We start from the raw sequence: 57,671 nt of genomic DNA on the forward strand, positions 1-57,671 counted from the left end.
CCAATGTAGACGGGGAAAGTGCTCAAAAAGTCAGGTGGTATTGGCTGAAAAAAGAGAAATTCTACAGCCTCAACGCCCTGTTAAGGGGTGAGCAACGCAATACCGTTGCTCCCGCATACCACCTTAAACACTAAACGCAACGCATAGTAAAAGTGCCACGCGTTGCGAATCACTCTTAAACAGTTTGTTATACGATTTTTTCTTCTAGTTCAAAACCGAAGAAATGGCTAATTCTGTAACGATCAAGTTTACTTCTTTCCGAGACCTTGAGAAGAGCTTGATGCAGATTTCTACCAAAGACGTCTCTTGCCTTATCACCTTGAGTAGGAGTAAAGATCCCAATACTCTCGCGAACAAGTTGCATTAAATCCGAGTGAGTGTCGCTAATTAGAAACTCATAGATCTCATCAACACTATGATTACTTAAATATTGCTCGTCCTCTGGACTCCAGCCACGGCTCTTGACGATTTTAGACAGTACAGAGTAAATAGAATGATGCTGAAAAACTTCCTTTTCATGATCAACAATTCGATTGATTAAAGCTTCGTTAGTGGTCAATTGCTTCAATTGCTTTAACAATGATGCATTATCACTGTCTAGGTTCAGAGCAACAAATTTATCCTGCCATATACTCTTGTCGAAGTCATCTTTCAGCTCTGCCAATGTATCGAGTATTGGATATAATTCTCTGACTGAAATTGAGTTTAAATGCTCTCCTAAGAACCCCTCTAAACCAGTGATAACCTCATCACTAGTAGCCAAGAAATTGTTGTTATAAAACCCCCAGACTTGAGTTAATTTTGAAGATATGTGATTTTCGACCTGTCTTTTATTTAGAGATGCAATATTTTTAATAAATAGTTCTTCATCCAACCAACCAGATTCAATATAATTTATAATCTCCGCCTCGTGATCAGCATAATATATATACCCTAATGCAGAAATACGTTTTTGCAGTTTTTTATCATTATCCTCTTGTTCACTAAAATAGCTAAATATTCTTTCTATCTCATTAGCCCTTATATCAATACTAGGTTCATGGTGGACATATGTCAAAATGGCGATTGTGGATATCAGGTCATGCCTTACGGCCTCTTCAGAGTCCTCAATAAATTTCATCAAACCATCAATGTTCCACTTTATATGCCTAATAATTCTTATATTATTCAGATTTTCTGATTTAAATATATTGCATATTTTATTTCTACATTGATGCGACGAAAACTCAATATCGATATTATTAATTGACTTAGGTGAATACTCTAATTCTAAATCAATGACTTTTTCTCTATATCGATCAATTTCTTTTTTATCTTTTTCGTTCAAAGTGTCATCATTAAATATGAGTACAACTTTACAATTGCTTGACTCACTCAAGTTAGAAACGTACCCCAATAGGGTAGACATAGACAATTTTTCAGATTTTCTTTCTAAATCATCAATGCAAATAAGATAGTCATTTACTAAAGAGTTTTCGATAACAGACATTGCATTGGAATATTTTGATATCTGAGGAATATTTCTTGCAATACTGCCTACTTTCTTTAAGTTGGATTTGACTTTCGATGACTTGTTGTCAGAGCCCATCGGACATGCGTTATAGAAGACTCCAGACTGCAACTCCTTTAAACCATCTAAACCAAAAAGAGATACATAAGAGTAATTTGAAAACTTGAGGTTTTTAGAATGGTCAGTAATGATTTTATTCCATTTATAGGTTTTTCCAACTCCCCATTTGCCTTTAATCACCAAGACCTGTTTCTCATCATGATTGAGAAATGAAATCACATTTTCTTCGAAATTTTTCATATAACTACCATAATCGTATAACGCCGCATTAAGGTGTGAGCAACGCTACCATCAAACCTTAACCATGCCACCGTAAACACAAAACCCAACGATGGAACGAAAAATGCCAAGCGTTGGGAATCACTCTTAAATGCTTTGTTATGAAACACTTAGCCTAGTGCGCGTTCTACAAGGCTTTTGGCTTCTTCGATGATGGGCTTATGAAACCTTGCATTTAATCGCTCACCAGAAGGACATGCTATTTGTCGCTTTGAATACTTAAAAGATAGGTTTTCACACCAGCACACAATATCTAGCTCTTTTTCGGCCGATAGAGACTGGTTAGCTTGGTCAAACCATTGACGAACAGTAAGGATAAACTTGTTATCAGAATCTTCGTCTTCAAGTTTCGAAACTCGTGCTTCGACACTAGACACCTCATTTTTTACACTAGAAAATTCCAAGCGGATCTTTTCTTGCTCCATGATGGTGTCTGCAAGCATTCTTGAATTTTGAGCCACAATCTCTGCCATCTGTGCAAGAGCAGAGCCTTGCGCTGTCTGTGGTGGTGGATAAACACCGTGCTTTTGCAGAGATGGGATAACCTCATGATAAAGCCAACGTTGAAATTTTTTACCTGCTTTGGACTTATCAGTCCCCATAACACGATTTAGACCAGGTTGAGTGACGAAGACTTCCTTTTCATTTTCAAATCGAGGGTTGGCAACAGGTACATGGATATATTCGTCTGAATCGAGATCTTGCAGCTGAGATTTGATCAGATTAGGAATATATTTCGATGGAAACCGTTCATCTAACGATCTGTTTTCTTTTGTCAATGTAACAAAGATATCTGTTAAAGATATGTGTAATATACCATCGTAATAGCAAGTCCTAATATCACTAGATCCAGCATCACCGTCATAGCATACATTAATCAATTCATTTTCCATTGAAGCCCAACCTTGTCGTTAAAGTTATTAGGTAACTATTATATTGAATATTTAATTGAACCTTATTCTACCTTCTCACTTTTGAGATGTTAGACGTGTTTCATAACGCTTTCTATACGGCGACTTGCCGTCTTTCTGGCAGGCTACCGCCTTCTTTCTTATCAAAAGCGCTATCAATCGTAGCACTTATCTGTATGAAACAAATAGAAAAACAGTATGAATATGTGTGGTGGCGCGCGCAATTAGGCGGCGCACAGCACGCTAATTTCAAAAGTGGTGATACATTAACGGAGCTGTATAAATAAACAGGTTAATTTATCATGAAAAGTCAGTTTTTACTTAGTGTAAAAGAGCACATGCTTACTCGTCATTATGCGAATAAAACTATCGAAAGTTATCTATTTTGGATAAAACGTTTTATCACTTTTCACCAGCTCGCCCACCCATCAACACTAGCAGAAGATGATGTCATTCAATTTCTGAGTTACTTAGCGGTAGAAGAAAAAGTTGCGGTAAAAACGCAAGCTTTGGCGCTGAACTCAATATCATTTTTATATCGTGATTATTTTAAAACCCCACTATCACTTGATATGAGATTTCAGAAATCCTTGACCGAAAAGAAACTTCCCGTTGTGTTAACCAGGGAGGAGATCCGAAGATTCGTTCAACATATCGACCCGAGGTATAAACTCCATATTCAGCTGCTTTATGGCTCAGGGCTTCGAGTCATGGAGTGTTTGCGCTTAAGAGTTCAGGACATCGATTATGATTATGGCGCAGTTCGTGTTTGGCAAGGAAAAGGAGGTAAAAATCGTACCGTAACGTTAGCAAAAGAGCTACATGAGCCGCTTAAAGCTCAGGTTAATTTAGCAAGAGATTACTATTTTAAAGATAGACACATGCCTGGTTATGCGGGGGTATACATCTCTGAAGGTTTACGACGTAAATACCCAAAAGCGGAGCTAGATTTTAACTGGCACTTTTTGTTTCCATCAACAAAGTTAAGCGCAGATCGAGACACTGGTGAACTCAGAAGGCATCATATCAATGAAAGCGCAATACAAAGAGCGGTAAAGCGCGCGGCAAGCGACGCAAGTATTGAGAAAACTGTAACTTGCCACACACTAAGACACAGTTTTGCCACGCATTTATTGGAATCTGGCGCAGACATTAGAACTGTTCAGGAACAATTAGGGCATACTGATGTAAAAACCACGCAAATCTATACTCACGTTATCGAGCGCGGGGCTGGCGGTGTGTTGAGTCCATTATCCAGCCTTTAGAAAAACAAAGCCACCTCGAAAGGTGGCTTTGTTTTATAACTCTTTATTGACGAACACCGAGTTTCACATTGCCTTTTGAATCAAACCAAAGTGCTTGCGAACGGCGACGTCCTATTAGTATCGGACCATCGTCATAAAAGAGAAAGTTCTTCCAGTGCTTTTTAAAAATAGACCATTTCGTTTCGATGACATTGTACTTCTCGTAGCAAAAGTAAACGGTTACATCGTCTTGCCAATCGATATGTGCCTCAGCTTCCGCTGGCATGTCAGGATCATCCGACTCCCACGCAGCCATCCAATCCACAGTTTCAGACCAATTCGCCTCGTTCATTGGCCAGTCTTGGGAACTTAGTCTATCCATATCAGGGCTTTGAGCACTGATATTTTCTTTCCAAAATTGTGCTGAGCGGGCTTGGCTCATCGGCTTAATAAAAGCCAAATCTTCTTCTGGCACAGGCATCGACTGATGCGTAAAAATCCATTTTCTTTGGTATTCGTCCAAAGGCAAATAAGACATTCAGTCTCCTTTATTACGATTTCAGCCAACCTTTCTCTGTGGCTTCTTCAATCAACTCTTTCGCTTTGTCCCATAAGGTAACAGAGCCAAATTCAATTCGTTTATTAATGGTAAGTGCTTGTTCGCGTGAGACACCATGTTCCTTCCAACTCTGACCATTATTATGGTAGTTCAAGAGCATTGGAATTAACCGATCGAGTGCTTTTGCATACTTAGCATCATCGGTCTGCGCGGCTTCAAATTCATGCCAAAGCGCCAATAGCTCTTGCTCCTGATCGCTGGGTAACATACCAAACAAGCGCTCTGCAGCTCTAATTTCTTTTTCTGCTTGCTCTTGAGACGCAGCAGTATCATAAACAAAGGTATCGCCCGCGTCGATCTCTACTACGTCATGTATCAATAACATTTTCATCACTCGGCAAATATCAACAGGTGCATTCGCATGCTCTTCCATCAATATTGCCATCAGTGCGACATGCCAACTATGCTCACCACTATTTTCGAGGCGCCCTTCAGCACTTTTAACTCGAGTTCGGCGCAAAATGCTTTTGAGTTTATCGAGCTCGATTACAAGTGCTAACTGCTTTTCCAATCGTTCCATACTATCGCCCTTCTTGCTGCCAATTCGGATTAATAAGCGACGTTAGAACGTGGTCTTGCCACTCACCATTAATCAAAAGGTAATCTTTTGCATACCCTTCTCGGTTGAACCCTACATGCTCTAGCACAGATTCACTGCGTTTATTGTGAGGCATGTAGCCAGCTTGAATACGATGCAGTTTCTGAACGTTAAACATGTAGTCGCAAGCCATGGTTAATCCACGACGCATATAACCATGCCCTTGCGCTTTTTCAGCGAGAGAATATCCGACGTTACAAGAATAAAAAGGAAAACGACTCAAACTACTAAAGGATATCGTACCTAGCATTTCACCCGAAGAGGCTCTGACTAAAAGGCAATAATACCCCAATCCCATTCGATGCAGCTCATTGAGCTTGATAAGCTTTTGCAACCAACCGTTCACTGAGAAAAAAGCCTCTTCACGTTTCGGTTCAAACGGTTTCAGGTATTCTCGGTTGGCTTGAAAATATTCGGCAATCATATCTGCGTCACCGATTTCAGCGGTACGAAGAAGCAAGTCACCGTCCAACTTATGAACGGCGATAGATGAGCTGTTATCTTCCATTACAAATGATTAATTCCGTCTTTTCGTTCAATTCGATTAATTCTTACGGATACCGTAATCACGCAGTTTATTAGCGATTGAGGTATGCGATACATTTAAGCGCTTAGCAAGCTTGCGGCTTGATGGGAATGACTGATACAAACGTTCCAGAACTTGAGATTCATAATCACGCATGATCTCATCCAATGAACCGTCGATGTTAAGCGTTGCACTACCAGCGCCGACTGACTGAGGCTGAGGTAAATTAAAGTGATCCGCGTTTAGTATACCACCATCCATTTCCGTGAGCGCTCGAAGAACCATGTTATCCAGCTGGCGCATGTTTCCTGGCCACTGATAATTTGCAAGGGCATCAACTAGACCATCATCAAACTCTGGCTTATCAATCCCAAGCTGTTGAGCATGTTTCGCCACAAACAACTCAAGCAATGGTGCAACGTCGTTTGAGCGCTTACGTAACGGAGGAATGCTGAGCGTAAGTACGTTGAGACGATAATACAAATCTTCACGGAACATTCCTGCTTCAGAAAGCTCGGCAAGGTTATGTTTTGTTGAAGCGATGATACGAACATCGACATGCATCTCATCTTCTGCACCGACACGACGGAAATTACCATCCTGTAGAAAACGTAACAGCTTGATTTGAAGGTGCGAACTCATTTCACCGATTTCATCAAGAAATACCGTCCCGCCATTTGCTTGCTCAAAGATGCCTTTGTGGCCTTGTTCATGATTAAATGAACCCGGCGCATGACCAAAAAGTTCGGTTTCTGCTACATCGTCAGGCATCGAAGCACAACTCAAAACTAGGAATGGCTTGCTCGCGCGGCTAGAACGGCTGTGGCAAGCTTTAGCAAGCATTTCTTTACCAGTCCCCGTTTCGCCCTCAATCAACAATGGTTGGTCAAGCACAGACAGCTTCTTAGCTTGGTTCATTAGTGCTTTATGACGGTTCGATATACCAACAAAGTGCTCAAAACCCAGAGGATTATGCAGCGGTAGTGCCTCTTCAATTCTGGCAACTTGCTGACTAGAGCGAATCGTCATTAGAGTACTCGCTAGAGTCGAGTTTTGCGCTTCGTCTCGGATATAAACGGGCATCAACTCTAGAACATAGTCCAAGCCATCAATCACAAGGTTTTCCCGCGTTCGACCATTAACACCTTCAGACCAACGAGAGAAACGAACACTTGGTAACAAAGCACCGATTTGAGTACCAATCACTTCTTGCTTGTGAAGGCCAAGCAATGAAAGTGCAGACATGTTTGCCATGTCTACGGCACCTTTAAGATCAATGGCAAAAACCGGATCGGGCAAGTTATCAACTAACGAGAGCAGCTCCGTATTGTGGCGCTCCATCGGCATAAACTGGATTTTACGTACGTCTTTCACCCCCGGAATGCGGCGGATTTCAGCCATCAGCTCACTAAACGTATCAAAATCAATATCCGGGCAATTCAAATAGATAATACCGCTAATATCGATTTCGATACCACGCAAGTCGATGCTTTTAGACGCTAAAATATCGAGCAGTTCTCGGGTCAAGCCGAGTCGATCTTCACATAAGACTTCAAGACGCACTTAAAATATCCCAATTCACAACTGTCAGGAAAAGTTGACAGTAGTTTCTATCATGCTTGGAATGGCGTCAAGCAATCCTATCCATCAAAGTTGATATTCGTTACGGTTTCATCGTAATTGATGCAACTTTCGCCGCCACTGCCTTGCGTATGGTGCCCAACTTAACCTGACGGTCAGGATACCAGGGTAGTGGACGCAATAAGGTCATCGCTTTCAAGCCCAAACGTGCCGTTAGAATACCAACACCTAGTCCCTGCCCCGCACGAGCAGAAACTTTGCCAGCAAGATCCATCGACATCAAATCCATACTGGCATCAATAGCGAGCTCACTGGCACCAGCCGCCGCCATATTGACAAATACCGCTCTTAGTAACTTGACGCGAGATGCATAACCTAGCTCTACCCCATATACCTTGGAGAGGTTGTCGATCATTTTGAAATTTCGCCAAGCCACCAGCAACATATCAGCGGCAGCCAGAGGGCTCACGGCGACTAGGGCCGCACACTCGGTTGCGTGCTGTGATACGATTTTCGTTGCCAACTTGTCTTGTTGGCTCACCACCATCGAGTCATACATATCAAGAATTTCAGCGTCACTATGAGCAGGGTTAATACTGTTCTGCCAACGATCAAAGCCCGGATTCTCTGCCATCACACCACTTTGTTCTGCTACGGTTTCGCAAAAGTCTTTCCCTTTCCCAACGCTCTCACTATTAACAAGTGCTTCTGCTTCTTCTTGAACACTAAAATGATTTCGTAGTTTTCGCAGTTTCCAAAGCTCTTTACCCATAGCTCCTAAACCAAGCGAAGCGATCGCAGCAATAAACCCCGTCCAGCTTAAGGCCAGCCAATCAGAAGCCTGAATTGCGGTTATAACCGAGTCCACCGCTTGCCAGCCAACCAAACCAGCAAAAGTTGCAAATGCGCCAGTCGCGAGCCATTTTCTGCCCGATTTTGGACGAATGACATGCTCGAGTTGCAATTCCTGTTCGGTCTCTTGGTGCGCTTCTTTAACTTCAACAGGTACAAATGTTTCTTTTTCGCCGAATGTTTGCTGCGCCGTCAACTCCGGTTGATTCGATTGCTGATCTTTTTCCATTACTTTTTCAGAGAAAACTTGTTTTTGCTTCAACTCACTCATTTCAATTTATCTCCAATCAGGTAATCCAGTGCTTTGTCTAAGCGTATGTGCTTCACTGGCTCATCATTCGGTGAGGGCATCGGACGAAACGACGTAAAATCAAACCCGTTGTTTTGCCAATAAGCTGCATTTGGTAGCTTTTTCGGCACCTCTCCGGGAAACATAGTCATCGGCTCACCACCCAATGTTGTTCCTTGTAACGCCGGGATGGTCTTATCTCCAGAGGAAATAAACCCCGTCGTGGTTGCTTGGATGGAAGCGATACTCATGCAGCTCATCTCAATATTCTCGTAGGCTGCCGTTTGCCATGCTGGATGCACCATTTGTTGGAGCAGAGACACCAAATTTGGGTGCTGATCGGGCGTGATATGATCCGCTTTTGTAGCAGCAAACAACACTTTGTCGATTTTTGGTGAGAACAAACGACGCAAAAAGCTACTACGACCATAGCGGAAGCTATGCATGATCTGTTCTAGCGCTTGGCGCATGTCGTAAAACGCTTCATCACCGGCATTGAGAGGCTGCAAACAATCCACCAGTACAATCTGGCGATCGAAGGTCGCAAAATGATGCTTATAAAACGCTTTCACTACTTTCTGTTGGTATTCCTGAAAACGGGCTTCTAGCATCGCTAAGTTACTGCCCTTGGGCGCTTTGCTTTCCGAATCAGCACGACACGGAAAAAACTGTAGCACCGGCGCGCCTGCTAGCTCACCAGGTAATACAAAGCGGCCAGGCTGAACCCAATGAAGGCCAGCGTCTTTACAAGAATGAAGGTACTCTGTGTATGTATGTGCAACTTTCTCAAGTAGTTTCTCATTCACTTCTGCAAAGAGATCCACTTTCTCCAGTTCAGAAAGCCAAGCTTTGGCTAAATCGCCACGCTGGCCTTTAAGTGCATCAAACTGAGTTTGCGACCACGTTGCAAAGTCCATGTCCAATAAAGGCAGGTCGAGCAACCACTCTCCTGGATAGTCGATAATATCAACATTTAAAATTGCGGTTTTACTCAACAGCTTTTTCGTGGTTTTATTTGGTTTGTACTTGAGCGCTAAGCGAATCTCACTCACATCACGTGTCGGTACTGGCCACTGAGGTGGAGTGGCATGAATTTGGCTCATCGCCTCATCGTAAGCAAAGCGTGGCACCATCATATTCGATTGAGGCTCACGCTTCGCCCCAATAAGGCGCTTATCTCTAGCCGCGGTCAAAAGAGGCAAATTGTCATGGGTTGCAGTATGAAGAAGCTGATTCACTAATGACGTGATGAATGCCGTCTTACCGGCACGAGAAAGTCCGGTGACAGCAATTCGAACATTAGAGTCCATACCTCTGTTGATAAAGTCATTAACTTCTTTCTTTATTCTCTTCATTACGCTTCTTTATCTTACTCCACTTTAAAACAACGTTGTCAGCGACTTCGAATTTCGATCTATGAATACTGTTCTATCCCGAATTCTATGAGTTTAACTTTATATACCTTAATAAAAGATGAACAAAACATCCGGCTTAATGCTGTGTTAAAAAAGAAAAGCCCCTGAGTGGTTCAGAGGCTTACTTAATCTACAGCATTAGTAACTCTATATGCGCTGATTACTATGTTAAACAGGAACCCGCTTTCTTTAAGCCTAGTCGTCTTCGATTAACTTATAGATAACAAATAGAGCGATTTCCAAAATCAACCACAACACACATGTGATGGTCACGTACTTTTCATCAAAGATGCTGATACCGTGAAGAATCAAGTCATAGCCAACAAAGCCACCTATCACTACAGCAAGAATAATTTGTAGAATCTGAATAAAACGAGGCATGCCGTCTCCTAATTATTGTTCGCATAACGTTTGATTGCTATGCCTAAAGGTTTATATCCTTAATTATATAGACAAAAAGTGCAGGTTTCGCTGCACTTTTGTCAATTGTTTGCTAGGTAAATCAGCACCTTGTCACATTCTCTCTACTGAGACGCAGCAAGATTGCCCTTTGCCTTATGCTTCCATCTCTTGAATTTTCACTTTCCAAGTGTCTGGACCAATTTGGTGCGCGTTAACACCATTTGAGTCGACGGCCACTGTTACTGGCATATCTTCAACTTCAAATTCGTAAATCGCTTCCATACCTAAATCTTCAAATGCGACAACGCGAGCTTTCTTGATCGCTTTCGCCACCAAGTACGCAGCGCCACCTACAGCCATTAGGTAAACCGCTTTGTGATTCTTGATAGATTCAACCGTTGCAGGGCCACGCTCAGCTTTACCGATCATGCCCATGATGCCGGTCTTTTCTAGCATCATGTCGGTGAATTTATCCATACGCGTTGATGTTGTTGGGCCAGCAGGACCAACGACTTCATCACCAACTGCATCGACAGGGCCTACGTAGTAAATGAACTTGCCGTTTAGATCTACGCCTTCAGGTAGACCTTCGCCATTATCTAGCATGCCTTGAATACGTTTATGCGCAGCATCACGACCAGTCAGAATTTTACCTGATAGAAGAACCGTTTCGCCTGTCTTCCACTCTTGTACTTCTTCTTTAGTAATTGTGTCTAAGTTTACGCGACGCGTATTTTCGCCCGCTTCCCAAGTGATATCTGGCCAATCTTCTAGTTTAGGTGGTGTTAGCTCTGCTGGGCCGCTACCATCAAGCGTGAAGTGTACGTGACGAGTCGCCGCACAGTTCGGAATCAAACAAACAGGCTTAGAAGCCGCGTGCGTTGGCGCAGTTTTGATTTTAACGTCGACAACAGTCGTCAAACCGCCAAGACCTTGCGCACCGATACCAAGTTTGTTCACGCGATTGAAGATATCCAAACGAAGCTCTTCTTCTGCGTTTTGTGGGCCACGGTCAATAAGCTCTTGAATATCGATGTGTTCCATTAGAGATTCTTTTGCCAATACCGCTGCTTTTTCAGCCGTACCGCCGATACCAATGCCAAGCATGCCAGGAGGACACCAGCCCGCCCCCATTGTTGGTAGCGTTTTTTCTACCCACTCAGCAATATCGTCAGATGGGTTTAGCATCACCATCTTAGTTTTGTTTTCGCTACCGCCGCCCTTCGCAGCGATCTGAATTTCAACTTTATCGCCCGGAACCATGTTGATATGTACGACGGCAGGCGTGTTGTCTTTGGTATTAATACGTTTACCAGCAGGGTCCATAAGTACTGACGCACGCAACGGGTTATCAGGGTTCGTGTACGCTTGTCGAACACCTTCATCTACCATCTGCTGAACCGTCATGTCGGTCGAATCCCATTGCACGCCCATACCGATGTTGACGAAACACGTCACAATACCAGTATCCTGACAAATTGGACGGTGACCTTCTGCGGACATTCGGGAGTTAATTAAGATCTGAGCAATCGCGTCTTTAGCGGCTTGGCTCTCTTCGCGGTGATAGGCTTTTTCAAGAGCTTGAACAAAGTCTAGCGGGTGGTAGTAAGAAATATACTGTAGCGCATCAGCGACACTGCTGATCACATCCTGCTTGCGTATTACCGTCATTACATGCCTCGTTATAGTTATGCTTCCATTATTGGCTTGGCTTCAATCGTGTTTGTTGAGCTTATTGCTCTTTTGAGCTTCGTTTTTTATAAACAATTGTCGAACGGCTGATATCGACACACGAAATGCTGAAGTTGCCTACTTGTAAACCATCTCAAAACCCTATGAATAGAGGGAGTTTGGCTACACAGAGGAATATGATACTCTTGCTGCCCATGACATGCCATGCAGTGAACGATCTCTTTGTCACAAATTACACAAATGAACAACATGGACAATCAATTCATTGATTTTAAAGCGCTGGAATACGCACCAGAGTTTGCTCTTCACCTTTTTTCTCGCATTCAACACCAGCCTTGGGCGATGTTGCTGCGTTCTGCATCAAAAACGCATATCGATAGCCGCTTCGATGTATTGGTTGCCAACCCAATTGCAACGTTAGAAACCACTGCCGACAACACACAAGTTGAAACGCCATCGAATGCCTATTCAACTCAAGATGACCCATTTGCGCTGCTTCATCAGATGCAAGAACAGTGGCTTCCTCACGTAGAGTTAAATAAAGAATTGGATTTGCCTTTTGTCGGCGGTGCGCTAGGTTACTTCAGTTACGATTTAGGTCGCCGCGTAGAAACGATGCCAGAAGTGGCAGAAAAAGATCTCAACACGCCGGATATGGCGGTAGGTCTGTATGAATGGGCCGTCGTTGTTGACCACAAGCTTAAAAAAGCATGCTTAGTCGGTCAGAACATCGAGCAAGCTTGGCAATGGTTAAACGAGCAAAAAGCAGAACAAACCGTTGACTTCGCTTTGTCTGGTGCTTGGCAGTCAAACATGACAAAAGAGAGCTACGCCACTCGCTTTGACAAGGTGCAAGAATACTTGTTGAGCGGTGACTGTTATCAGATCAATTTGGCGCAACGCTTTAACGCACCGTATCAAGGCAGTGAGTGGCAAGCGTATCTAAAATTAGAGTCCGCCAACCAAGCGCCATTTTCCGCTTTTATCCGTATGCCTGAGTCTTCGATTTTGAGTATCTCTCCAGAGCGCTTTTTAGAGCTCAAAGATCGCGTCATTGAAACAAAACCAATCAAAGGTACTCGCCCACGCAGCGAAGATCCAAAGAAAGATAACGCTAATGCCCATGACTTGCAGACAGCGGAAAAAGATCAGGCAGAAAACCTGATGATTGTCGATTTGCTGCGTAATGATATTGGTCGGGTTGCATCACCGGGTAGCGTTCACGTGCCAAAGTTGTTCGATATTGAAAGCTTCCCTGCCGTGCATCATTTGGTGAGCACCATTCGTGCAAATTTGGATGAACAATACGCTCCTGCGGATTTGCTGCGAGCGTGTTTTCCAGGCGGTTCAATTACGGGAGCACCTAAAGTTCGCGCAATGCAGATTATTGAAGAACTGGAGCCGCATCGACGCAGCGCGTATTGCGGCAGTATTGGCTACATTTCACGCCATGGTCGTATGGACACCAGCATTACTATCCGAACTCTTGTAGCGGAAAAAAACAAACTTTACGCTTGGGCTGGCGGCGGCGTCGTGGCAGATAGCGATTGCGCCTCTGAGTATCAAGAAACGTTGGATAAGCTTTCAAAGATTTTGCCAGCGCTGCAATCGTAGATTTCAACCGCGGACAACGTCGCTTAATGCTAGTGACGAAAACAATCTAAAACGCCTCTAGAACGGATAATGCCGCTCGTTTAACAGCGAGTGGCATATTTCTGTATCTCATCACCCTGCACAGCGACGAAGGAGCGTGATACAGGTTCTTCTATTCAAGCACTTTGTGGTCAAATTTGTTTCATTACCCGCTCATCGTGCTGCTACTAGATTCTTAGTCTCGCCAAGGCTCGCTAGAATGACCCAAAAAACATCGTTAAATGATCGGCATTATCATGTACTTTAGCTTTTAGCCGTTGGCCAACAAAAATTCTTTTTTAAAAGGAAGCGTCTACTGCTCAAGCCACTTACACATAATCTGTTCAATATCGGTTGCGGTGTACGGCTTAGTGAGGATGTCGTCCATGCCTGAATCAATACACTTTTGACGCTCTTCGATGGTAGTGCCAGCGGTTAATGCAATAATAGGATGAGTAAAGCCACGCTCTCTCAGATACATCGTCGCCTCATAACCATCCATTTCAGGCATTCGGCAGTCCATGAATATCAGTTCGTAGTCTTTACTTTTCACCGCTTCTAATGCTTCTTTGCCGTTGGCTTTTAAATCAGGTGTAATGTCGAGTTTTTTCAGCATTTGAGTAACAATGACTTGATTCATTCTGATGTCATCAACCACTAATATTGAGCGTCCTGCTAAATCGCTTCGCTCTATGGTGACCAATTCCCCCTCTGCTGTGCCTTGTGCTTGCCCTTCCTCAAGAGGAATAGCAACTTTAAAAGTTGTCCCTTTGCGCTCTTCACTCTCAAAGCTAATTTGACCTTGCATCAAATCCACGAGATTTTTACAAATCGCGAGACCTAAACCTGAACCTTCAAAGCTGCGTTTCGCCGAGCGATCAACTTGGACAAATGGATCAAATAGTGACGGCTGTGCTTTTATTGGGATGCCAATACCAGTGTCTTCAACCTCAAAATAAGCCGTGCCGTTAAGCCATTCCACACGTAACACGACACCACCCAAGTGAGTAAACTTAATCGCGTTTCCCACCAAGTTAACCAAAATTTGTGTAATGCGCTCTAAGTCACCGACTAAAAATTCCGGGATCCCCAGCTTTTTGTCGATAGAGAAATGGATACGTTTTTCCGCAGCCTTAGCGGCAAATACACCCATGATGGCTTTTTCAAGCTCCTCCCAGGCAAAAACTTTATGTATGATTTCCATCATACCGGCATTCATCTTACTGAAATCAAGAAGATCATTAATGATAACTCTCAATAAGTCCCCTGATTGAGTCAAATTGCTCAAGTATTGACGCTGCTCTTCTTCTAATTGGGTTCGACTCAATAACTCCGCACTACCCAATACGCCATTGAGAGGAGTTCGCAGCTCATGGTTAATCATGGCGACAAACTCCTTCGTCGCTTTTTCTGATTCCTCAGCCCGCTTTCTCAGCTCGACCTCTCGCTCTAAACTTAAGTGTCGACCAATAACACCATGAACTAAGTCAGACACGAGCTCCATCTGTTTGGAAATAAAAGACTGATCGATTTGATCTTGCAACACAGAGAAAATCAACTCCCCAACCGTTTCCCCATCAATGATAACTGGCAAATGCAAATTCTCTCCCTGCCAATTAGGAGTGGTGAAAATCTCGTTGTTATGACGAAGCTGTAAGTGACCAAAGTGATGACGACGTAATGAGCTCAGCTTTGTAGCGTCAAGAAACAAGTAAGCCGCAGAAATGATCGAGTTAGAAGTGAGCTGCTCAATAAAGCTCGCTATCATTGCTTCATCGAACGTGCTCGATAAAAAAGTACGACCGAACTTAATCAACGTGGCATCAATTTGCTCTTCAAACTCAAACTTACGCAGATCCTTTTTAGATTTCAGCTCCAGCTTTTTCAATGCAACACTGAGTTGCTGGTTGGATTCATATAACTCTAAGCTTTTCTGTTCCAACAGCTGCTCAGCTGCTTTTCTTGATGCAACTTCTCGTTTGAGTTTCCTTTCTAATGAGGAACTTCCCGTCATATCGTTCTTATTGAGCCTCTAACCAAAAACGTACTTTGCTGCCATCTTCTGACTGGTTTTGATGTTTGATATGAACTACCTCACCAAAATGTGCAGCACAACCTTTTATCAATCCTAAGCATACGTGAGACATACATCTTGCGCTGTGGTAGTCAAATACCAATTGGGATTGGTTTTCACTAATGAAATCAAATTGCGGAGGGTTAGCATCAGGATAGAGCTTCTTAACTTCGACATGAATAAAATCTTCAACATGGCGAACAAATTGAAACGTCGTTTCACACTGTTGCAAACTGGCGTGACTAGGAATAGAGCGAAGTAAATTCAAAAAGACGCACTCTCCAAACACCTCTTGCAGTTGCTCGGGGGGAACACCAGATACTTTACTGAGATTCACGATCAACTTAACTAAGTCTTTGTGATCGTAACTACCAACAGCGGTGTAAACACCTTCATCGTTAGAAAGATCGAGAACTTGGTCTAACACATCAAGACCGAATTTCTCTTCCACTAACTCCATGAACTCGGTGAAAATAATCCCTTTCATTGGCCAATACTTGCCCTATAGTGACGTCCTAAAATAAAGAATGGTGTATAACCTTATAAGTTTCAAATTAATATGTTCAAGTAGAGTGAGACACACGACACAAAGAGGGAAAGTGCTGGCGAGTGTTTTAATGCGAATGCTTTATTTGGTAACCAGTAACGATAACGCCATACGCTTTGCCGTCTTTGAGTATAATAAATAATGGTTAGGCACGATAAATAAGGACTCAGTTTGGTTATCGACAAAACTCATTTACTACAGAACTTTCAATTTCGGCTTCCAACGGGCTACCACAAAGAGTCCCTTGCACGACTGAAATGGATGAAAGAAAAGTCCCTGAGAGATGCGGCAGTCTTAATCGGTTTTGTGGAACGCGATGACGGGTTACAAGTCATTCTGACTAAGCGTGCAGCCCACTTACGCCATCATCCGGGACAAATCAGCTTTCCCGGTGGCAAATATGAGCAGGAAGATATTCAGCTCGTGAATACCGCTTTAAGAGAAACCAAAGAAGAAGTTGGGATAGAAGATGAGCATATTCATGTGTTTGGTCAACTGCCTACACTACCAACGATTAGTCAGTTTAATGTGACACCTTTTTTGGCTTTTGTTTCTCCGGAATATAAAACGCATATTGACCCAAATGAAGTAGAGTCAGTTTTTGAGGTTCCTGCCAACCATATTCTGAACCCCAAAAAATTGTATAGCACCAAATTTGACCTAAAAAGAAGCAGTCATCGTGTATTTGCTATCCCATATAGACAGCATTTCATCTGGGGCATGACGGCACAAATTATCGAATCAATGCAAAAACATATTATTTCACATTAAATAGTTGTTGATATCGGTGCTTTTATAGGCGCGATCATTATGCGCATCAATATTAATAAAACGTTGCTTCATAAACATTCATTCACATTAGATTAATTTTCCATTTTCACCGCAAACGCTTGCGGTGAAATAAATTTATACAAACAGCCCTATTGATAAGTTTTTCTAATTTTACTCATTAGCAGAAATCACGAGTAGCACATCATTTTCGTGATAAAAAGCAGGTTTTTGACATATCATTCAATAAGCGTAAGCAATAAATGATTTAGATCTAATTTTCCTAGTGTAAAATCTTGCAAAATTACTCCCGACTTATTTCCTGTTCCCAAAATGAGTAACTAAAAAATGAATACAACTACTTCTGCGGTTTCTACCGCACAATCGTCTAGTAAGTTTTCTTACAAAGACTTTACCTGGTGTCTGTCCCTTTTTGGTACGGCAGTAGGTGCAGGTGTACTGTTCCTTCCTATTAAAGCAGGTGCAGGTGGCTTCTGGCCATTAGTAATCCTAGCCCTAATTGCAGCACCAATGACTTGGTTCGCACACAAATCTTTAGCTCGTTTCGTTCTTTCTGCGAAAAACCCTGAAGCGGACATCACCGACACAGTAGAAGAGCACTTTGGTAAGACTGGCGCAAACCTTATTACGTTCGCTTACTTCTTCGCTATCTACCCAATCGTACTTATCTACGGTGTTGGTATCACAAACACAGTTGACTCTTTCCTAGTTAACCAAATGGGCATGGAATCTATTCCTCGCTGGCTACTTTCTGGTGCACTTATTGCTGCAATGACAGCAGGTGTAGTATTCGGTAAAGAGCTTATGCTGAAAGCAACTTCAGCAATGGTTTACCCTCTCGTGTTCATCCTACTAGCACTGTCTGTATACCTAATTCCTGGTTGGAACACTTCAATGATGGAAGTGTCGCCTGACTGGGGTGCAATGCCAGCTATCGTATGGCTAGCAATCCCTGTTATTGTGTTCTCTTTCAACCACAGCCCAATCATTTCTCAGTTCTCTAAAGAGCAACGTCGTGTATACGGTGATGACGCAGTTAAGAAAACTGACGCTATCACTGGTGGCGCAGCAATGATGCTGATGGGCTTTGTTATGTTCTTCGTTTTCTCTGTTGTACTTTCTCTGTCTCCAGAACAACTAGCAACGGCGCAAGAGCAAAACATCTCTGTTCTTTCTTACCTAGCAAACGTGCATGAATCTCCACTGATCTCTTACATGGGTCCATTGGTTGCTTTCGCAGCGATCACCTCTAGCTACTTTGGCCACTTCTTAGGCGCGCACGAAGGTCTAGTTGGTCTAGTGAAATCTCGTTCAAAATCACCAGTAAGCAAGATCGAGAAGATGTCTCTAATCTTCATTGTAATCACAACTTGGATCGTTGCTATCGTTAACCCAAGCATCCTAGGTATGATTGAAACAATGGGTGCACCGATGATTGCGGCAATCCTATTCTTGATGCCAATCTTCGCAATGCAAAAAGTTCCTGCGATGGCTAAGTACAAAACTTCAGCACCTGTGCAAATTTTCACAGCAATCTGTGGTCTTGCTGCAATTAGTTCTGTAATCTACGGCGCTCTTTAATCATCTCTGCCCAGTGCAGTATGATTAATCCAAAAATATAACGATAAAATTAAGCCTCCCAACTCCCCTTGGGAGGCTTTCTTCTGAGGTAATCGATATGATTAGTGTTTTTGATATCTATAAAATCGGTGTTGGACCTTCAAGCTCACACACTGTAGGCCCAATGAAAGCGGGTAAAGAGTTTATTGATGATCTTCGTGCAATGGGAAAACTGCGCGACATCACTAAAATCACCGTTGACGTTTATGGATCACTATCACTGACAGGGAAAGGTCACCACACAGATATTGCTATCATCATGGGTCTTGCAGGCAACACTCCTGAGAAAGTTGATATCGATTCTATCCCGGGCTTTATCGCTCGTGTAGAAGAAACTGAACGCCTTCCTGTTGGCATGCACTGTCACACAGTATCGTTCCCACGTGAAGGTGGAATGAACTTCCACAAAACAAACCTAGAGCTACACGAAAACGGCATGCAGATCCACGCTTGGATTGATGACGAAAAAGCGTACTCAAAAACTTACTACTCTATCGGCGGTGGTTTCATCGTTGATGAAGAAAATTTCGGTAAAGAAGCTGAGAACCCAGTAAAAGTACCTTACCCGTTTACAACGGCAGAGGAACTGGTTAACCAATGCCACGAAAGTGGATTGTCCATCAGCGCACTAACCATGAAGAATGAGCATGCGCTTCATTCAGATGAAGAAACTCGTACTTATTTCGCGAACATCTGGCGCACAATGCGCGAGTGTATGGATCGCGGTATGAATGAAGAAGGTATTTTGCCTGGTCCACTACGCGTGCCTCGTCGTGCAGCAGCACTTCGCCAGCAGCTACTTACTTCAGAAAAGACGACAAACGACCCAATGTCTGTTGTTGATTGGGTAAACATGTTTGCTTTCGCAGTAAACGAAGAGAACGCAGCAGGTGGCCGCGTTGTTACAGCACCAACTAACGGTGCGTGTGGTATCATCCCTGCGGTACTGGCTTACTACGATAAGTTCATCCAAACTGTGACTGAAAAAGATTACATCCGTTACTTTGCGGCTTCTGGCGCAATCGGTGGTCTTTACAAGCGCAACGCGTCTATCTCTGGTGCAGAGGTTGGCTGTCAGGGTGAAGTTGGCGTGGCATGTTCTATGGCAGCAGCAGGCCTTGCTGAGCTTATGGGTGGTAGCCCAGAGCAAGTGTGTATGGCAGCAGAAATCGCGATGGAGCACAACTTAGGTCTAACGTGTGACCCAGTTGCAGGTCAGGTTCAGGTTCCATGTATTGAGCGTAACGGTATTGCGGCAGTAAAAGCAATCAACTCTACTCGCATGGCACTACGTCGCTCTTCAGCTCCAACTGTTTCTCTAGATAAGGTTATCGAAACCATGCTAGAAACAGGTAAAGACATGAACGCGAAATACCGCGAAACATCTCAAGGTGGTCTAGCAATCAAAGTGATTTGCTAACACGCCTTTCTGAATACCAATCAAAACCCGAGTCTGTGCTCGGGTTTTTTTATACCTAAAAAACCCAGGAAAATGCGTTATCAGGACAAGTAAAAAAAACCTAAAACGTTGAATATATCCAAATATTATGGATATCTCAGTAAAAAATCACATCTCTTCCCTAGCTTTATTGATAACGTAGCCAAAAATTAAACTTGGAGCACATCAACACATGATTAGGTTTGAAATTGGAAACCAAATCTGCGTTTGCTTGTCCGAAAACGAAATATCTCTAGAGCTCAATCAGTCACTCCACCACTCCATTCCTGTCAACCCAAATGAGTACGCCATTCTGTCAACTATCGCCACATACGGCAGTTTAAATACGCCGATTAGTCAGCGGTTAATAGAAAGCAAAATCACTCAACAATACAAAATGACACTGCCTGAAAATGGCTTTAAAAACGCGGTGGCCGCTCTAAGAAAGAAATTTCGCAAGCTCACGGAAGAACACTTAACCACTAACAAAAACATTATCGAAAACATTCACCGGACCGGATACTTCATCCCTTTTACTATGCAAAACAACCATCAGAATGGCATCGAACATCAACAGAAGATCAATCAATACACAACCAATAGTCTTCGAAAAGCACTTCGTATTTGCCTGCGTAATAAAAAGATCTATTCAGAAGCGATGTGGGTTGTGTTGATCACTGCGATCATTTTCTTTGCTATCTGTTACTACGCGATAAACAGCATCGTTAAACATAATTATCTGGATAACGCTTTCGAAATTGCAGAGAGCCTTTCCCGCAGGAGTTGCTTTGCTAATGAAAGCGAACTGAAGTCGCTATTTGATAATGTGAAGTTGGTGGAATCGAGCATGATGCTAGATCGTTTCAATATTCGATGCTTAGTCACTCCAGAAACCGTTGTCCCTGTCAGCAAAAAAGCCTTTGAAGAGTGGAGTAACAATAACAATTACACGACCCAATCATTTGACTTAAATAACGCAACTGTTTTGGTTCGTGTTAAAAACATTAACTTATCCGACAATGTTGAAAATCATATTTCACGTTTTTTTCTTTCCGGTATGAAGCTATCAACGAATACCGGAACGTCGTTAGAGATTGGTAACACCAATGAACGCTTTTTCAATTATCACGTAAAGAATAGTGGCTATAAAGAGGTGTATTACATCTCTGGACCGTTTCAAAGTATCATTCTACTGAGCTTACTTTTTCTCATTATACTGCGTCACCGCTCCCTACAAGCCTTTATGGCTTACTTGTGCGCAATTCGACAATTCAAAATAAAACTGGAGCCGATTTATAACACTTCGGCACAAAAGATTGTGCACTACGAAGCCCTCTCCCGGTTTAAGGTAAAAAATACGCAACGGTTTATTGAAACACTGATCCGCAATGGATTGCTGCTAACTCATACCTTACTGGTGATTGATTCCATCTACACCAAACAAAAAGCGTTGCCCATCCCTATCAGCATTAACGTTTGTCCTTCTTTGCTGCGAGGGCGTAACTTTTCAATCCTATATAGAGAGCTATCTAATCGGGATTGCCGTTTGCTGACAATCGAAATCACAGAAAATGCATCGATGTACTATACCTCTGAGATTTATGGCAATGTCGCGAAACTAAAAGCTCTGGATTGTAAAATCAGTATTGATGACTTTGGCACCGGTAATAATAATGTGGCGCTTATCAGCAAGCTGAATCCGGACTATCTCAAAATCGACCGAGAATTTGTTATTGGCCTAAAATCTGATGATAAAAAGATAGAAACCTTGCGTCAGTTAATTGCTATGGGCAATACGTATCGCTGCACGGTCATTGTTGAAGGCGTAGAAACGGCAGACAGTGCTCACTTACTCACAACATTGGGCGCATACATTCACCAAGGTTATTATTACCCTCTTCATTGCTAGCTTTTCTTCACTCGGTTAGTTACTTAAAATAGATTTAATACTCTATAAAAACTCGTGGTGGCATAACGGTATGCCGCCAATTTGTGATTGAGCGATGATTGCGATTAAACCCACCAAACTGAAAGATTTTTCAAGTTTGATGCAATTGGGTGTGCAAGAAGAGCAAAAAGGATTTTTTACACCGTTTGAAATGGCTTATCAAAAACGTAGTAAGTCAGAGGCGTTCTTTACGATTTATTCTGATGACCTATTAGTAGGCTATCTTGTTATCGATAAAGGTTTCTCCCAACATGCGCCGTTTGCTAAACGATACGAACTGGAGCTTAAATACTTGATGATTGATCAACGTTTCCAACGTCAAGGGGTTGGGAGTGAGGCATTGCGTAAACTGTTCCTTTATGCGTATACCATTAACCCTAAAAGCACCTCTCTTTGCTCCACTGTTCCACAAAGTCAGCAATACGCTATGAGTTTTCTTGATGCGTGCGGATTCATTAATACAGAGGAAACAACATTGGGTGATAATGAAAAAGAATGGATTCTACGACACCCATTAAGCTAGCAGGCGAAGCATAATCAAAATTGGGGCATTCAGATACAACAAAGGCAAGCTTCTCGCTTGCCTTTGTTTAATGCTCAATGGAAAGTGACTTATTCACCTTTGTAAATACAACCCGCTGTGCACGTTTCTTTGATTTCTACTTTACTTAGCAGTGGTAAGCTTGGCTTAAGCTGCTGCCAAATCCATTTTGCTAATACTTCGCTAGTCGGGTTCTCTAACCCTTCAATGTCGTTTAGGTAGTAATGGTCTAAGCGATTGTAAATTGGTTTAAATGCAGCTTTGATCTCTGCAAAATCCACTACCCAACCTGTATGTGGATCAACTTCACCTTCTACATAAAGACGAACAAGGAAAGAGTGTCCGTGCAAACGACCACACTTGTGACCTTCTGGTACGTGTGGCAAATGGTGTGCTGCTTCGAACATAAACTCTTTGTATATTTCTGAGAAATGGGATGACAACTTTGTAAACCTCTGTTTTATATAGAATTTTACAGTGATTAAATGGTGTAAATAAAAAACAATATACACACTTATATACACACTGTATTTTTTCGCACTCCCAGATATACACACAAGTTAGCGTGATTTAAGAAAAGTATCGGGCAGTAACGAAACGATGATGTGGCCATTATCGTCGGCTAAGAGGCAATGCGCAAGTTAGTAAAACTTCCATACATAGTATCTGAACACCCTCTACATCCCACAAAAAAAGGGAGCACTTACGCGTTCCCTTTTAATTAATAGATTAAAGCAATCCCGATCAAGAATCGTCTTTTTTACTAATGTTAGTAAACTTTGTTTCCTCTAGAATAAGGGCTGCTTTCATTACTGCGCACTGAATGAACTCTTTTGTGGCATCATCAAGAACCTCACATTCCATTAACTTGGCGATAACTCGTAAGTTGATAGTCAACTGCTCCATCATTAAATCCTCACGCACAACGCTTAGAAACAAGTTATAGCTACATCATGCATTAGTAGCTTACAGCAATATACTACATGATTGCTGTATATACATCCAGTATTGGCGTTCAGAAAATAAACTTTCGAAAACAAAAATAAACCATCAAATACAAATGCGTTTTCTATTTAAAACCTAAAATGATATGCTACAAAAAGCTTGACTATCACGCCTTACGGTAACTATTCTATTCGGGCAATGGCAAAATCCGTTGTCGGGATTAGGAACCCCGCAATTACAAAGGCGTGATAACGCCAGCTTTATGCTGGTTTTTTATTGCGTGATTCAGTGCACCCAAATTATGGTGGACTGGATGAGGGCGCTTCGGCGCGCCGTTTCCTTTGTAGCGGTAGTTCCTAACCTTGTTCAGTTCACCACCAGTAGATTAGGAACCTCTTGGTGGTGATTTAAATATCATTACAAAGGAGGCGACTATGCCAGCACAAACTACACTTCCAATCGAACAACATCGCCCTGAAGATCTCGTTTTCGTGTCTAAAACTAACGCTTTAGTTACCGATTCATTTCTGGTGGCTAAGTACTTTAACAAACAACATAAAGACGTGATTCGTAAAATCAGAAACTTGGAGTGCTCGCATGGTTTTACAGGGCGCAATTTTACGCTTTGCCACAAAAACAATGAGTTACAGAACAACAAACTCCAACCGTTCTATCAAATGACGAAAGATGGGTTCATATTCTTGGTGATGGGCTTTACCGGAAAGAAAGCTGCCATAATCAAAGAAGCTTACATCAATGCTTTTAACTTAATGGCTGAGAAGCTAACCAAGCAGAGTGAAAACTCCATCGACTTCAATCCAAACCTGTACAAAGACTTCGTTGACTTGAAAGAACATGTAAACTTTAGAGTGTTAATTGACGTGGTCGCTGGACGAGCAAGCGGACTCCAGTTTGTGCCCGATGACGCTTTTGTGTGTAATAAAGAGAAGCTTATGCACTACATGAATAACAGCCAAATCTTCACCAACCAAGACATTATTAAGATCAATGCTATTGCAGCTAAACGTCTTAGCTTGATGTAAAACACAATAAAGCCAGCTAAGAGCTGGCTTTATTTGTACCAACCTAGATGTAATCTGTCAGTTTTTCCCTATATGACTAGATCTGACAGGTTGCATTAAATCGGTTCTGTCTATCGACGTGTCAGCAGCTCTTGGCTGATACTATTCATTGTAACAACCTTTTGGTTCGCCTATTTTTTGAGTTCAGGTTTTTGCTCTTTATAGTTATAACTAACCCCCCTTTGTTTGAGCGAATTGAATCAGGACAATGAAAAAGTTCCAATCTTCAAAGCGTTATCACACAACTATATGCTTTCAAAAAGTCAATTTTATTAGTGATTTCGAGGGTTCTTAAAAAAATACGCTCAGTGTCACATAAGCAGTAATGACTCAGTTTTTCCAAATCTGTATAACACTAATTTTACCTCAAAGAAAACAATGAAATGGCAAAGTTAGGCGTATGTGATATCAACAATCTGAAGCTTAGCGAAAAGAGTAGGCGTGCCGTCGCTGACATAAAAGGCATTATGGCGTCAGGTAACTTACTCAATGGAACGTTAGCTTCAACCCCTTTCTATAACATATTTGGAACTCCGAGTGTCACTACTAGCGCTTTCGAGAAGTTTATAACCATCAGGGAATACGATTGGGAAGCGTTCGGAGGAGCAATGCTAGGCGCATCGAAATTTACACGTAATAAGATATTTAATATTGCATATGAGCAGGAGATTTACACGTATGGTGAAGAACGAAAATTTTGGAACTGCGTCAGTGAAGTATCCAAGTAAAGCTATAACGTTATGTCTTCTTTTGTTTGGCTGTGCCTCTGTTCTGGATAGTGAGACGGCAGAAAAACAGTGGCAAGAGAGATTCGATTACTGCGAAGAGATTGCGAATGAAAATCGAATTACTATCCCTGATTCTTTATGGTTTGATTCTCTGAGTGATGATGATAAAAAAACGACAATAGGCTATTTAGCGAATTATACAGATCGAATGTGTATGAAGGACGCGACCGCTAAACTAAAAAAAGCGTTAGTAGCTGAGGATAATAAAGAAAAGCTCAATTATTATTCAGTCGATTTAACTCCTCTTGAGAAGCTAGCTTCGGATCGTGTTAAACATTTAGACGAAAAAGAGCTTACGCAACTAGCAGAGCGGATGAATCAGCCATTTAATTTTCGCTACGCTTTGCTCGATAAAGGGCTTTATCCTGAGATGTAGTCAGTCATGAAAGTCGCATTATGAGTGTTGGTTGTTCTGTCTGCCTTGTTACAAAAAATAATAATGTCGAAGGCGCCCCTTCTAGCTCTTAAAGCACAAGGACTGGACATTGGATTGATAAAATTTCTATATTTATTAATCACTTATGAACTTATAATTTAGGAAGGTGGCTGGAAAAATATTTTCCTACGGGTTGTTCATGGGAATGCCCCAAAGTGTTTTAGGTCAGTTTTTCTGTACAGCGTTCATTTTAGTATTTGACTTATTTTCCTTATGTCAAAGCTCTAGCAATACGGCCAAATTTGCTTAGCCAGTACAACCACTACACACTAATCAATTCAAAGAGACTCATATCATTGATTAACAGCCGCTTTCTAGTAAAGTAGTTGCAATTAAAAAAGAACGATCTAGCTCCTGGGGGGGGCATCTAAGTGCTTGTTAGTATTGAGAAGCTGTTAAATTCACTTCAGCATCGTGTAGATAAAAACATTGATGAAACGCTCTACCAAAATAAGGCGTTCCTCTCAAGTAAATGGAACCTTTTAGAGCACAACATATTACGTTGGTCTCAAAGGCATAGTTATTACACCTTTCTCACCTTCGTCTTAGCTAGTTTACTTGTAGCCAATTTATTGCTTTGGAAAGAAGAATTAACTCCATTTGCTATCGAGTATTTTCCTAATTGGAGAAGACTAATCGACTGGCAAGGTGGTTTTCTTGCTGGTCAGTTAACCATTGTCGGTGTTGTATATCCACTTGTTATTGGTTTGATTGGTGTACTTTTTCAGAATAAGTCAGCTAAGAAGACATTGTTTCCTATTTATCAGCTGTACTCTGGCTTCATGTTTGCTGGTTTAAGTGGATTATTTTTGTCCATATTTATAATTGTGGGCTACTTCCTCAGCGCTAGTATGGATAAGTCAACTTATCTAGCGATTTGCATAGCTACCGCGTTATGGTTGGCATTTAATGTTTTATTAACGAGTTGGTTTTTTACAGCTACATTCATGATGTTAGATGAAACGAAACGTGACAGGATAGTTGTTCGATTCACTATTCATGAGCTATGTGAGGCTGATATTAGGTACAGGATTCATGAATTATTACTACAAAACTCAGTAAAAAATAATCTTCTGGCTAACCCAGATGAGGGCGTACTCAAAGTAAGCACCTATAATTTCTCTGATGATAAATACAATGAAATTATGTTTCCGTCACCAGATCCAATTCGAGTAACTAACGTCTACTTTTCAATCATCAATGCAATAATTCATTACCAAGTTAAGAAGCTCAAAGTGCTTCGTTGGCTTAATCGCCAGAGTTTGGTGAAGAGGCTAGTTTCGAAAAAAGGTTTTAGCTGGCTCCATTTAGATTTAAATGCTGAACCAGAATTTGTACTACAACCTATTTGGACTAAAGAAAATGAAACAGGTCTAGTAATTGTTAGGTATTCTGGTTTCGATCTAAGTTGGTTATCTAAGGTATTGATTAAATTAAGCTTTACAATCAAGAAAAACAAAGATAATGATGAAAGAAGCCTAACTTCCATGATGCTGGGCTTAGTTGGCTCAGCTAATGATTCGATTCGAGAAAAGAACATAGGAGAATTTAAATACGCTTTAGACAACATCGTGAAATGGCATATAGAGATTGCTTCTGCATTAAGCTTTATTAACGATAATAATGAAGACGATAATTGGCTTTTGTTGCCAACAACTAATTTTTTCAGTAGGAGCTATCTCGATGAAATTTTGACAGAATATTATCAAATTGCTAAATCTGCTGTCGAACTAATTCCTGAAAATATAGAATTCTTTGACGAAGTCATTTATTTGCATAAACGACTATTTTCAAGGCGGGAAAAACTGGTTAAGCGTGAAGGGTTTTTATTGATCCAAGGTAGTTACTTTACTTGGTCATTATTGATGGAATGGCGTTCATATAGCTCTTCCTCGTCAGATATGCGCGTAGCAAATAAATATGAAGACGTACTTTTTGATTTTGTTGGGTCGTGGGAGTCTTGGCTGGATTATATTGAACCGAGACGTAAACGACTTGATAGCCTAACTGATTCACTACCATTGTTCCTTACCCATTTAGAATTTACAGCGCATACCGCGATAACAGCTTTGAGGTATAACAATGACGAGGCTGCTGGGTGGGGTGTTGACATGCTGAACAATTGGTGTGAAAAGCTTTCAGTTAGAGATTATGGTCATGGACTAGAAGAATATAGATGGCACTCTGAATTAGTGACTCATGATATGTTGCTTAAAAGCTTAGATGACAAAAATTGGATTGTGATCTTAAATGGTCATCAGTTTAACCTTAAATCAGCTTTTAATATTGCATTTGAGAATGCAGCGTTTGACCTTAGAGTTATTACTGCTTGTTACATGTTGCTAAAACCGAACTTAAATGATAATGAAAAAATAAGACAATACATTAAAGCGTTACTTTCTAACGCTGCAATTCACCCAACAGGTGCAATTGGTCGAAGACCTAAGTCTATATCCAACGCTAGTGACGTAGTTGGAGCGTATATTAGGCATAGGGATTATCCCAATTATGAAAGCGGTAGCTACGGCTCATGGATTTCAAGAGTACTTGAGTCCTTTGGGCGAGTTAATGAAAAGAGAAGAGTATCGGGTCGTATCTATTCAGGTTGGGGACGTAACGACGCTCAAAGTATGAATATTGCTTATGTTGAGATAGCCGTTTCCTTTTCAAATAGCCAATGGCAACTGGGACGTAAATGGTTCGATATTGTTTTTTCGGATGCATTTCGCCTTCAAGACCAACAATCCCTTGTTCGTGACTTACAAGAGTGGCTTAGATTGGTTGACGAAATCAAAGAACCATTCCTCATCTCTAGAGAACAATTTGATAGTAACCTAGGTAACTTTAAAACTTCAATTCAACAAGTTATTGACCAACTAAACCAACGGCAGAATCAGTTAGTTGCAGAGGCAGATATTGACGAAGATCTGCTAACTAAATTTGGCATAGCTTGTTCCAAGGCTTTTATAGGCGACGACGCGAACTTCGAGTTTCCTATAAATTTATTTAAATCGGTTGGTTTTAACGGCAATCCTGTGGAAGAAACCTTGTATAAATTAAATATACAGGGATATCTTAAAGAAAATATTGCAAAAAACATTGAAACCAATAGAGCTGTCAACGAGGAAAGTTGGCTTAAAGAATCAACCAGAGATAATGTTGAATTAAATATTCTAAGAAAGCTATTGCAGTACAAAACTTCTGATTCAAAAGTCTATACCAATGCAGAAAATAACATTTTCGACATTTCTAACTTTTCAAAAGATATTACAAATCCAGTTTTGTTTTCAGGAAGCTCAGAGTTGAATCAATTACTTCGAGAAGCAAGATACAAACCAGAAATAGCTAATAAGTTTGACATTTCCTTTATTGATGGCTTCGGAAATAACTATATCTGTAATCTGGGTGATATAATTGTATATAGTCTTCATTTTTCGGACGTAAACTTCAGTTTACTGACAACTAGAGATTTATTCGAATCAATCGTATTTGGCAAGGTTATGGATAATCAATTTATAAAAGTAAATTATGTGCCATCTCAAAATGAAAATGTCGGTGAATTGTCGATAAATTATTGGATGAAAGTGGATTTAGTGGATGAGCTACCTTGTATTAAAACTGAAATAAAGAGCATAGATAAAGAGTGATGCTATAAACAGGTAGTGAAGTGTGTGCGTAACAGAACTTATGGTTGCTCAACTTACTTTTACTTTATCTGGTGAGATAGAGCAAATAATCTATCTCACCTTTGTCTAATTGTGAGTGACAATACCAGTAGTTCAATCTAGTCAACTAGCCAGAGGACGTGTATGAGTTACTGCATTGTACCTAGAAACTTCTTAGCACTTTTGAGCCTCATACTCTGCGAATTTCCGCTATCGCCGCCTTGGTAGTTACGCTGCGGTAGCGCACAATGCGCCACCAGCTAAACCCAAAATCATTACTGTTAAAATGCTTTTACTAGCAGTCATTTTAGATCTCTCCATACTTCTTTTCTAAGCACTCCAATAGTGCTACCAACTCTGTTGCTCTTGCAGCAACTTTATATATTTCTGATTATAGTGCGCACCATTCTGTGATTTACTCGCCATTTTGAAATGTTGCTTCACTGAACGGCTTAAGACTTCGGCGGTAATCGGGTTTTGTCTGCCCCATTCCGAACGGTTGAACTCACGGATCTTGTTAAGCACATTTTTACGTCCATCACTATCCTTAGTGCGTACCGCCAGCCAATAAGCATTCATTAAGCTTTGACGACGACGAGTAACTTGACGTTCGTAACCTTTCAATGCGCTGTTTGTGTCGTACTGCTGAACCAGTCGAGCCGGAGTAAAACCAAGCGCTTGTTGAGCATGTTCAAACAACGTCACATCATCAATGATAATTTCACCATTTCGGTTTGTGACAGTGCCACTTTCTGAAGCGTATCGCGCAGTTCTAAAAACGTCCTTCATCCATTTTGGAGTCATGTATTCCATGCCGCGCAAGTATTGGCCTTCTGTCATGTAGTCCAGACCACGCGCCCAAGATACGGCAATACCAAATGAAGCACCTGCCGCCTGTTGAAGAATGTTTTCTGCAACACCAACATTATCTTGTGCGTCTGATTCTTGAACCCAAAGGCGAAGCAAGTCAATGTTGATGCGGCTTGAAACGCTAGGCATTGAACCGTAATACAAGCCTTTCGCAATATCTTCTCCGAACGTCTTAGCAAGTAGCGCTTTTAGCTCTGTCTCTGCGTCCCAAGGCTCATTGTCATCACCTGCCACTGCATAGGCCATATTCGCAAGTGTCGCGATTGTTGCGACTGGTAGAGCGTTTAGACCGCCAATGGCAAACGTAACGGCAAATGTGCCAAGCAACTGCTTACGCGCTTCCTTTCTCACCTCTGGCGTTTCGCCTTTAATTGAATCAAAGAAACGGCTAAACAAGTAGTAAGTCATGTTTTGGCTGTACTGTTTGAACTGCAATGCTACTGCCGCAACGTCACCTTGCATGAATCGAGCGCGGTTACGGCTCGAATAGTCAAAGTGGCTATCCCAAGTCGCTTTAGTTGCGTAATCAAGTGACTCTTGTTTGCTTAGTCCGTTCTTCTTCGCCATACGGTAAGCAGTGATAAAACAAACCTCACGGTTCATTACTTCGGCCCAATGGAAAGGCGCACCGATTAGTTGCTGTGCTCTCGCCCATTTGCCCGTATAGTTTGACGACTCTTGTTCTGCCATACCTGTTAAGTCGGCCATTTGAGTTACGTCTATAGCACCAATTTTGATCGCGTGGCGTAATGCCTCTTTCTCATCTTGGTTAAGTACGTCGCCCAAAATGCCGTTGGTCATATCCATATCGCCACGCAAGCCAGCTTTTGATTTTTTAGCAACGAACGTCTTAGCAAATAGGCCAGATAGACTTGCCATTTCTGCCGCGGTTTCCTTAAAGCCAAAACGTGAACCAATGTAAGGCAAAGCAATCTGCCAATTTTGGGATAAGTTGACCATTGCCGAAGCTGGTGAAATACCGATTTGCCAGAAGAAGCCAAAACCAGTTAGCGCTTGCGCCCATTGTGCGCGTTGTGGGTTCATCATCCATTCGTGGCGTTTAACCATTTCGTTATACAAGCGTGACGCTGACACGTTATTGCTCTTGTCCGTAGCAATCTTCAACTCTTCCATTAGATCGGTGAAGCGCTTCTCTGTTTCTAGTCGCGCTTGTTGGTTCGCTTGGCGAACACCCTGATCTGCTAACACACGAGCCGCATCCTCTGAATAGCCAGCTACACCTTTACGGTGAATGAATGATTTACGAATTGAGCGATCAGGCATGGTTTGCAAATACATTTGGTAGATTTCATCAGTTAACTGATCTTTTACCTTGTCATTAGTTTGCACACCTGAAATCGCCTTAATAATATCGCTCACGAATGACGCGCTAGCACCATTTAGGCCGCGACTCTCTTGGATTTTTAGACCAAAGCGCACTTGTCCAACTTCTAAGTTCGCATTCTTATCATCCTGAACTTTGTAGCCAGCCGCCTGAAGCTTTTTAACATCCTTCATCATGGCGCTTTCAGTCTCATACATTTGGAATACACGCTCACCGCTTGAGTCAACGGCATCGATCCAATAGTTACCAAAACGCGCCAACGGCACATAGAAACCAAGGCGTGATTTTTCCATCATGTAACGATGGTAAGTGTTCTCACCTGCTCGTTTGTGACCAGCCATCGCAAGATCAGTAATGCGCTCTTCTAGCGCCTTATCCATTTCCTCGCGTTGGCTAATGTAGTGATCGCGCACATCGGTAAAGACTTTTTGAGCATCTGGCGAAAGCTGTAGGAACTTCTCACGTAATGCCTTGTGTTTAAGTCTTAGTTTCGGCTCGTTCTTAATCTCACGCTCTAGCGCTTGGCGTTCTTGCCAAATTTCGGAACCGCGCTTAGTTTGCGAACCGCCGTACTCTTGGTAAAGCTTCGCTAGTGTTTTGAGTAGCGCTTTCTTCTCATCAGTTTGGTCAACATACTCTTTTGACGGGTCAACATCGGCCAACGTCGCATCGTGCAACAAACTAAAGGTAGCTTCGGCGTCTTGTGGCTTATCCTTACGGAACTTATTCAAGGCATCAGCTTGTTTGTGAACTTTCTCAATCAAGTCTGTTTTGCGTGTAGTAAACAAATCTTTGTTGTTTACATACGACTCAAGAATGTTGCCAACCTCACGGCTTACTCGTTTTCTACCTACTTCAGCCATTTGGCGTAGGTTTAACAACGCCCAACCACCATTTTTAAGCGCATCAAACTGCTTGCTAATAAATGGAACGTTGATCTTGCCAAGCATTTGCTTGTAGAAACTCTCATTCTTCGCTGCCAACGCATCAGCAATGCTCACAATTGGATCGCCTTGCTGCGCCAAATCCTCATCCATGCTTGAGATTGTTTGGCTAAAGCGCACAACGTTAGAAAGCGTGGTCATTCCGTTAGGTTTTCGAAGGTCGCTATCCACGTTGTTGATCATGTTGCGCACTTCTGAAAGCGTGATTTTCTCTGCACTCAAAATGCCAGAACGACGCAATGCACCAAGCACCCAAGACAACACTTTGTCTAAGATTCGTTGAGAAACGCTAGATTCTGTTTCTGCAATCTTAGCGATCACCTCTTCCGCTTTTACGTCTTCCGGTGCGGTTCGATATGATTTATCAACCTCGGCAAAGATGCCTTTCAAAGAGTTAACGTTTCGTAGGCTGTTGACCTTCTTGGTTAACTGCGCTTGTTGAGCAACGTCTAGGTTTGCGTATAGGCCATTGTGAGCAATAAACTCATGGCGCAAAGTGCGGCGAACGTCAGCAACGTTTTCCAAGTTTTCTGCCACCAGCACAACACGGTTATCACCGGACAACCATGCGCCTTTAACAATCGCATTGGATTCAGTTTCAACCAGTTCATGCAGATCGGCCATAGTTGGCACAACCATTACATTCGCACCTTTCAAACCGTCGTATTGGTTAATCCAATCTTGAGCGGCTTGAGTAACCTTTTCAGGCGATAGGCTGGTGGAAGGCTTTTTGTTGACTTCGCTGGCCTTGCTGAAACGAATATCGTCGTACTGATCGTTCGCTGGTTTTTCAATGACAATAATCTTTGTTGCTACGTTCGTAGGGTTCAAGCTGTTCTTGAATGCGCCAGCGTCTAGGTTGATCTCTTCTGCACCAACTTCATCTAGGTAACGACGGAAGTTTTTATTTGTTGTGTTGCCACGATTACCAGCCATTGAGCTAGTGATAGCAACCAACTTACCGCCATCTTTTAGCATCGTTAGCGCATGGTTGATGTGGTGAATATCTGCATCGTTACTAAATGGAGGATTCATAACAATGCGGTCATAGATTTCACCAGCGTTATATTCCAAGAAATCACCAGCAACAACGTTGTGCCCCTTCTCTTCAAGTAATTCGCTTAGAGTGAAAGCAAGTTCACCAACATCAAGATCTACGCCATTTAGAGCCGCAATTTGATCGGCAATGTGACCCATACCAGCACTTGGCTCTAGCACTTTCATACCTGGTTTAATATCGGCTAAATCAATGAGCTTTTTCACTTCTGCTTCAGGAGTTGGGAAGAAGTCATTAAACGCATTACGGTTACCGCGTACAGTTTCCTCAATCTTCTCTGTGAGTTTTTGTAAGCGTGTTTTTTCTTTCTGCGTTGACATTTTTCCGTTGTTCGCTTGCTCATATTCACGCAAGGCTTGGCGCAACGTGATATCGCCTTTAATACCCATGCGAATTAAGCGATCTTGCGACTTGAATAACTCGTTGATGTGCTCGACACGGTAAACAGTGTTTGATTTGCTACGCGCTAGCTGGCGCAATTTAGGAATAACTTTATCCCAACGCGCACCATTCAAGTTAACGCTCTCGTGCTCCTTCAAGCCTTTAATGTTTGCTCGAATAGATTTAGCCGTCATCTTGTAACCGTCTAGGTTTTCGATTTCTCGCGCAATGTATTCAAGTGACGCTGGCGTACTCTTCGGCGCTGGAAAACGAACGTAACGAGCAACCTGATTAAACTTAGTTTCTGGTTTTAAATGCCAGTTGCCTTGCTGATCTCGATACGCTAGTTTTTCTCGAACATCTTCAGGCATATCCCATTTAACACGGTTCATAACGCTTGTTAGTTCTTCAAGCTGGCTGATATCAGTCAAGTTGCCTAGCAGTAGGAACTCGCCAGATTCAACGCCATCGGCAATCTTACGCAAGATATTCGCTTGCGCCTCTTGCTTATCTGCTCGTGCCGCTGCGCTTGCTGCCATGGCTGCGCGACGAGAAGTATTAGTCAAACGCTGTGCGTTGTTTGACTCATCAGCTTTCGCCTGTAGTGATGCCGCTTTTTCGCGTAGAGCTTCAACTTGCTTCTCTTTTTTCGACTTCGTTTTCTCTTGATCGCGTTGTTTAACTCGTTCGCTTTGATCAACGTTCAAGCCGCCCATTACAGATAGGAAATCATCACGCGCTTGTTCAGATTTAAAGTCAAAACGAGCTGGCAAGTTTTTAGGTTTGTAAGCTCGTGCGTACCAACCGCCTAGCTGTTTCGCCTTGGCTCTCATATCGTTGAAAGTATCGCTATCAACTTCGCTAAACGCAGCGCCATAGCGTTGTTCACCTTTAGCTTCGTTGAGAACATCGACCTTGCTCAACTCGATAGTCCCGTCAGTTTCAACGGCCTTAACTTCAGCTTTTCGCTCTAGTTCGCGCTTTTCTTGCTCTGCTAGTTTGCTTAACTGATTTTCAGTGTATAGACGGTCAAACTCGGCTAGCTGCTGGTCATTGAAAGCATCAATAGTGCCGCCGTTAGCTCGTGCGTAGGCTTGGAAATCATCAAGTGTTTGAGGATTATCAAGAGCCTTTTTCTTGCGCTCGGCTTCCTGCTCACGCTCGATTGCTTGTTGTTTTCGTTTCTCAGCAAGCTTGTTGTAGTCAGCATCACTCATTTCAGAAAGAATGTTGCGCATAGCTGAAGGTGATTTAACTACAAACATTCCACCATCAGACTGAATAGCAGCAAACTGGTTGCCGATATCTTTAACCGCTCGCTTAACTAGATCGTCTTTACGCAAGCTTGTATCAATCCATTGGCCCATTTGAGCAAAGAAATTGCCGATAGCTGGCTTCGTGAATTGGCTAAATTCTTCCTCTAAAGCCGGAACATCATCAATGTAGTTATCGATCAGCTCAATTGCCTCTTCCTTGGTGTACTCGCCACTTTGAAGCGCGTTGATAGCTTTTAGATATTCACGCGCTCCACTTGGGCGAGAACGGCCTTTTTTAGCTTTAGACGCATCAGTTTCGTTGCTGGTGGCCTTGCTAGATTTTAGTTTGCTTCCTTTTGGTGGCGTTGGCTCTGGCTTGTCGTCACTCAGATAGCTTTTTGCCAAGTCGATTGCTTTTTGGCGATCTGATTGATATTGGCTAGTGATCCAATTGCTGAATGAATACAAGTCGTGCGTATCCGCGCCAGCTTCTTCCATTGCTTTAGATACTGCTTTCCAAGCTGGTTCTAACTCGTAGCTCTTGACGCGATAAGTTGGGTTTTCTGCGTACTTATCTGATACAGCTTGAAGAGTATCAATGAGCGAAGGCTCTTGCTTATCTGCTTTTGTATTGGTTTTGCGCTCTTCTAATTTGGCAATATCACCTTCTAGCTCTTCATCACTAAGTAGTGCGTCATATTTTGATAAGCGTGTTTTCAGAACGTCACCAAGGCGAAACAAATCACCTAGCTTGCCAGTAAAGTAAATCTTGCCTGCTGAATTGATATATTCCGCAGCATCTTGCAAAACATTCATTTGTTCAGGCGTAGGCATTTGACCGCGCTCAAGGCGTTGCTCAACACTAGGCCAAATATCAACGGCTTTCGCTGTCTCTTCGCGCTCTTCGACTAAAAGTGATTGATCAACAATACCTTTGCTTTGGGCTTTTTCTGCTTCGCTCTGAAGGTAAGATTCATTGCTTTTTACAATAAGGCTTATATATTTATCCGCTGCTTGATTAGCTTTTCCAATAGCATCCATCAAGCGCATATCGCTACCTTTGCCATAGTCAAAAGTAGTGACCGGTTCCTCTTGTTCCGCTAGTCGGATTTGTACCTGTTTAAGCTCTTTATCTTGAGTGACGTAAACCGTTCTCTCGCCAATAGTTGCGTTCCACTTTTCGACTTTAGGCGTCAACGTTGTGGTATTACCGCTGCGCTTAACGTCCACTCCATCAATACCTTGACCTATTTTAAGGGTAGGTTTCTTGGCTTTTTTGCTATCAGCTTGAGCGTTTACTTCTTTGTCCAACCAGTTCAGATCATCTTTTGTACCCTTGCCTTCCAAGATGTTCTTGATGCGTTGTTCACGGTTAACTTTCTGACGGCCTTTAATTGCGATTTCAGCTTGAGCTTTACCAAGTTGACGGCCAAGCTCTGAACGTTTTGCAGCTTCACCAGATTGGTAAACATACTCGTCGCCAGTCTGTGGCAACTCTTCACTGTATGACTCAACCTCTTGAGACTCGCGCTTATCAAATTTCTTTTGAATACGAGCATTGCGATTAGGTTGGCGCTGTTCGACCTCTTGGATTGATGCGAAAATAGGCTCTTGAGCAACTATATAAGGCGCACGATAACGCTCCTGCTCTGTTTCTACAGGATTTAGGTCATATTCATTCGCTAGCTTGGTGAATCGCTCATCACGATTAACGTCTTTAGGATTAACGTCAGACCATCGATCAAACTCAACTTGTGGTGCGTCATAAACTCGTTGATTCTCGATACCCGTTGCTAACGGAGTAACGTCACGCTCACCGTTTGGTTTATGTCCACCAGCAAACGAGTTGGTTTGAGCTTGTTGTCTCATACCTTGAAGAACACGCGCCTGATTGCGTTGAAACTCTGGCGTTTCCTCAACGTTTGGTTGATAGCCATTGGTTCGAATGCCGCGAATCTCTAGTTGCTGTTGAGCATTGCGCTCTTGAGCTTGCTGATCACGCAGAAAACTCTCTTCATCAGTTGGGCGTAACTGATCGATTTGTTTTAGTTCTTCGGAGTTAATAACACGCTGTAAAGCACTGATCGCTTGCTCTTGGCTCATGCTGCCATCACGACGTGTTTTTGCAATCTGAAGCACTGCTGCTGGCGAGATTTCCATGGCGCGTTGCAAGCCTTGTTTAAAGTTTTCGTCTTGCGCTGCAACTTCATCGACAAAGCCAAGCTCACCACGTTGAATTGATTGGATCAATTCCAACTTATCTCGTTGAGCATCTTGAGAATGGTATAGCTCTGAATCTGCCATTACTTCGCCAGTTTCAGGATCAAACATTTCTGCTTGAGCAACTTCATTATCAACTGGTGATTTTTGTTTCTGCCCAATAGCACTTAAGAACTCATTGTAAATTGAATTCATTGAGCGATGCGCCGCTTGACGTTCTTCAATGGATAGATCTGTATTAAGAGTTGCCAAGTAACGACTCATATCTTGGCGCAATTGCTTCGCGTAATCATTACCTCGGTCTTGTTTTTCCCAAGTTTTGATTGCGCTGACAGCTTGCTGGCCGTCACGGATTAGATCGGCATGATTATCTGAAGAGAACAGGTTAACAGGCGCTTGCTCTTGCTGTTTTGCAGCTTCAGAAATTGGTTGTTGTGGTTGCTTTTGCTGTGGCTGTACTGGTTGTGGCTCAACACTTTGTTGTGCTTCCGCTTGGTCTTCCGTTGCATGACGCTCTGCTGCTGGTGGCACTTTACCCATTGCAGCACCTAACGCTTGATGTGCTAAAGCCGTAGATTCGTTAACATCAAAGCCCATAGAAAGAGCGCGGTTCTCAATCTTAGGTCTGAGAAGAGCCTCAATCTCTTGATCGGTTTTACCAACTGAGCGCAATTGCGAAATCACTTCTGGATTGATCGCTTGTTCAATCTTGGTTTCAAAGTTACGACGGCGGTAACGACCAGCCACACCACTAGGCACACCAAAGCCACCACCGATCAAACCACCGACTAAACCAGATTCAAGCGCAGCCGCGCCAACGCCTTCAGAATTGTCGCCTTCAACGTCCATTTTTTCCTTGGTATGAACGTTAGAGCGGTATTGTTCAACGCCACCTTGTACGGCCTCGGTGCCACCTTCAGCAAGTACACCTTTACCAATAGCCCCTTTGATTGTTTTGCCTAAACTACCTTTTAGCAGTTTAACCATTGCCTGATCACCTACCGTTTCACCGATCAGGTTGACCATGCCTAAAGTAAGATCGTTTTTAATTGAATCCCCGACCTCTTGGGCCAATCGAGTACGAGCGTTGTTTAGCGCCTCTTCATCAGAGATATTTTTATTCGCTTCTTCGGCCACATAACGCTTGAACTGTGGAGAATCCATTAATTCGTGATAAGGTATGTTCTCGATTTCTCGTTGAACATTTAAGGCTTGACCACCGTTACCAGCCGCTAAGTTTAGAAGTGCGTTTGTACCAACGTTGGCACCTCGGGACACTGCTGCGCTGCGACCAGCCATTGACGCTGCTTTACCTACTGCACCTGCTGGCAACATCGTTACAGCCATACCACCTAGCACATTAGACGCAGTGCCTAGCCATGTACGCCAATCTTTAGCACCTTCGCCAAAGCTCATATCATCATTGATAATATCTTTCGCCATGGCTTCGCGCATTTCAGGCGATAAAGTTTCGTATTGCTCATTGGCCCAATTCTCTAATGAGCTTGCTGCCTTTTCTGCACCAACGAAATTCGCAGCACCAGCCAAAGTTTGCAAAGCGCCTTGTTGAGCCATATCAACAACGTCACCAAACGTTGATGTGTTTTGATTGCGTTCCCTTTCCTCAACTAGACGCATCGCCTCTCTGAAATCCATCGATATCCCCTCTTATTCTGCATAGGAAATAGACAGGGGAAGTATAACCCCAACCGCACCGTTTGGGGATTTTTGTTTGCAATCGATGAATTAACGATTAGCCAAACCTAAAGCCATGTAGCGTGCGACTGGTGGCGCATTTTTACGCTGCTCTTCTACTCGTTGAGCTTGAGTTTTTAAGTTCTCTCTGGCGTTACTTGTTAGCTTATCAGCGGCGCTATAAAAACCACTGTAGTTAAGCCAATCCATTGCCTGTTGCTGCTCTTCCGGACTCAACTTAGCCGCCTTAATTGCTGCAAGCTTTTCTTGATAAGTTCCATCAGAGTTTAGGATTTCCTCTCGTAATGCTTCTAACTCTCCTTGATTTGACGGTTCACCTTCTGTCTGTTCGGCCTTCTTCTCGCCATTGGTGAACTCTTGAGACTCGCTTATCAGTGTTTCGTTAGATGGCTTTTTCTTGATGATTTCTTCATGTTCAATCATCTTTTGAATCGCCTTATTTACTTGATCAGGCGTCGCGGCTGGGTTTTCCATTAGATAAGACTGAAGCTGTGCTTTGCTGGCCGCTGAAAACTCATAATCAGGATATGACTCAACAAACGCTTGCGTTCGTTTTCTTGCCATACTTTGCGCTTGCTCCTTGGTTAAGTATTGAGGATCATAACCAGTTAGTGGCAAATACATCATCGTATGACGCTCTAACGCCTTTTCCCTTTCTCGATTCAAGCGATCAATTTCAGCCTGATAATCTTGTTCCTTATCGAACATATTGCGGTCAAGTTTGGCAATCTGTTCGTCATACTTACGATTAATTCCGTTTTGTTCAGATAGCTGTTGCTTCGCCAATTGAGCTATTGAAGAAGATGAACCACTAGAGCCAGATCGACTAGAACGGCCTGAGCGACCACCATATACAACATTGCCATTTTCATCGAAGTTAAGAGAACGACCTGTTTGAAGTTCTCGCCATTTATTCAACTCTTCACGGTTCAAATGCTGACGAGTATCAATCATGGTTTTCATTCGGTTACTAAATTCTGACAACGGCACAACTAAGATATTGTCATCTGGTTTGCTTGTTCGGTTTTGAGTAACCGGAACAGTGACAACTTTGCCATTATCAAGTGTTAAATCTTGCTCAATAACTGCACCACCACCTTGAATGATTCGAACCGCCGAAACTTTTCTATTAACTATTTGATGTTGCTTACCATCCTTATCCGTGTAGATCGTAGGTAAACCTTTAGCCTTGGTGATTTCAGGCATCAATGTTTCCACTGCATTGATCAGCATTGGGTCATTTTCCGCTGGCATTTCGCCTTGTGACATTCTGTTGAATAACATTGCGGCTTCACCCAAAGCCTTACCAGTGTTACTACCAAGAATGTTGTTCACATCGAATTGAGGGTTTTTAGCTACATAATCTGCAAACTCTGGCGTCTCCATTAAGGAAAAATCTCCGCTGGCAATCGCCTTATCAATTGCAGGTAAGAAGATTGTTTGAAAACCTTCTTGGCGTTCCATAAGTGCTTTCTTGTGGTTGTATTCTTCCTGTTGCTGCTTAAATGTAAGCTCTGCTTGCGCCCACTGTTTTTCTTGTTGTTTTCGGCTTTTGGCTTGCCAATTTAAGTCATCTTTACGCTGTAACTTTTGTTGTTCTCGATCTTCAAGCCCTTGCTGCCAACGAATATCTTCTCGTTGTTGCAAGATTTTCTTTCGTTCTCGGTCTTCGTTGTGCTCTTGTCTCCACAACTCACGATCTTGTTGGCGGTTGTGTAGGTCAATTAATCCTGCACCAACTCGAACGCCTTCATTAAAACTACCAATAACGTTTGCCATGCAAAAACCCTCTAAAACAACGACGCAGCAAGGCCACCAAGAACGGCACCAATTGCACCACCAGCCACAGTACCGACTACAGGAACAACACTACCGATTGATGCGCCCAGCGCAGCACCCGTACCTGCACCTGACGCAATCCCTTGCTTGTATTGCTGTTTAAGCTGCTCATTTACTTGCTTTCGTTGTTGTTCTTGATCGGAAAGGTTTCTATAAGTATCAAGCGAATTTCTCGCACTATTCCGACCAATATCAATTAGGCCGTATCCCATATATCCTCCTACGCACCGCCAACCGAGTTAATTAAGTCTCTGCTACCTGACGAAACACCAGTCATTAATCCAACCTGAAGATCACCAATAGCTTGACGTGTATTGTTATTAGTTGACGCCAATGCCAATGCATTATTCATTTCCAAGTTTCGTTTTTGCTGATTAGTTCGAAGATCTCCAAGACCATATTTCTTCGTCGCATTTGCCGCGTTGATATTAGCCTGTTCCAAGTTCTTTGAAGCAGTTTCCGTGTTACGTTCAAGCTGGTTGTTGAGTAACTTGTCGGTCATTGCAAGGCCAATGAGCTGATTCTCATATTGCTGGAAACGTTTTAGATAATCTTCGTACTGCTTTCTCGTGAGATTCGCGTATATGTATTCTGGATTACCAGTAGTGTTAACCATCATATTTGAAAGATTATCGCTTTTATCTCTGGCGCTTGGAGCTGGCACGGATGAACTGCCAGTATTTGGATTGTAATAACCTAATCCACCCTCTTGAGGCATGATTATTTCTCCTAACGTTTAACTTAAACCGTATGAACTAGCGCCACCCATCGGCGCAAAACCATTATCTGTTTTCATACTTTTGTAAGTATCTGGCTTGAAGTAATTACTTAATCCTTGTCCAGCGCTTGCTATCATTTCTTTACCAGCATCAGTGCCAGTCAGCAAAGATACACCAGTACCAGCAACCGCCGCCGGAATAGACACGGCGTTAGCTTCATCAATTGCAGCTTGGTTGGCCTTACGCGCTGACGCAGCCGCAATATCGTTAAGTCCTGCTGTGGCCTGAGTCGCCTGACCACGCCCCATTGAAACTACGTTTTGAAGATTGCCTGTATAACGCTCCGTTACGTTATGCTGGCCTTGTGCGGCTGTTTGTACTTCATTGGCATTTGCGCCCGAAACAATGTCATTTGAAGCGCTCGACGCCTTACCAGAACTCGGATTGAATCCCGAAGCAGATAACTGCTTTTGAGTTTGGTTGACGGCGGCGCTGGTGGCACTATTTGAAGTTGTATTAGCAGCTCCTGCTATCTTTTCGTAATTGGCCTCGTCCCCCATTTTCTCGGTGATACGCATATATTCGTTTTCAATTGGAACGAACACCTCTTGATATCTATTCCACTCTTTAGCTGCCACTTCTGCTGCTGCAATTTGATCGGCAGTTGGTTTTGCTTTTTCTGGCCCTTTACCCATTGTTTACCAGCCTTTTCTCAAACCTGATTAAACCTTGCTCATTGTACCCCACTTTTTTAAATCCGTGAGCGCGCCAAAGCCTGTACACACCTGCTCTTCGAGCCAATGAAACAATCTTTTCTGCTCCCACATCTTTAGCAAGTTGATAGTACGCATTGATGTAATCTGATATGCCATGCCCGCTATCAGACCATCCAAAAACCACATACATTACTCGATCATTTTCTTCGTACGTTACCTCCAAAACTGCGCCACAACGTTCACCAACAAACAAGTGTGCATCACCACTATCCAACTTACTGATCACCTCTTTCGGCAAATCCGGCAAATCATCACGAATAGCCACGTAAACAAGCTTTCTCACAAGAATGTAGATGTAATTGTTGTGATCAACTTTAGCGAACCGCACTTTTTGCCCCTAAACGATCTAGAGCGCCTTAACAAAATGGCGCAATTCCAAAAGCCTTAAACCTAAGCTTTGTAGGTGAGCACTAATCCAGATGAGTTCCACACATGCCAAGAATTGTTTCCGTAGTTTCTTATGCGCAAACTAACCTTATAAACCTTACCAGCCGGAAGGCTATGTCGCCAGGTTGGTGAGTTTTGAGCGCTCATGCCACCAATATCTTGACTATGTACAACCTCATCGTTAATTAAAAAATCAAACCATGCGCCGAACGCAGTCGCATACACACTCCCCCAAACGACCTCACGATCCCAAGTAGCCATTGGAATATTTACTGAGTAGAGTGTCTGAATTAGTCCTGCACTACTGTCTGTCTTGATAACCGAGTACGGATAAGGTTTTATTACATCACCAACGATCTGATTAACATTGAGACGACCTTGAATATCGCAAGAATCGGCAATCGTAACGTTCCTTAGTACGCCAGAAGTCGCGGTAATTTTCCCCGAAACATCAGCACCAACCATTTTTGCCACACCAGCCGCACTCACATAGAATTTGCTGTTCGGGTCATTAATCGTTGATGTTCGTAACGTTACGTTTGCGATTACTGTATTTGCTTGCACGCTTGTTGCCACTACATCGCCAGCAACCAAATCTCTAATGTCGGCAACCTTGATTGATGCAGTGTCGATTGCGAGTACGTATTTTGGTGGAGCCGTACCAACTTGGCCGCCGTTAACCCAATCCTGATAAGCTGGGTTTTTGATAGTGCCAAACACCGGAACGATGCTGTTGCTACCTGTGCCACCAGTATTTTTGTCGTAAGCGACCTTAAATCCAGCGTTCTTAACGACAAATTCTGCGTTTGTTGTGCTCATATCCGTGGAAGACTGAGCAATAAGAGCAACATTAGCCGTCATTCCACCAATGCTTGTTTTAACGCCCCACAACGCAGAATAGCCATCATCAAGATCGGCCAATGCTTCACTAATCTGTGTGACTGAAGATGAAACGCCGTTAACTGTTGCATTAACTTTTCCAATCTCGGTACTAATCGCCTGATTGGTTTGCGTCTTCGTGTAGTAGTTCTTGGATAGATTCGAGCTAACACCGTCAATTGATGATTGCAGCGTCAAAGCAGATTTAGCAATGGCCTGATCGGTTTGCGCTTCAGTGTAATAGTTGTTGGCTAAGTTACTCTCAACCTCTCCAATTTTTGAAGACAATGAATTGGTTGCAATATTGATCGCCTTTTCAGTATCAACCCACGTTTTATAGTTGGTTGATAGATTGCTCTCAACTCCTTCAATTGACGCTGACAACGAAGTATTTAATTGAGAAATTGCTGACGTTAGCTTGGCGTTCGTCGCATAGTTTTGCTCAATACCTGAAATCGAATCACCTAACTGAGTTTCGAGATCTAACTTGGCTGTAGATATAGCCTTATCAAGCTCAACTTGAGTTGCAAACTCTTGGCCTACCTGCGCAAGAATTGACTCCCCATTAGACTGAATTTCTGACTTAACAGACTCTCTTAATGCCGATAACGCGCTATCAACTTCAACCTTCGTTGCGTACTCTCGTTTGATCTGAGCAAGAATTGATGTCTCGTTTTCCTCGATCTGAGAAGTAACCGACTCTCTTAAAACCGCCATTGCCTTATCGGTTTCAACTGCTGTGTAGTAGTTGGTTTCAATCTCGGCCCTTAATGTCCGGTTCTCTTCTCTGCGAAATGCGCTTTCCTTATCAACGGTTACAGCGTTTTGCATAGCTGCTTCCGCTAATAATACGTCGATATTCTCAATAGTTTCTGCGTCTGGAATGGATGAAAAATCAATGCCTTCTAATGCCTCCGGTAAAGGAATTAGTTCGGGATGTTCTTCCATCTCCTTAATGATCAGGTCAAGGTAATATTGAGGGTCAACAATGCTCTTTGCATGAGTACCATTAATTGAGTTAATCGCTGAACGTTCGCCTTTTAAGTTTACGAACTTGATCCAATAGTAATAATCACCTGTAGGCTCAATCGGCAATGACGCAACGCTAGACGGAGTTGTTTGCACCACAATAGCATTTGCAAATACGTTATCTCTTGCTTGATAAATTTCGGTGTAAGCATGGCCTTTATATGGCGCGGTATCCCACGAAAGCAGTGCGATACCAAAGCCAGATTTAACCACTAAGTTTTGTGGTGTAGTTGGCGTCTGAACTTCCTCACCAACAATCGGATCATCAATACCGCCGTCTGAACTTGGAATATTAATTGTGCTCTGTAATTTACCGTTTCTGTAGTCAGCAAAACCAAGCTTTTTCATATCTTCCCAAAGGACAGCTTTTTTGCCGCCCTCACCACGCATACCGATCAACTGTTCTAAGTTGTCGGCAACTGCATCCATTACAGCGTCACTTCCTTTCTTGTGGGGAATAGATTGGAATTTGCCCTTTAGCTTTTTGCCGCCTTGTAATGTACGAACTGCCATTTACCCGTAAACCTCTGCCATACTAGAAGCAATGATCACCTCTTCTAATATTCCAGTGCCATAAACTTCAAATTGCCATGAGTTGCCCCTTGCTGGTGGAATGCGTATAGGTCGATCAGTTAACGTACCTATCTCGTAATCTTTGATGACGACTCCATCAACGATAATTTTCATTCCAACCAATGCCGGATCTTCCGCTCGGATATACAGCGTACTAAGTGTTGGATACATGGCGTAATACTCTTTAGAACGCCAAACATACGCTTTAGGTTGGCCTTTGTTCCATTCAGCCAGCTTTGTGCCATCTTCGCTTCGAACATAAAGCGTACCTGTCACTAAGTCAGTAAATCCAAGATTTGAACCTAGAGAATGGAACGTAATGCCACCCGTTTTAGGGTCGAATATGAACGACTTATCAAGCGCCTTTCCGTAAAAAGCCAAATACTTTCCATCGTAGTAGTAAGCTTCAATGGTTTCTGGCTCCAATGCTTCCCACTGCTTAGAGTCAATAATATCCTTGGTAATTAGCTCAACGTCTTGACCAGTGAACGCACAAAGGCCATGAGGAGACGCATAGATAATTAGGTTGTCGATATTTCTCATAGAGCGCTTGGAAACACACGCTTGCATAGACTCAAGCTTTCGCCCACTGATCGCATCGCTGGTGATACCTTGGAACACCCAAGGGTAACCTTTTGTACCAACCAATAGCATATTGCTCACTGATTCCATTGCTACGATTTCGTGCTCTGTTGTGAGCTGATAATCTACAGGCCATGCGTGAAGCAAATACGGCTCACTAAAACAAACAGTTCGGTCATAGCCACCAGCCATAATTCCGTTAGGCATTAGGGTTAAAAACCCTAGCTTTTTGTTAGGCATTTCGTATTTTTCACTTTCCAACGGAAACCCAAGATCATCGGCTGACTTATCATCCACAAACGTATTTTGTGAGATCGGTATCTCCCCAACCAGATAGAAGTCAGAAACACCACCCTCTGTTGACGTTCTATAGATTCGACGTTTAGTGATATTGCCGGATAAAACACCTTCACTGTGAAATGTCAGCGTAACCGTACTCTCTGGGAACTTAATTTCAGTTTGATTGCTGATTGGGGATTGCGCCCCTTCCTCTTCTTGTTCGCTAACAAGTGTGTAGACATAAAAACGAGTTTCGTCGTCGGTTGCGTCGTCCTCTTCTGGTAGAGGATCTGGCGCATTTACTTCTGCTGTCACGCCATGCTCTGGCGCTGGCACTCCTAATGGATAAGAGTCAACGGGAAGATCACCAACACCATTAAATATCTGGTTATTGGTAACGCGAACTCCGGTATCACTTGTAAAATAAACACGGCTCCAAGGGTCACCAACAATTGGCGACACAACCACATCAACATCAGTTTTCCACTTGAACCACCAATCTAAAAACTTATAAACCGTTTTATGGCTTTCCGTTAAGCTTTCAGTGGTGTCCTTCAAGCCAAGGTAAGGCTGAAGGTTTCCAACCGGAAACTGACAATCTACCGCTTTTGTAGCGTATTCATTTGGTAGGAGTCTCGGCGTCTGTTTTGGCCGTTCTCCAAAGAAAGTAGCGACGTTAATTCTAGGCATTATTTACCTGCTCTCTCTTTGTAATCAGCAACGGCTTTCAATCCGGCAACATCAGCCTGTAGAGCGCTTATATCTTGGCGAATATCTTTTACATCAGTGCCAATGTTTTGTTGAGTCGTCTCGATACTGTTCAAGCGATAATTCATCACATAGCCAGTCCCAACTATCGAAGCACACAACATCACAACGCCTAGTGGATTGTTGTTTAGTAACTTCTCTAACATCTTTCGCCCCTTTCAATTCGGGGTACTTTCGCACCCCGTCATAAACTGCAATGCTTGACCAATAATAACTCGGAATAAAAACACTTTCTCGATTAAAAACAAAAATCACCAATCGAGAACTTTAGGTTTCTAAAAATTCGAATGGAGTTTGCATATCCCCTTCTGTCCAAGTGGCATATTGATTAAATAGCTTTTCCAATCGAATCGCATATGCATCTTTAATTTGTTGGATTTGACTGTACGTCAGTCTTACAGGTTCATTATTTGCTGCAATCCAGACCGTCTCTTTATCCAACATATTATTTCGCTCTGCATGCCATAGCGTTTCATCCATATTGTTCCGGTCAACTTGGCGAACTTGGAACTCATATCCATGAATAAAGATGTTTGATAGTTTTATTTCATCTCGCAAAGCTTGCGCCTTGTTCCGATGAAACTCCGCGATCACATTGTCAGGCTTTCTCTCGACAACTGGCGTCTTGGTAACGGTAAATTCTTCATCATTGACCAAATAATCGTATTCACCATTATGAGTGTAATAATTAGCGTCGTATGACACTTCAATCACTTCATAAACGGCGCGGCGATTGTGCATATCGATCACGGGCCGCGCTGGTGGCAACGTGGCAACTTCTTCACCATCTTCGCCAATAGTGATTTCAGGAACAAAGTTCTCTACATCCACCAACCATTGAAGATATTGATCGTGGTTTACTTGAAAATCTTCCCAAGCAATTGCTCGCTCAATCTCTGGCTTAACAACTTGCTCCCAAGACTTACCCTCCCAGCGTCTTTGGTTTGCATCCTGATAAGTAATTTCTTCAGGCTTATTAAGAACGATAACCGTGCATTGCTCAGTTATAGGGGAAGTTTCCTCCCCCTCTGCATAGCCAATCACTCGTTGTCGAACATCTTCAGCATAATAATGCCGGATATTCTCATCGATATCGGTTAGAGCTGTGTAGTCCGTATCAATGATCATAAATTCACCCCATTAACTTGAGAACCAGCATGAGCTTTGTTCTTCGTATAGCCGTATGGAATTGCCAGCTCATGCGTACCATATAGACATAAATCACCATTGAGATTCTTATATGTCCCAGCATCACTTACGATCCGCAATTTTCCATCATCGCCCCATAAATCCGCCTGTGAACCATATACGACCAAGAAAGGATCTCCCGTTGGAGCTGTGATATACACGAAGCCTTTTCCGTTCTCTAACCACACATCCCCCCAAGACGCAGTAAAAGACTTAACACAGCGCAGCAACTTATTACCCAAAGCATTTGTAATACTTGGATCGGTTAAATAAAGCTGACCCGCAACACCATCAGTCGCAGTGTTAGTGGACGTAATTTTGGTTACGTTCAACGACGAATAGCTACCAACCCAAATCAACTCATTGAATGATAGATTTAAATTGACCTGTTGATTATTTGAACTCTGACTCCACAACACTTTGATTGCTGAATCATCATAAGCTGGTTCACCTAGTGCAATACATTCATGCGTTGGCGAGAAATCAGGGTTACTAACAAAATATCCATCAAGCAACGTACATTTGTTCAGCTTCACTGTTTGGCTGTGTGGATGCTTCTGCGAGTAGCCACTAACAACTTTGTTTATAAAACTTTCCCGTAATAATCCACCACGAGTACGATCATTAAACATCGTTGCGTAAACATCACCGACGCCATTAGCACCATTTAATATAGGTTTGATGTTTGCTGATTTAGTAAGTTTTGCGCTAGCAATATAAGAATGTAATGCAACGCGAGTTGATGGGATCGCAGAACTGTTATCACGCGCATTTAATGATGGAGCGAACGTATAAGTTCCGGTTTGCCAAGCTGCGTCACCGTCGCTCCAATACATTCGCATATCCTTGTCCACCGCAACGTGAGTCATCGGAAATTTATTTGCCACCAATGTATTGTTTGGAACAACCGGAATCCAGTCACCAAGCCAACCATTTGCTAGTTCAGTTTTAGCCAAAATACGCTCTGGCGAACCAAGCACATCAATCATATTGAAATTGCCCGATATCTCAAAAGGCGCATAGTCACCGATAACACCACAAATAACATCCCCAACAGCGTTACCTAACCTATCTTCCATTTCTAGGTAGTAATCAAGGTTAGTGTTTCTGTATATCTTCTTAACTTTCCTCACCACGCCATTGACGATCAAGCTGCCAGAACACTGTACACCTTGTGCAATGCTGCTAGTTGTTGGAATCCAATCTGTATCTCCCAAGAGCTTATTAGCCTCAATTCGCAAATAAGTACCATGAGCGGCGCTTACTGTGTATTGAGGAACAAACGAACGCATACGGGGAAGATGTTCTTTACCCCGATAAGTACCTTCGATTAGCTTTTGGAAAATCTTAGCTGCTTCATCTTTGCTCCCCATATCCCAAGCGCTAAATCGATAGTCGATCACACCGCCCAAGCCTGAAGCGTAGATAACATCATAGAAACGACCATCGGGACGACTTGAACCGTCGCGAGAACCAATAAAACCTGAGAACTCTTCGTTAGCACCAGCTTGAGTTAGGTCACTTGATGCTGTCTTGTAATCAAAACACTGACGAGTAGAACTAACTCCCGACACTTGCCACCACTGAGCATTCCAACCTTTGCCAGATTGAACCCAACTCTTAGTACCTAATGGGTTAAAGCTTGGATGATAAGCACCTTTGTTTAATCGAGGAACTACACCGCAAACATAGAAATAACACTCACCGTTTACTGCGTAAGAACCATCTGAAGCATGAGAGAAACGAACTTTATACGCGCCCAAACTTTCATCTGGACGAATAGGCTCAACGTTGCCATCAAAAACGCCATACCCAAGAACATTATTAGGTTGACCAAATGAAGTGCCATTACCTCCGAGTACATCTTTAATGCCCTGTGGATTAACCACCGAACAGTTACCAAACACGCCGTAGAAATGTAAATAATGTTGTGTTGCATCGACAGGGCTAAAGCCTTCCCAATCCCCATTACCTGCACCTGCAATAGTTCTCTGACGCACACGCCATTGAACAATTCGTCCATCATCAAGTAAATAAATGTTATGTTCAGGATTAGAAACTAAAGCTCTCTTCTGCTCATCCGTTGCAGCCCAAAAGTCAACGCCTTTACCTTTTGAGCCTGTATCACCATCAAAAGCAGCATAATAAGTTACAGGTCTATTAGAGCCTGTAGTAGCAATGCCTTCCATTGTGGAAGCAAGCGACTGAATACAACCATAAGGGTAAACAAATGGATTGGCCTTGCTGATTTCTTCTAAGAAGTACTCAAAACCAAACAAATCTACACGGTTGATTACTACTTCTTCAGCAGCTTCACATACCCCAACCGATGAAATAACCATTGTTTGGTTGTTACCTACATAAAGGAGAAAACCATCATCAGGACGGTTACTACCCGCAGTATACGTAAAAGTATTAACACCTTTTCGTAATGGTTCATGTCGTTGGTTAGGGTCAGAATACCCACCAAGACGGATAGCAAAATTGACTATATTTTCTGATGTACTCAGTGAATCAACAACAACAGTAATGGTGTATGTTTTATTAGCTTCTGTTGTATGACCAACGTTTTTAACAGCCATTGATGATTTGTTTGCATTAATGCCTGTAGTGTCCTTAATAGTCATCTTCCCATCAGCAATAGTGAACGTACCACGTCCTGATGCAATCCCTAGCCATGAGCCATCATTACCTTTACGGAAATCGCCATTCTTTGTACGACCCTCAAAAGCTCTACCTACTGCTTCATTAACTGAACCAGCAACATCACCATACTTAGGGTCTACATCCTTAGTTAGGTCTAGCGTAGCTTTGCCTGAACCACGACAGTTACCAGTGGAGTCATAAATAACTGCGCCGTTCGGAGCTTCAGGGAACTTAATCGAAGCCCTTGGTTCAAACGCGTCGTTGATATTAATCAGTTGCGAAATAAAGCCAGCGATATGCGTAACGGCATGGTTAGTTTTTGACGTTCCTGAAGCATTGGTGACCTTACCTATTCTTAGGCTATTTGGTGAGTCTAACTGCGACCAAAGCCCCTCATTGACAGGAACATAGTTGCCAGAACTATAGTGGCGACCAAAATCAACGAACCCACTAGCCGCAAACTGTTCACTAGCTAGCATTCGTGCAGCGTTCATGTTTGCTTCGCTTTGGCAATAGATTTGCCAACCAACATAACTACCGGATTTAATCTCTTCCGCGACTTGCTTTGTTTCATTCGCTAAGGCTTCAGTTTGCGTTTTCAGGGTTTGAGAATCGGTCTTGCTTTGGGCTGCGCTTGTAGCTGAAGCAGTCGCTTGAGTAACCTTTTGTATTGCCGTTGATGCAGCTTGTTCGGCGCTCTGTTTTAGTGCAGTCATTTCACTAATTTTTGTACTTGATTGCTGTGAAATGGCAGCTTTTTCAGTGGTAACTAGATCCGTGATTTCGGTTTTGCTTGCACTCAATAAGGTGTTAATTGCACCCTTGCTTGTATCGGTATGTGACGTAATGCTATCGGTGCCACCAGCAACAAGCTCTGAAATATCCTCCTTCACGGCAGTAGCCTTAGCATCAATTTCAGTTTTTGATGTACTTACGAACTGCTCAATATCAGCTTTGGTTTTCTGAACTTGAGAAGCTGTTAAATCTACATCGCTTTTTGCTTGGTTCACTAAAGCCAGCGTATCCGACGCATCAAGAGCATAGCTCTTAGCTGAATACATACCTGGTTCAACTTCCACACCTTGGACGGTGTTTGAGTATTTGCGAATTAGGCTTAATGCCGCATCGGTACTAACAAGGTCATCCTTAATGCTTTTCGCCTGATCGATTAGCTTTGTAATGTCAGATACCAATGTTTGGAGAGGCACAACCTCGATAGTTGAGCCGTCACCGGTATGAATCAGAACCTTGTCAGCCGTCGATGTGTAATAACCTCGAAGGTCATCAAGCAACACTTGTTTTGAGTTGATAGCCGCCGCGACCATTGCAGCAACACGAGTAGCAATAGTTACTGAAGTATTTCGAATGATCGCATACTCACCATTTGCTGGTGGAACGCCAGTAAATGGTCTAAACAGTGACAAATGTTCGTTATCGGTGATCGATTCGATCTCATAAATACTGCCAGCTATGAACATAATATCACCAGCTAGTGGTTTATTTCCGGCATCAACCCATAACGTACCAACGCCTACAACCTCTTTTGAACCGTCGGTTACAGTTACCGTACCTCTTCGATACCAGCTACTAGTCATTGTGCTCTACTCCAATTAATTAGCGTGGTTGGTTTTTGATATCAGCGCTCTTTTGTTGAACGATGCTATCTGCTTGGCTCTTGTCGCCTAGCATTGTTCTAAAGGCGTTTAATGCTGTGTTTGCACGAGCAGCGTTAGCGGTAAACTCTGCATCCTCACTAAATGCGCGGTAGACAAGCCACTCAATGATCGCGTTGTCGTACATCGGGTTTAGTTCGCATTTGGCTTCAGAGTCGTAATCGCTTTCAGTTATTGGCGTAGGCACTTTTGCAAATACACACTCAATGGTTGTTCCAGAAACAACCGGAGGATACATATAGAACGTTGTTGGATTTCGGTCATCGTAAAGCCACGCTTTGGCCGCGCTAGCAAGAGGCTCTGAACGCCATTCAGGGCGATAATCATCAAGCACCTTCAAATCCACATTGCCAGAAATGGCCGCGCCGTCTTTATTTCGCAGAACATCAACAACAAAACGGGCACCTACTGGAATTGTCTGAGTTGAACCCTCAACACAAACAAAATCCTCATTGGCCGTTAACGCATCAGATCGAATTGCTAAGATTGCTCGAACTGCCGAGTTGAACGCATCAACCCAAAACGCTTTATCCCAACGGATCATGTTTTTATCGACAACGAGACGAGCTGCCTCATCGATCAAGTGTTTGACCGGAGTGTTATTCGAAGACATACACACCTCTAGTAGAAATTGTGCTTACGCACTTTGTTTTTGAATGAATTGAAGTTGTCTTTGCTTACTCGGTAAGCGCGGCGATAACCCTCGATAAATTCACGTTCGTACATCAATGCGAGATCAGGGTTAAACCAATTTGTGCCAACCTGTAATCGGAGTCGGTAAGCAGCGCCAGCCGCTAGAGCTTCGCCGTAGTTTTCAACTAGATATGAATTAAGGTTGTTCTCATCGAAGCTTAGCTTTGGTTTTAGTACCGCCGTAACGGTCACCGCATCAAAGTCATTCGTGAATGTGAGCTCGTTGGTTACAGGTTCAAAAACGTAGTCGTCATTGACGTAAAGCAGAGAACCGCAATTGCTCACTACGCTGTCAATTTTTAGAATTGCTGAATCGGTAGGAATGCCAGCAACCGGAATTTGCACACCAGACACAACGGCGGTCAATTTGACCTTTGTTTTTAGGAACTCTGATTTCTCGCAAAACTCGCGGTAAGAGTCGCGCAAGGCGTCATCCATCATGATATCGACAACGCCAGCGCAACGCTGGCGCACTAACCGATATAAATCAGATAGTGCGCTCATCATTAAGCCTCTGGAATACCGTGTTTAGCGTGTAGCTTGTCACGCACTGCCATGCGTAGAGCTGACGCATGTGTTTCGCCTTCTGGAACTTCCAATGCTAGCGGATCAATTGGAAGCTTTTCTGCTAGGATAATGGTTTCAAGTTTCGCCTTGGTGTATTTGGAAATGTTGACGACTTCACCATCAACCATAACGAGCCAAGTGTTTGCTTTCTCTTCTTCAGCTTTTAGTTGCGCCGCTCGCTCCGCTAGTTGCTGACGCTTTTGCTCTTCAGCTTGTAGGCTCTCGATTAGAGACTGAGCACTTTCAGGAGTAGCAAAACAAGATTTAATTTGCAGTAATCGGTGCGCCACTTGCTCCGGTACGCTGGTTGGTTCGCCACGGTTAAAGTAATAGTCACGGCCTAGCGTGTTTACCTTTTTAATTGGCTTTTCACCGATCCAAACAATTTTCTTTTCTGCTGTCATAGTCAATACCCTTATGTGTATTCGATGTGTTGAGCTGCGGCCATTGCCACGGAACATATAAAACAGGCCAGCCAATTATCTGACTGGCCTGTTTTTCAACAGAGTGGACTATCTTAAATAGTGCCGACTGAAGTGGTGTAAATCGCTAGACGGATCTTGTCTGCTGGAACTTTGGCACCTGCGAAAGTAAGAACTAGACACTTATCTTTTTCAGCAACATCTTCTGACGGGAAGTATCCAGCCACATCAGACGACAACGCACCCTTCGGAACTTCCGTAGCCGTACCGATCACATCTTCTAACTTGGTGCCAACTTGAGGCTCGTGAATACCATCACCTAACAAGGCTTCGTTCAGAGTAGCCTTAGCAGTTAAGCTTGCTACTGCTTCACCTTTGGTAAGGATCTTCACTTCCACCAACTTCACGCCAGCCTCAAGGCTTGCTACGATAACTGAGTCAGCATCAGCAAGCGCTGGAACTTCAGCGAACATCACTGAAAGGTTACCGTGAGTACCGTTATAGACGTTTTGCTTAACGGCTGGTGATACTTTAACTGCCATTGCAATTCTCCTTTGATTACGATGAATAAAGGCTGGCTAGATAGCTAGCCTGTCACTTATTACTTAGATAAACCGCCAACGGCTGTATCTAGCACCATTACGCCGTAGTCATTGATTCGGCCATTCTTCTCTTGGAAGCGAACTTTCTTAACTCCGCTCATCCAAGCGATAGACGTTTCACGACCGTTGCCGTGGTCAACCTTCTCAGTGTGCATTGAGAACTGAGCACCACTTGAAGATTTACCGTAAGCCACTGCCAGCGCTTGGCCGCCAAGTAGGATTGCGCGGTCAATTACGGTAGCTGCTGTAGCTTCAGTTTCAGTGCCGTTGCCGCTTGCTGCGCCAACTTTCACTTTAGAGCCAGCATTGAAGCGTACTGGTTTACGGTATTGACGAACCAAGATGTTGCGCCACATTAGGCGGTCACCTTGGAATAGTGGATGCTTAAATCCTTGCGAACGGTTAACCGCATTCGCGATCAGCTCTTGCACTTTGCCAGCACCTTGAACGTCAGCCCATAGGTCGGCCCATTGGCGCGGAGTAACAAATAGAACGTAGAAAGGCGATTCGCCGTAAAGCTCATCTGCTTCGAAGCGGATAGGCTTGATTGGATGTGCCATTTCTTCTAGGTAAAGCGCAATTTCATCGATCTTCGCTAAAGTTAGCGTGTCGGCAGCCACGATATCTGCAATACCTGTTGCGTCACCACCGAAGAAGTGGCGATCCGCTGTAGGAGCGGTAACAGGGTTAACCATGATTTCACCAAACATTGAATGATCCGCAGTTGGAACAATCATGTCGGAAGGCATGAAGTCACCACGCGCACCAGCTAGGTGATACGTTGCGATTTCATCTTGTAGATCGTTGAAGTAGTTCCCAAGCATTGTACGAGCTACTTGAAGTAGGTTTTGCTTGGTTCGTTGTTGAGCCATCTTACCGCCTGAATCGACGTTATGACGGCCTTGGTTAATGACTAATTCAAACTCAACTTTTGATAGCGACTCGCCACGACCTTCGATTTTTTTATCGCCCATCGTTGGCATACCGCCCAAGTTGTGGAACAAATCCATTTCAACTGTGTCACCAGCCTGTTTTGTAAGGTCGGTGATCATTACAACTGGCGCACCAGCTTCAGTTTGGGTTTTGTTTCGGTTGCGGTCTGCTGGTACTGCCTTTGGAGCTTTACCAGTTAGCATGTTTACAAAAGTGTTTTGGCGGCGCGTATGAGTAAACAGCGCGGCACCAAACGCTTTAGCAGCTTGAGCTTTAGTGATAGTAGTCATTATGAAATCCTCGACTAATCTAGAGCTATCACCGCTTGAGCTAAGAACTCTTCAACCTTCTCTGGCGACATATTGGCAAGTGATTGCTCAAGCGCTAGTGCGTCTTGATTCAACAATGCCTGATTAGCTGCCGCCGTAGTGTCCAGTGAAGAACCACCTAGACTAGACGGTGAATTAGGTACAACGGTTTGTTTTTCTGCCGTTTGTTGAGGTTGCTGCTGGCCTTGCTCGGCTTGTTTCTGTGCCTTTTCAACATCAATTGACGCTTGAACCGGATCACCGAAAGCAGCCTTCACTCGGCGTTGCACTTCTGCAAAGCGCTCTTGTAGTGGCATGGCTTGGAACGCTGGATCATTCTTGAGCTTGTTGTCGATGACTAAGGCCATATCCCAACGGTCACGGTCACTCTCTTCCCAAGTACGAAGCTCTGTAAGTTCGTCAGCGTTTAGCGCGTTAGTAACTTCGTTAACTCCGTCATTGGCTTCTTGTTGAGTGGTCGCAGCCTTACTTTGAAAACGCTTAACCAATGCCGTTAGCAAATTCGCTGCCGTTTCTGGCAACTCATCACGCATCGTATTGAGCGCATTTTCATCGTTAAGCAATTCTTCAGGTAGCTTTTCAGGCGTAATGCCAGCTTCTTCTAATTGCTTGGTGTATAGCTGTAGTTTTTCCTTGACGGTTGTAGCTTCACTTAGCTGTTGCTCTAGCTCTTGCATACGGCTCGACGCTTCGCTCGCCTGATTGCGAGCCTTTTCTAGAACTGCATAAGGAATCGTATGTTTACCGTCCTTACTTGCTACCGTTGCATTGTCTGGATCAACTTCAATGTAGAGCTTGCCATCAATCTCTCGAACCCCAATGCTATCTTTGGCCGCATTCGTTTTAGGCTCTTGGCCTTGCTCTGATTTATCTAGGTTGGCGTCACCTTTTGGCTGAGTAGTATCAATAACACTTGGTAGTGCCTCATCTTCCTCGCCTACGCCCATTTCGTTATCAGTCGAATGGTTATCTTGGTCATTTTCACCGCTAAGAACGCCCAAATCGTCATCTAGGTCAATTTCATCTAGCAGTGCGTCAATGTCTTCGACGTTGCCAGTTAATAGTGCTTGGTCAAGTTCTATAGTCATAATCCCCTCATGTGCGCTTATCGCTGCGCTTGCGTCTGGTTTGTGCTTATCGCCGCACTTGCGAACAAGAAAGCCAGCTAACGCAATCGCGCTAACTGGCTTTTTTATGTTCTCGTGTTGCGTTAATTTTTCACCGCACACTTAATTTGCTAATAAATGTACCACAAATTCACCAATGCAAACCAAAAATTAACGCTCGATGATTACCTAGACATAACGAGTCTCACCTGATTTATTAAATAACAGGATTGAATTCTCTGGCGCATCTTCTGGTAAGTTGAACACATCCAAGTGCAACCAGCTAACACCCTCTTCCATTCTCGTTAGGTAAGGGAACCGCTCTTTGTGTTTGATAATCAAATCACGCAATTCTTGAGCTGCGTAATGATTGCTAATTAAATCAACAGCCTGCCCTCTACCATGCGCA

At 43.0% G+C, this 57,671-nt stretch carries 43 protein-coding genes (1 of these 43 running past the window's edge); 11 read left to right on the forward strand and 32 right to left on the reverse strand.

The features are described 5' to 3' along the window. Positions 1-187 precede the first annotated feature (187 nt). Both R7P80_RS21700 and R7P80_RS21705 read right to left on the reverse strand, forming a co-directional pair. Positions 188-1,810, reverse strand: coding sequence for a P-loop NTPase fold protein (locus R7P80_RS21700; RefSeq protein WP_171345078.1), 1,623 nt, complete (start codon positions 1,808-1,810; stop codon positions 188-190). Between the two features lie 149 nt (positions 1,811-1,959). Continuing rightward, positions 1,960-2,742, reverse strand: a complete 783-nt coding sequence (locus R7P80_RS21705) for a hypothetical protein (protein ID WP_023623900.1) — start codon at positions 2,740-2,742, stop codon at positions 1,960-1,962. Between the two features lie 320 nt (positions 2,743-3,062). Here R7P80_RS21705 and R7P80_RS21710 point away from each other — a divergent pair, with 320 nt between their 5' ends. Beyond that, on the forward strand, positions 3,063-4,025 hold the full coding sequence (locus tag R7P80_RS21710; protein ID WP_054577706.1) for an integron integrase: 963 nt from the start codon (positions 3,063-3,065) through the stop codon (positions 4,023-4,025). A gap of 43 nt (positions 4,026-4,068) precedes the next feature. Here R7P80_RS21710 and R7P80_RS21715 read toward each other — a convergent pair whose 3' ends face one another. From R7P80_RS21715 to R7P80_RS21750, 8 genes are all read right to left on the reverse strand, one after another. Further along, positions 4,069-4,542, reverse strand: coding sequence for a DUF2947 domain-containing protein (locus R7P80_RS21715; RefSeq protein ID WP_017636094.1), 474 nt, complete (start codon positions 4,540-4,542; stop codon positions 4,069-4,071). A 13-nt stretch (positions 4,543-4,555) separates the two neighbouring features. Continuing rightward, on the reverse strand, positions 4,556-5,143 hold the full coding sequence (locus R7P80_RS21720) for an HD domain-containing protein (RefSeq protein WP_005376917.1): 588 nt from the start codon (positions 5,141-5,143) through the stop codon (positions 4,556-4,558). 1 nt (position 5,144) lies between these two features. Next, a complete protein-coding gene (gene rimJ, locus R7P80_RS21725) occupies positions 5,145-5,729 on the reverse strand; it encodes a ribosomal protein S5-alanine N-acetyltransferase (protein ID WP_115386127.1) in 585 nt (194 codons plus the stop codon). Positions 5,730-5,765: 36 nt separating this feature from the next. After that, a complete protein-coding gene (tyrR, locus tag R7P80_RS21730; protein ID WP_005376914.1) occupies positions 5,766-7,310 on the reverse strand; it encodes a transcriptional regulator TyrR in 1,545 nt (514 codons plus the stop codon). Between the two features lie 100 nt (positions 7,311-7,410). After that, positions 7,411-8,451, reverse strand: a complete 1,041-nt coding sequence (locus R7P80_RS21735) for a YcjF family protein (protein ID WP_005376912.1) — start codon at positions 8,449-8,451, stop codon at positions 7,411-7,413. Next, on the reverse strand, positions 8,448-9,824 hold the full coding sequence (locus R7P80_RS21740; protein ID WP_213866474.1) for a YcjX family protein: 1,377 nt from the start codon (positions 9,822-9,824) through the stop codon (positions 8,448-8,450). The genes R7P80_RS21735 and R7P80_RS21740 overlap by 4 nt, the downstream gene beginning before the upstream one ends. 255 nt (positions 9,825-10,079) lie before the next feature. Further along, on the reverse strand, positions 10,080-10,265 hold the full coding sequence (locus tag R7P80_RS21745) for a hypothetical protein (RefSeq protein WP_005376906.1): 186 nt from the start codon (positions 10,263-10,265) through the stop codon (positions 10,080-10,082). 174 nt (positions 10,266-10,439) lie between these two features. Continuing rightward, positions 10,440-11,957 (reverse strand): fumarate hydratase, encoded by a 1,518-nt coding sequence (locus R7P80_RS21750; RefSeq protein WP_005376905.1) that lies wholly within the window; start codon positions 11,955-11,957, stop codon positions 10,440-10,442. Between the two features lie 270 nt (positions 11,958-12,227). Here R7P80_RS21750 and pabB point away from each other — a divergent pair, with 270 nt between their 5' ends. Further along, positions 12,228-13,592, forward strand: coding sequence for an aminodeoxychorismate synthase component I (pabB, locus tag R7P80_RS21755; protein WP_042522775.1), 1,365 nt, complete (start codon positions 12,228-12,230; stop codon positions 13,590-13,592). A gap of 331 nt (positions 13,593-13,923) precedes the next feature. Here the strand turns inward: pabB and R7P80_RS21760 are convergent, their stop codons facing one another. Then, a complete protein-coding gene (locus R7P80_RS21760) occupies positions 13,924-15,624 on the reverse strand; it encodes an ATP-binding protein (protein ID WP_005376903.1) in 1,701 nt (566 codons plus the stop codon). Between the two features lie 7 nt (positions 15,625-15,631). Continuing rightward, positions 15,632-16,171 (reverse strand): heme NO-binding domain-containing protein, encoded by a 540-nt coding sequence (locus R7P80_RS21765; RefSeq protein ID WP_005388282.1) that lies wholly within the window; start codon positions 16,169-16,171, stop codon positions 15,632-15,634. A 231-nt stretch (positions 16,172-16,402) separates the two neighbouring features. Here R7P80_RS21765 and R7P80_RS21770 point away from each other — a divergent pair, with 231 nt between their 5' ends. The 5 genes from R7P80_RS21770 (at position 16,403) to R7P80_RS21790 (ending at position 22,549) form a co-directional block, all read left to right on the forward strand. Further along, the gene (locus R7P80_RS21770) at positions 16,403-17,002 is read left to right on the forward strand and encodes a CoA pyrophosphatase (RefSeq protein WP_005376901.1); all 600 of its coding nucleotides are present in this window, start codon (positions 16,403-16,405) and stop codon (positions 17,000-17,002) included. A 345-nt stretch (positions 17,003-17,347) separates the two neighbouring features. Then, positions 17,348-18,601 (forward strand): aromatic amino acid transport family protein, encoded by a 1,254-nt coding sequence (locus R7P80_RS21775; RefSeq protein ID WP_005388284.1) that lies wholly within the window; start codon positions 17,348-17,350, stop codon positions 18,599-18,601. 97 nt (positions 18,602-18,698) lie between these two features. Next, a complete protein-coding gene (locus R7P80_RS21780) occupies positions 18,699-20,060 on the forward strand; it encodes an L-serine ammonia-lyase (RefSeq protein WP_005376899.1) in 1,362 nt (453 codons plus the stop codon). 211 nt (positions 20,061-20,271) lie between these two features. Next, positions 20,272-21,987 carry an EAL domain-containing protein gene (locus R7P80_RS21785; RefSeq protein ID WP_031778938.1) on the forward strand — a complete coding sequence of 572 codons (1,716 nt, stop codon included), beginning with the start codon at positions 20,272-20,274 and terminating at the stop codon, positions 21,985-21,987. Between the two features lie 94 nt (positions 21,988-22,081). Then, positions 22,082-22,549 (forward strand): GNAT family N-acetyltransferase, encoded by a 468-nt coding sequence (locus tag R7P80_RS21790; RefSeq protein ID WP_033905628.1) that lies wholly within the window; start codon positions 22,082-22,084, stop codon positions 22,547-22,549. A gap of 89 nt (positions 22,550-22,638) precedes the next feature. On the opposite strand, the gene queD is transcribed toward R7P80_RS21790, so the two are convergent. Together queD and R7P80_RS21800 are read right to left on the reverse strand one after the other, a co-directional pair. Continuing rightward, a complete protein-coding gene (gene queD, locus R7P80_RS21795; RefSeq protein ID WP_170891543.1) occupies positions 22,639-23,010 on the reverse strand; it encodes a 6-carboxytetrahydropterin synthase QueD in 372 nt (123 codons plus the stop codon). 301 nt (positions 23,011-23,311) lie between these two features. After that, complete coding sequence (locus tag R7P80_RS21800) at positions 23,312-23,473, reverse strand: hypothetical protein (RefSeq protein ID WP_258631087.1); 162 nt, start codon at positions 23,471-23,473, stop codon at positions 23,312-23,314. Positions 23,474-23,946: 473 nt separating this feature from the next. Here R7P80_RS21800 and R7P80_RS21805 point away from each other — a divergent pair, with 473 nt between their 5' ends. The 4 genes from R7P80_RS21805 to R7P80_RS21820 all read left to right on the forward strand — a co-directional run bounded on the left by R7P80_RS21805 (position 23,947) and on the right by R7P80_RS21820 (position 29,465). After that, entirely contained in the window at positions 23,947-24,555 is a 609-nt protein-coding gene (locus tag R7P80_RS21805; protein WP_225491916.1) for a Rha family transcriptional regulator, read from the forward strand. 422 nt (positions 24,556-24,977) lie between these two features. Continuing rightward, entirely contained in the window at positions 24,978-25,322 is a 345-nt protein-coding gene (locus R7P80_RS21810; protein ID WP_318096801.1) for a hypothetical protein, read from the forward strand. After that, entirely contained in the window at positions 25,273-25,758 is a 486-nt protein-coding gene (locus R7P80_RS21815) for a hypothetical protein (RefSeq protein ID WP_225491917.1), read from the forward strand. Before R7P80_RS21810 ends, R7P80_RS21815 begins: the two co-directional genes overlap by 50 nt. A gap of 431 nt (positions 25,759-26,189) precedes the next feature. Next, positions 26,190-29,465, forward strand: a complete 3,276-nt coding sequence (locus tag R7P80_RS21820; protein ID WP_225491918.1) for a hypothetical protein — start codon at positions 26,190-26,192, stop codon at positions 29,463-29,465. Positions 29,466-29,831: 366 nt separating this feature from the next. On the opposite strand, the gene R7P80_RS21825 is transcribed toward R7P80_RS21820, so the two are convergent. The 18 genes from R7P80_RS21825 to R7P80_RS21910 all read right to left on the reverse strand — a co-directional run. Further along, positions 29,832-39,212, reverse strand: coding sequence for a PLxRFG domain-containing protein (locus tag R7P80_RS21825; protein ID WP_225491919.1), 9,381 nt, complete (start codon positions 39,210-39,212; stop codon positions 29,832-29,834). A gap of 90 nt (positions 39,213-39,302) precedes the next feature. Continuing rightward, complete coding sequence (locus R7P80_RS21830; RefSeq protein ID WP_225491920.1) at positions 39,303-41,051, reverse strand: hypothetical protein; 1,749 nt, start codon at positions 41,049-41,051, stop codon at positions 39,303-39,305. An 11-nt stretch (positions 41,052-41,062) separates the two neighbouring features. After that, entirely contained in the window at positions 41,063-41,323 is a 261-nt protein-coding gene (locus R7P80_RS21835; protein WP_170891549.1) for a bacteriocin, read from the reverse strand. An 8-nt stretch (positions 41,324-41,331) separates the two neighbouring features. Next, positions 41,332-41,829: a hypothetical protein gene (locus tag R7P80_RS21840; protein ID WP_170891550.1), complete on the reverse strand. Its 498-nt coding sequence runs from the start codon at positions 41,827-41,829 to the stop codon at positions 41,332-41,334. Between the two features lie 18 nt (positions 41,830-41,847). After that, positions 41,848-42,525, reverse strand: a complete 678-nt coding sequence (locus tag R7P80_RS21845; RefSeq protein ID WP_170891551.1) for a hypothetical protein — start codon at positions 42,523-42,525, stop codon at positions 41,848-41,850. Continuing rightward, positions 42,518-42,934, reverse strand: coding sequence for a hypothetical protein (locus R7P80_RS21850; RefSeq protein ID WP_170891552.1), 417 nt, complete (start codon positions 42,932-42,934; stop codon positions 42,518-42,520). Before R7P80_RS21850 ends, R7P80_RS21845 begins: the two co-directional genes overlap by 8 nt. Positions 42,935-42,996: 62 nt before the next feature. Continuing rightward, entirely contained in the window at positions 42,997-45,414 is a 2,418-nt protein-coding gene (locus R7P80_RS21855; protein ID WP_225491921.1) for a phage tail tip protein, read from the reverse strand. Beyond that, entirely contained in the window at positions 45,415-47,025 is a 1,611-nt protein-coding gene (locus R7P80_RS21860; RefSeq protein WP_225491922.1) for a hypothetical protein, read from the reverse strand. Then, complete coding sequence (locus R7P80_RS21865) at positions 47,025-47,249, reverse strand: hypothetical protein (protein ID WP_020840883.1); 225 nt, start codon at positions 47,247-47,249, stop codon at positions 47,025-47,027. Before R7P80_RS21865 ends, R7P80_RS21860 begins: the two co-directional genes overlap by 1 nt. Positions 47,250-47,370: 121 nt before the next feature. Continuing rightward, complete coding sequence (locus R7P80_RS21870) at positions 47,371-48,231, reverse strand: DUF4376 domain-containing protein (RefSeq protein ID WP_225491923.1); 861 nt, start codon at positions 48,229-48,231, stop codon at positions 47,371-47,373. Then, positions 48,228-52,532 carry a coiled-coil domain-containing protein gene (locus R7P80_RS21875; protein WP_225491924.1) on the reverse strand — a complete coding sequence of 1,435 codons (4,305 nt, stop codon included), beginning with the start codon at positions 52,530-52,532 and terminating at the stop codon, positions 48,228-48,230. The genes R7P80_RS21870 and R7P80_RS21875 overlap by 4 nt, the downstream gene beginning before the upstream one ends. 19 nt (positions 52,533-52,551) lie before the next feature. Next, positions 52,552-53,223: a DUF6682 family protein gene (locus tag R7P80_RS21880; RefSeq protein ID WP_225491925.1), complete on the reverse strand. Its 672-nt coding sequence runs from the start codon at positions 53,221-53,223 to the stop codon at positions 52,552-52,554. 8 nt (positions 53,224-53,231) lie between these two features. After that, positions 53,232-53,810: a hypothetical protein gene (locus tag R7P80_RS21885; protein WP_225491926.1), complete on the reverse strand. Its 579-nt coding sequence runs from the start codon at positions 53,808-53,810 to the stop codon at positions 53,232-53,234. Next, positions 53,810-54,274 carry a hypothetical protein gene (locus R7P80_RS21890; protein ID WP_225491927.1) on the reverse strand — a complete coding sequence of 155 codons (465 nt, stop codon included), beginning with the start codon at positions 54,272-54,274 and terminating at the stop codon, positions 53,810-53,812. The genes R7P80_RS21885 and R7P80_RS21890 overlap by 1 nt, the downstream gene beginning before the upstream one ends. Before the next feature lie 113 nt (positions 54,275-54,387). Further along, positions 54,388-54,834, reverse strand: a complete 447-nt coding sequence (locus R7P80_RS21895) for a hypothetical protein (RefSeq protein WP_225491928.1) — start codon at positions 54,832-54,834, stop codon at positions 54,388-54,390. 59 nt (positions 54,835-54,893) lie between these two features. Beyond that, positions 54,894-56,117, reverse strand: a complete 1,224-nt coding sequence (locus R7P80_RS21900) for a N4-gp56 family major capsid protein (RefSeq protein WP_170891561.1) — start codon at positions 56,115-56,117, stop codon at positions 54,894-54,896. 14 nt (positions 56,118-56,131) lie between these two features. After that, positions 56,132-57,244 carry a hypothetical protein gene (locus R7P80_RS21905; protein WP_225491929.1) on the reverse strand — a complete coding sequence of 371 codons (1,113 nt, stop codon included), beginning with the start codon at positions 57,242-57,244 and terminating at the stop codon, positions 56,132-56,134. Positions 57,245-57,451: 207 nt separating this feature from the next. Then, on the reverse strand, positions 57,452-57,671 hold the 3' end of the coding sequence (locus R7P80_RS21910; RefSeq protein WP_225491930.1) for a hypothetical protein. It continues 266 nt past the right edge of the window; only the last 220 of its 486 coding nucleotides appear in the window; its start codon lies off the right edge, out of view; its stop codon occupies positions 57,452-57,454.

Source organism: Vibrio sp. 2092, from assembly GCF_033339635.1.
Classification (GTDB): Bacteria; Pseudomonadota; Gammaproteobacteria; order Enterobacterales; family Vibrionaceae; genus Vibrio; species Vibrio alginolyticus.

Bases quoted from the DNA above. Each gene is read 5' to 3' on its own strand.
- R7P80_RS21760 (WP_005376903.1), bottom strand. From the start codon at position 15,624: ATGACGGGAAGTTCCTCATTAGAAAGGAAACTCAAACGAGAAGTTGCA.
- R7P80_RS21840 (WP_170891550.1), bottom strand. From the start codon at position 41,829: ATGCCTCAAGAGGGTGGATTAGGTTATTACAATCCAAATACTGGCAGT.
- R7P80_RS21835 (WP_170891549.1), bottom strand. From the start codon at position 41,323: ATGGGATACGGCCTAATTGATATTGGTCGGAATAGTGCGAGAAATTCG.
- R7P80_RS21885 (WP_225491926.1), bottom strand. From the start codon at position 53,810: ATGATGAGCGCACTATCTGATTTATATCGGTTAGTGCGCCAGCGTTGC.
- R7P80_RS21905 (WP_225491929.1), bottom strand. From the start codon at position 57,244: ATGACTATAGAACTTGACCAAGCACTATTAACTGGCAACGTCGAAGAC.
- R7P80_RS21705 (WP_023623900.1), bottom strand. From the start codon at position 2,742: ATGGAAAATGAATTGATTAATGTATGCTATGACGGTGATGCTGGATCT.
- R7P80_RS21700 (WP_171345078.1), bottom strand. From the start codon at position 1,810: ATGAAAAATTTCGAAGAAAATGTGATTTCATTTCTCAATCATGATGAG.
- R7P80_RS21785 (WP_031778938.1), top strand. From the start codon at position 20,272: ATGATTAGGTTTGAAATTGGAAACCAAATCTGCGTTTGCTTGTCCGAA.
- R7P80_RS21860 (WP_225491922.1), bottom strand. From the start codon at position 47,025: ATGCCTAGAATTAACGTCGCTACTTTCTTTGGAGAACGGCCAAAACAG.
- R7P80_RS21895 (WP_225491928.1), bottom strand. From the start codon at position 54,834: ATGGCAGTTAAAGTATCACCAGCCGTTAAGCAAAACGTCTATAACGGT.
- R7P80_RS21865 (WP_020840883.1), bottom strand. From the start codon at position 47,249: ATGTTAGAGAAGTTACTAAACAACAATCCACTAGGCGTTGTGATGTTG.
- R7P80_RS21775 (WP_005388284.1), top strand. From the start codon at position 17,348: ATGAATACAACTACTTCTGCGGTTTCTACCGCACAATCGTCTAGTAAG.
- R7P80_RS21715 (WP_017636094.1), bottom strand. From the start codon at position 4,542: ATGTCTTATTTGCCTTTGGACGAATACCAAAGAAAATGGATTTTTACG.
- R7P80_RS21750 (WP_005376905.1), bottom strand. From the start codon at position 11,957: ATGACGGTAATACGCAAGCAGGATGTGATCAGCAGTGTCGCTGATGCG.
- R7P80_RS21900 (WP_170891561.1), bottom strand. From the start codon at position 56,117: ATGACTACTATCACTAAAGCTCAAGCTGCTAAAGCGTTTGGTGCCGCG.
- R7P80_RS21780 (WP_005376899.1), top strand. From the start codon at position 18,699: ATGATTAGTGTTTTTGATATCTATAAAATCGGTGTTGGACCTTCAAGC.
- R7P80_RS21855 (WP_225491921.1), bottom strand. From the start codon at position 45,414: ATGGCAGTTCGTACATTACAAGGCGGCAAAAAGCTAAAGGGCAAATTC.
- pabB (WP_042522775.1), top strand. From the start codon at position 12,228: ATGGACAATCAATTCATTGATTTTAAAGCGCTGGAATACGCACCAGAG.
- rimJ (WP_115386127.1), bottom strand. From the start codon at position 5,729: ATGGAAGATAACAGCTCATCTATCGCCGTTCATAAGTTGGACGGTGAC.
- R7P80_RS21735 (WP_005376912.1), bottom strand. From the start codon at position 8,451: ATGAGTGAGTTGAAGCAAAAACAAGTTTTCTCTGAAAAAGTAATGGAA.
- R7P80_RS21740 (WP_213866474.1), bottom strand. From the start codon at position 9,824: ATGAAGAGAATAAAGAAAGAAGTTAATGACTTTATCAACAGAGGTATG.
- R7P80_RS21790 (WP_033905628.1), top strand. From the start codon at position 22,082: ATGATTGCGATTAAACCCACCAAACTGAAAGATTTTTCAAGTTTGATG.
- R7P80_RS21845 (WP_170891551.1), bottom strand. From the start codon at position 42,525: ATGGGTAAAGGGCCAGAAAAAGCAAAACCAACTGCCGATCAAATTGCA.
- R7P80_RS21720 (WP_005376917.1), bottom strand. From the start codon at position 5,143: ATGGAACGATTGGAAAAGCAGTTAGCACTTGTAATCGAGCTCGATAAA.
- R7P80_RS21745 (WP_005376906.1), bottom strand. From the start codon at position 10,265: ATGCCTCGTTTTATTCAGATTCTACAAATTATTCTTGCTGTAGTGATA.
- R7P80_RS21875 (WP_225491924.1), bottom strand. From the start codon at position 52,532: ATGACTAGTAGCTGGTATCGAAGAGGTACGGTAACTGTAACCGACGGT.
- R7P80_RS21765 (WP_005388282.1), bottom strand. From the start codon at position 16,171: ATGAAAGGGATTATTTTCACCGAGTTCATGGAGTTAGTGGAAGAGAAA.
- R7P80_RS21710 (WP_054577706.1), top strand. From the start codon at position 3,063: ATGAAAAGTCAGTTTTTACTTAGTGTAAAAGAGCACATGCTTACTCGT.
- R7P80_RS21800 (WP_258631087.1), bottom strand. From the start codon at position 23,473: ATGGAGCAGTTGACTATCAACTTACGAGTTATCGCCAAGTTAATGGAA.
- R7P80_RS21830 (WP_225491920.1), bottom strand. From the start codon at position 41,051: ATGGCAAACGTTATTGGTAGTTTTAATGAAGGCGTTCGAGTTGGTGCA.
- R7P80_RS21810 (WP_318096801.1), top strand. From the start codon at position 24,978: ATGGCAAAGTTAGGCGTATGTGATATCAACAATCTGAAGCTTAGCGAA.
- R7P80_RS21890 (WP_225491927.1), bottom strand. From the start codon at position 54,274: ATGACAGCAGAAAAGAAAATTGTTTGGATCGGTGAAAAGCCAATTAAA.
- R7P80_RS21880 (WP_225491925.1), bottom strand. From the start codon at position 53,223: ATGTCTTCGAATAACACTCCGGTCAAACACTTGATCGATGAGGCAGCT.
- R7P80_RS21805 (WP_225491916.1), top strand. From the start codon at position 23,947: ATGCCAGCACAAACTACACTTCCAATCGAACAACATCGCCCTGAAGAT.
- R7P80_RS21825 (WP_225491919.1), bottom strand. From the start codon at position 39,212: ATGGATTTCAGAGAGGCGATGCGTCTAGTTGAGGAAAGGGAACGCAAT.
- R7P80_RS21870 (WP_225491923.1), bottom strand. From the start codon at position 48,231: ATGATCATTGATACGGACTACACAGCTCTAACCGATATCGATGAGAAT.
- R7P80_RS21815 (WP_225491917.1), top strand. From the start codon at position 25,273: ATGGTGAAGAACGAAAATTTTGGAACTGCGTCAGTGAAGTATCCAAGT.